General features: G+C 65.1%; 40 protein-coding genes, 1 tRNA gene, 7 pseudogenes and 1 riboswitch (1 of these 49 running past the window's edge). Of the genes and pseudogenes, 20 read left to right on the plus strand and 28 right to left on the minus strand.

Annotated features, from left to right (window positions below):
• Positions 1–68: 68 nt before the first annotated feature.
• The 6 genes and pseudogenes from AOZ13_RS14325 to AOZ13_RS13720 form a co-directional block, all read right to left on the minus strand.
• A complete protein-coding gene (locus AOZ13_RS14325) occupies positions 69–566 on the minus strand; it encodes a hypothetical protein (protein ID WP_199897056.1) in 498 nt (165 codons plus the stop codon).
• Between the two features lie 23 nt (positions 567–589).
• The gene (locus AOZ13_RS14330) at positions 590–1,021 is read right to left on the minus strand and encodes a hypothetical protein (RefSeq protein WP_199897057.1); all 432 of its coding nucleotides are present in this window, start codon (positions 1,019–1,021) and stop codon (positions 590–592) included.
• A 381-nt stretch (positions 1,022–1,402) separates the two neighbouring features.
• Positions 1,403–2,209 carry an HNH endonuclease gene (locus AOZ13_RS14335; protein ID WP_199896989.1) on the minus strand — a complete coding sequence of 269 codons (807 nt, stop codon included), beginning with the start codon at positions 2,207–2,209 and terminating at the stop codon, positions 1,403–1,405.
• A 424-nt stretch (positions 2,210–2,633) separates the two neighbouring features.
• On the minus strand, positions 2,634–3,500 hold the full coding sequence (locus AOZ13_RS01375; protein WP_020220611.1) for a transcription initiation factor IIB family protein: 867 nt from the start codon (positions 3,498–3,500) through the stop codon (positions 2,634–2,636).
• 226 nt (positions 3,501–3,726) lie between these two features.
• Positions 3,727–4,749 (minus strand): HNH endonuclease, encoded by a 1,023-nt coding sequence (locus AOZ13_RS01380; RefSeq protein ID WP_044956991.1) that lies wholly within the window; start codon positions 4,747–4,749, stop codon positions 3,727–3,729.
• 133 nt (positions 4,750–4,882) lie between these two features.
• Positions 4,883–5,254, minus strand: a pseudogene (locus AOZ13_RS13720) (hypothetical protein); the annotation flags it as partial.
• A gap of 4 nt (positions 5,255–5,258) precedes the next feature.
• On the opposite strand from AOZ13_RS13720, the gene AOZ13_RS01385 reads away from it, so the two are divergent.
• Entirely contained in the window at positions 5,259–6,260 is a 1,002-nt protein-coding gene (locus tag AOZ13_RS01385; RefSeq protein ID WP_020220608.1) for an AAA family ATPase, read from the plus strand.
• Positions 6,261–6,525: 265 nt separating this feature from the next.
• Here AOZ13_RS01385 and AOZ13_RS14680 read toward each other — a convergent pair whose 3' ends face one another.
• The 4 genes from AOZ13_RS14680 to AOZ13_RS01405 all read right to left on the minus strand — a co-directional run bounded on the left by AOZ13_RS14680 (position 6,526) and on the right by AOZ13_RS01405 (position 14,118).
• Entirely contained in the window at positions 6,526–7,788 is a 1,263-nt protein-coding gene (locus tag AOZ13_RS14680) for an ATP-binding protein (RefSeq protein ID WP_324603241.1), read from the minus strand.
• Positions 7,789–8,392: 604 nt separating this feature from the next.
• Positions 8,393–9,682, minus strand: a complete 1,290-nt coding sequence (locus AOZ13_RS01395; RefSeq protein ID WP_020220604.1) for a DNA double-strand break repair nuclease NurA — start codon at positions 9,680–9,682, stop codon at positions 8,393–8,395.
• Positions 9,683–12,952, minus strand: a complete 3,270-nt coding sequence (locus AOZ13_RS01400) for an AAA family ATPase (RefSeq protein ID WP_020220603.1) — start codon at positions 12,950–12,952, stop codon at positions 9,683–9,685.
• On the minus strand, positions 12,949–14,118 hold the full coding sequence (locus AOZ13_RS01405; RefSeq protein ID WP_020220602.1) for a DNA repair exonuclease: 1,170 nt from the start codon (positions 14,116–14,118) through the stop codon (positions 12,949–12,951). Before AOZ13_RS01405 ends, AOZ13_RS01400 begins: the two co-directional genes overlap by 4 nt.
• Before the next feature lie 201 nt (positions 14,119–14,319).
• Between AOZ13_RS01405 and AOZ13_RS14340 the strand changes: the two genes are divergently transcribed.
• Complete coding sequence (locus AOZ13_RS14340; RefSeq protein ID WP_199897058.1) at positions 14,320–15,075, plus strand: hypothetical protein; 756 nt, start codon at positions 14,320–14,322, stop codon at positions 15,073–15,075.
• A complete protein-coding gene (locus AOZ13_RS01410; RefSeq protein WP_020220601.1) occupies positions 15,033–16,547 on the plus strand; it encodes a Piwi domain-containing protein in 1,515 nt (504 codons plus the stop codon). The genes AOZ13_RS14340 and AOZ13_RS01410 overlap by 43 nt, the downstream gene beginning before the upstream one ends.
• A gap of 78 nt (positions 16,548–16,625) precedes the next feature.
• On the opposite strand, the gene AOZ13_RS01415 is transcribed toward AOZ13_RS01410, so the two are convergent.
• A complete protein-coding gene (locus AOZ13_RS01415; RefSeq protein ID WP_021779606.1) occupies positions 16,626–21,659 on the minus strand; it encodes a sacsin N-terminal ATP-binding-like domain-containing protein in 5,034 nt (1,677 codons plus the stop codon).
• 334 nt (positions 21,660–21,993) lie between these two features.
• Here AOZ13_RS01415 and AOZ13_RS01420 point away from each other — a divergent pair, with 334 nt between their 5' ends.
• The 8 genes and pseudogenes from AOZ13_RS01420 (at position 21,994) to AOZ13_RS01450 (ending at position 34,632) form a co-directional block, all read left to right on the plus strand.
• Positions 21,994–22,989 (plus strand): hypothetical protein, encoded by a 996-nt coding sequence (locus tag AOZ13_RS01420; protein WP_148286678.1) that lies wholly within the window; start codon positions 21,994–21,996, stop codon positions 22,987–22,989.
• Entirely contained in the window at positions 22,982–23,650 is a 669-nt protein-coding gene (locus tag AOZ13_RS13725; RefSeq protein ID WP_148286677.1) for a hypothetical protein, read from the plus strand. Before AOZ13_RS01420 ends, AOZ13_RS13725 begins: the two co-directional genes overlap by 8 nt.
• Before the next feature lie 375 nt (positions 23,651–24,025).
• Positions 24,026–26,083, plus strand: a complete 2,058-nt coding sequence (locus AOZ13_RS01425) for a PD-(D/E)XK nuclease family protein (RefSeq protein ID WP_020220599.1) — start codon at positions 24,026–24,028, stop codon at positions 26,081–26,083.
• Entirely contained in the window at positions 26,080–26,985 is a 906-nt protein-coding gene (locus tag AOZ13_RS01430) for a PD-(D/E)XK nuclease family protein (RefSeq protein ID WP_020220598.1), read from the plus strand. Before AOZ13_RS01425 ends, AOZ13_RS01430 begins: the two co-directional genes overlap by 4 nt.
• A pseudogene (locus AOZ13_RS01435) lies at positions 26,982–30,433 on the plus strand (ATP-dependent helicase). Before AOZ13_RS01430 ends, AOZ13_RS01435 begins: the two are co-directional and overlap by 4 nt.
• A 111-nt stretch (positions 30,434–30,544) precedes the next feature.
• Complete coding sequence (locus AOZ13_RS01440) at positions 30,545–31,909, plus strand: restriction endonuclease (RefSeq protein ID WP_020220597.1); 1,365 nt, start codon at positions 30,545–30,547, stop codon at positions 31,907–31,909.
• A gap of 469 nt (positions 31,910–32,378) precedes the next feature.
• Positions 32,379–33,341 carry a hypothetical protein gene (locus tag AOZ13_RS01445; protein ID WP_049933671.1) on the plus strand — a complete coding sequence of 321 codons (963 nt, stop codon included), beginning with the start codon at positions 32,379–32,381 and terminating at the stop codon, positions 33,339–33,341.
• Between the two features lie 175 nt (positions 33,342–33,516).
• Positions 33,517–34,632 carry a hypothetical protein gene (locus AOZ13_RS01450; protein ID WP_044956988.1) on the plus strand — a complete coding sequence of 372 codons (1,116 nt, stop codon included), beginning with the start codon at positions 33,517–33,519 and terminating at the stop codon, positions 34,630–34,632.
• 19 nt (positions 34,633–34,651) lie between these two features.
• Here the strand turns inward: AOZ13_RS01450 and AOZ13_RS01455 are convergent, their stop codons facing one another.
• From AOZ13_RS01455 to AOZ13_RS01470, 4 genes and pseudogenes are all read right to left on the minus strand, one after another.
• Positions 34,652–35,371: an SDR family NAD(P)-dependent oxidoreductase gene (locus tag AOZ13_RS01455; RefSeq protein WP_020220594.1), complete on the minus strand. Its 720-nt coding sequence runs from the start codon at positions 35,369–35,371 to the stop codon at positions 34,652–34,654.
• A 54-nt stretch (positions 35,372–35,425) separates the two neighbouring features.
• On the minus strand, positions 35,426–36,361 hold the full coding sequence (locus AOZ13_RS01460; protein WP_049933674.1) for a WD40/YVTN/BNR-like repeat-containing protein: 936 nt from the start codon (positions 36,359–36,361) through the stop codon (positions 35,426–35,428).
• A 689-nt stretch (positions 36,362–37,050) separates the two neighbouring features.
• Positions 37,051–37,707: pseudogene (locus tag AOZ13_RS01465) on the minus strand (site-specific recombinase xerd); the annotation flags it as partial.
• Between the two features lie 188 nt (positions 37,708–37,895).
• A tRNA-Glu gene (locus AOZ13_RS01470) sits at positions 37,896–37,970 on the minus strand.
• A gap of 213 nt (positions 37,971–38,183) precedes the next feature.
• On the opposite strand from AOZ13_RS01470, the gene AOZ13_RS01475 reads away from it, so the two are divergent.
• From AOZ13_RS01475 to AOZ13_RS01485, 3 genes and pseudogenes are all read left to right on the plus strand, one after another.
• On the plus strand, positions 38,184–38,921 hold the full coding sequence (locus AOZ13_RS01475) for a helix-turn-helix domain-containing protein (RefSeq protein WP_020221017.1): 738 nt from the start codon (positions 38,184–38,186) through the stop codon (positions 38,919–38,921).
• 154 nt (positions 38,922–39,075) lie between these two features.
• A pseudogene (locus AOZ13_RS01480) lies at positions 39,076–41,343 on the plus strand (heavy metal translocating P-type ATPase); the annotation flags it as partial.
• Positions 41,339–41,530, plus strand: a complete 192-nt coding sequence (locus AOZ13_RS01485) for a hypothetical protein (protein WP_020221016.1) — start codon at positions 41,339–41,341, stop codon at positions 41,528–41,530. The pseudogene AOZ13_RS01480 and the gene AOZ13_RS01485, both read left to right, overlap by 5 nt.
• 36 nt (positions 41,531–41,566) lie before the next feature.
• On the opposite strand, the gene AOZ13_RS01490 is transcribed toward AOZ13_RS01485, so the two are convergent.
• The 4 genes from AOZ13_RS01490 to thyX form a co-directional block, all read right to left on the minus strand.
• Positions 41,567–41,965 (minus strand): type II toxin-antitoxin system VapC family toxin, encoded by a 399-nt coding sequence (locus AOZ13_RS01490; RefSeq protein WP_020221015.1) that lies wholly within the window; start codon positions 41,963–41,965, stop codon positions 41,567–41,569.
• Positions 41,962–42,213 (minus strand): type II toxin-antitoxin system HicB family antitoxin, encoded by a 252-nt coding sequence (locus AOZ13_RS01495; RefSeq protein ID WP_020221014.1) that lies wholly within the window; start codon positions 42,211–42,213, stop codon positions 41,962–41,964. The genes AOZ13_RS01490 and AOZ13_RS01495 overlap by 4 nt, the downstream gene beginning before the upstream one ends.
• Entirely contained in the window at positions 42,210–42,329 is a 120-nt protein-coding gene (locus tag AOZ13_RS15840) for a type II toxin-antitoxin system HicB family antitoxin (protein WP_020221013.1), read from the minus strand. Before AOZ13_RS15840 ends, AOZ13_RS01495 begins: the two co-directional genes overlap by 4 nt.
• Before the next feature lie 96 nt (positions 42,330–42,425).
• Positions 42,426–43,169, minus strand: a complete 744-nt coding sequence (thyX, locus tag AOZ13_RS01500; RefSeq protein ID WP_020221012.1) for an FAD-dependent thymidylate synthase — start codon at positions 43,167–43,169, stop codon at positions 42,426–42,428.
• 151 nt (positions 43,170–43,320) lie between these two features.
• On the opposite strand from thyX, the gene AOZ13_RS01505 reads away from it, so the two are divergent.
• Both AOZ13_RS01505 and AOZ13_RS01510 read left to right on the plus strand, forming a co-directional pair.
• Positions 43,321–43,659 carry a cupin domain-containing protein gene (locus AOZ13_RS01505; protein ID WP_020221010.1) on the plus strand — a complete coding sequence of 113 codons (339 nt, stop codon included), beginning with the start codon at positions 43,321–43,323 and terminating at the stop codon, positions 43,657–43,659.
• A 49-nt stretch (positions 43,660–43,708) separates the two neighbouring features.
• On the plus strand, positions 43,709–44,296 hold the full coding sequence (locus tag AOZ13_RS01510; protein WP_020221009.1) for an MBL fold metallo-hydrolase: 588 nt from the start codon (positions 43,709–43,711) through the stop codon (positions 44,294–44,296).
• An 81-nt stretch (positions 44,297–44,377) separates the two neighbouring features.
• Here AOZ13_RS01510 and AOZ13_RS01515 read toward each other — a convergent pair whose 3' ends face one another.
• Together AOZ13_RS01515 and sod are read right to left on the minus strand one after the other, a co-directional pair.
• Positions 44,378–44,656, minus strand: coding sequence for a DUF5827 family protein (locus tag AOZ13_RS01515; protein ID WP_020221008.1), 279 nt, complete (start codon positions 44,654–44,656; stop codon positions 44,378–44,380).
• A 204-nt stretch (positions 44,657–44,860) separates the two neighbouring features.
• A riboswitch (Fluoride riboswitch) is annotated at positions 44,861–44,927 on the plus strand.
• Positions 44,928–45,499: 572 nt separating this feature from the next.
• Positions 45,500–46,102, minus strand: a complete 603-nt coding sequence (gene sod / locus AOZ13_RS01525; RefSeq protein WP_020221006.1) for a superoxide dismutase — start codon at positions 46,100–46,102, stop codon at positions 45,500–45,502.
• Between the two features lie 112 nt (positions 46,103–46,214).
• Here sod and AOZ13_RS01530 point away from each other — a divergent pair, with 112 nt between their 5' ends.
• Complete coding sequence (locus tag AOZ13_RS01530; protein ID WP_020221005.1) at positions 46,215–46,985, plus strand: HAD-IIA family hydrolase; 771 nt, start codon at positions 46,215–46,217, stop codon at positions 46,983–46,985.
• On the opposite strand, the gene AOZ13_RS01535 is transcribed toward AOZ13_RS01530, so the two are convergent.
• The 5 genes and pseudogenes from AOZ13_RS01535 to AOZ13_RS01555 form a co-directional block, all read right to left on the minus strand.
• On the minus strand, positions 46,977–48,668 hold the full coding sequence (locus tag AOZ13_RS01535; protein ID WP_021779613.1) for a sensor histidine kinase: 1,692 nt from the start codon (positions 48,666–48,668) through the stop codon (positions 46,977–46,979). The two genes, AOZ13_RS01530 and AOZ13_RS01535, sit on opposite strands and share 9 nt — an antisense overlap.
• 133 nt (positions 48,669–48,801) lie before the next feature.
• Positions 48,802–50,241, minus strand: coding sequence for a cryptochrome/photolyase family protein (locus tag AOZ13_RS01540; protein ID WP_021779614.1), 1,440 nt, complete (start codon positions 50,239–50,241; stop codon positions 48,802–48,804).
• Positions 50,242–50,301: 60 nt separating this feature from the next.
• Positions 50,302–51,092: pseudogene (locus tag AOZ13_RS15560) on the minus strand (SDR family NAD(P)-dependent oxidoreductase).
• 66 nt (positions 51,093–51,158) lie between these two features.
• A complete protein-coding gene (locus AOZ13_RS01550) occupies positions 51,159–51,830 on the minus strand; it encodes a 6-hydroxymethylpterin diphosphokinase MptE-like protein (protein WP_049933677.1) in 672 nt (223 codons plus the stop codon).
• A 142-nt stretch (positions 51,831–51,972) separates the two neighbouring features.
• A pseudogene (locus AOZ13_RS01555) lies at positions 51,973–53,096 on the minus strand (dihydropteroate synthase).
• 110 nt (positions 53,097–53,206) lie between these two features.
• Between AOZ13_RS01555 and AOZ13_RS01560 the strand changes: the two are divergent.
• Positions 53,207–53,970 (plus strand): annotated as a pseudogene (locus AOZ13_RS01560) (RNA methyltransferase).
• Entirely contained in the window at positions 53,967–54,449 is a 483-nt protein-coding gene (locus tag AOZ13_RS01565) for a GNAT family N-acetyltransferase (protein WP_020222325.1), read from the plus strand. Before AOZ13_RS01560 ends, AOZ13_RS01565 begins: the two are co-directional and overlap by 4 nt.
• A 4-nt stretch (positions 54,450–54,453) precedes the next feature.
• Here AOZ13_RS01565 and AOZ13_RS01570 read toward each other — a convergent pair whose 3' ends face one another.
• Complete coding sequence (locus AOZ13_RS01570; RefSeq protein WP_020222324.1) at positions 54,454–55,455, minus strand: DMT family transporter; 1,002 nt, start codon at positions 55,453–55,455, stop codon at positions 54,454–54,456.
• Positions 55,456–55,667: 212 nt separating this feature from the next.
• Here AOZ13_RS01570 and AOZ13_RS01575 point away from each other — a divergent pair, with 212 nt between their 5' ends.
• Positions 55,668–56,162, plus strand: a complete 495-nt coding sequence (locus AOZ13_RS01575) for an Lrp/AsnC family transcriptional regulator (RefSeq protein ID WP_021779618.1) — start codon at positions 55,668–55,670, stop codon at positions 56,160–56,162.
• A 33-nt stretch (positions 56,163–56,195) separates the two neighbouring features.
• Here the strand turns inward: AOZ13_RS01575 and gatE are convergent, their stop codons facing one another.
• A protein-coding gene (gene gatE, locus AOZ13_RS01580; protein WP_021779619.1) for a Glu-tRNA(Gln) amidotransferase subunit GatE crosses the window boundary here: on the minus strand, positions 56,196–57,671 show its 3' portion. Its footprint extends 399 nt past the window's final position; 1,476 of the gene's 1,875 nt are visible here — the last part of the coding sequence; its start codon lies off the right edge, out of view; the stop codon is at positions 56,196–56,198.

Raw genomic sequence — 57,671 nt, forward strand, 5'->3', positions numbered from 1 at the left:
GCGTCGCAGCCAGTACGTATCTTCGAGAATCCTCGAAGGACGGACCATCGAACCCTGATCTACGTCGTTCAGTTCCCCTCTTCGGACTCGTCAGACCACGTCGCAAGCTCCGGGAAGCACGACGCGCAGAACTCGACGACGTTCCCCCGCTCAATAACGTCGGCCACGGTCTGCCGTTCCTCATCGAGCACCTCCCGCAGTTCACTGTCTTCCTCGTCCCCCAGCGGAGAGACGTCACGCTCGTATCCGCACGGCGGAGTGTCCGCTCTGTGCATAACCGAAGACTTCGCGTTCCCCGTCTCGGAAGATCGGTGTTCGCGTTCGACCTGTGTTCGTATGACCTGGTCGCCAACCTTGTCACGAACTGCTGAGAGCTCTTCCGGCTGTATCTGCCTGAGTTCGGAAACGTGTGGCATGAACGGCTCCGCCTCCATCGCCTCCTCGAACGACGCGTACCCGGCCCGTCGGAGCGGCATGTACGAGACGCGCAGCCGCCCGGCGGCCGAGCCGACGTGCGCACGGACCGCGCGTGCCCGGTACAACAACGAGGTGTACGACTCGTGCACCGAGTCAATCTTCCATTCCGAGTTCAGATCGTGGCGAGTCGATAACGCGAACACGACTCCTTCGACGCCTGGCTCACAGAGGATTCCGTCATCGTCTCGTTCCCTCTCGATTCGACGTTCCGTCGCGTACGCCGGAAGCACTCGGTACACGGGCCGATACCGCGTTCGAGCGCCTCCCGATGTGTAAGGAACAGATGATGAGAGTCTCCCGTGTCGTCCTCCCGGTCACTGCCGGGCTCTACGGCAACCCCCGCTGCGGTTACGATCTCACCGTCCGTCACTGCGGGCGGCTCCCCGTCAGCGATCTTCTCGGCGTCGTGAAACCCGTGGAAGGTGTCGAGACGCGGTCGTCCGTCACCCTCGAACTCGAACCACCATTCCACCGCGACCGACGCATCGAGCGGCGGCGTTTCCTCATTCAGCGGCGGGAGTTCCGCCGGGTCCCTCCCAGTCATACTCGATAGTTCGCCTGAACGCTCATAAGTCCACGACTGGACGCTATCTTCCCGCACGGCCTCCTGACCGCTGCTCAGCGCCTCTACCCAGCCTATACGGAGCGTCTTCAGAAAATCCGGGAGATCAACGTTGGTGTCGTCTGTCGTGCGCCTCTACGGAATTATATTCGACATCCGGTGTGCCTCTCGGTGGACGATATATGCCTCTGTCGCTGGATAGCGGAAGCGAAACGCCGCCCGAATCACCGAAGATCGTGATTTTGGTGGGCACTATCGGAACGTACCCCGACGACGCTCACAGAGAGAACACCGAGTCACCTGACGCCCAAGAACAGGGTCATGTCCCGGTTAGAATCCCTCCATCTCCGAGAAGAACGAGAGTTACTCGCCGGCGATGACTTTGTTGTGGTACGCGAGGTGGTCGTCACTGAGTTCGTGGGGGTCTTCGAGATCCAGATTGGTTCCGTCAACATCGTCCTCATATGTATGTGTAACGCGGTACGTTCCAGGATCAATGGTGAGCCGGCCGTAATCGAAATCCGCGTGGTGATTCGGGCAGAGGACGAGTATATTCTCGGGCTCGTCAGGCCCATCGTGTGGACGACCAAGCGGCCGGATATGATGAGCCTCGGCATACGGACCCCCGTCGGGACCACGACGGGAGACACCACAGATCTGGCACGTGTGACCGTACATCCGCTTCATATCGTGTGTGAGGTCGGTGTTACGAACTACCCGACTCCGCGTCGTTTCAACTCGCTCCGGATCGGGGGTCCCCAAGTCCCGGGCCGGCTCCTGCCGATCAGCGTTCTTAGCGCTCTCCAGCCGGACAATCTCCTCAGAGCTGAGTTCACTTAACTCATCGTCTACTGCCACACCCGACTCAAGAATATCCTGAACCGCCCCAATACCGGTAACCAACGCGTTCACAGGTGGATGTGAACACTGGAAGGTTACGTGACGTTCGATGGTTCCCGGTGAGCAATCGTACTCTTTCGCAATATCGCTAACTTCGGTGTCCGGACTGGCCCGATACGTCTCTCGGATCTCCTGACAATCTGTCGTTGAGATATCCTGACTCCGATCCGCTGGCTCTCGCGGCGGCACATCGACTTCATGTGTACACTCACCGTTGGCGTGCGCGAGCACAACCTGATACTCGTGCTCGATTGTATCCGCGTAAGCCAACACGCTCTCAGCGTTCCGGACCTCACGACGGAATTACGCACACTCCTCAGCCGTCACTCGATCCCGCCTAAGAATATCTTCTTTTGCCACTATCGGCGCTTCGACAGCGGTCTCGTGGGAACACGCTCCAGTAAGGTGCTGGACGAGCGTCTGCCAGCGACGCCCAGTCGAAGTTTGGAGAGCTTCGATAGTCTCCCCTTCCGCGTACCGATCTCTAATGTCACGACACTCACGGACAGCTACGCCGTGAGTCCGACCCCGTGATATCGGCGGTTCTTCTCCGTTATGGGAGCATTGCCCAGTCAGATGGTCGTGAATCTCCCCCCGAGGCAGTTCTTCCTCGACCGAAAGTTCGTACGGGGTTTGCCCCTCGCGGTACGCCATGCGCCACTCTTGACACCGCCGTCTCCCCGCTCGCTGCTCTTCAGTCGTCATCGGTAAACATCTCGTTGTATTTCGTGATTGTCTGCCGCCCGACACCGAGTTCGGAGCTAAGACCGTCAGCGGTCAACTCTTCTCCCTGTTCTAGGGCGACGTTGAGATACGCACCACCGACAATCCCTGCGGTACTGGCACTGTCTCCAACATCTGCGCCCATTGAGAGTTCGCGTGCATCGTCAGCGTACACGGCTGGGTGCTCGGAAAACTTAGTCTGAAGCGTCGCAATCGCTTCGTCAATCGTCTGGGGTGGAAGCACGTCCACTGGGACATCGTCAGCCAGCTTCAGGAATGATTTGTAACTCGTCCGGATTGAAACAGTGGTCTTGTTCACGAATTCAGAGATTTCCTGTTGGCGGACATCAAGCCCGTGTTTCTTAGCGACGGCATACAGAATCGCTCCGGCGACAGTCGTCGGTGCGAGACCACTGTGGAGATTGCGGTCTTTCCCGCGTTCAAGTAACTCGAAGCATTCGGTCGCCTGCTCTTCCGTGAATCCGAACTCCTCGATGCCGTCATTGAGGTACGTATCCGGCTCAACCGGTGTCGGCTGAATCTCCAGCTCCGACATCAACTTCGCGCTCAGGTTCCGGATATTCTTCTGTGATTTCCGAGCCTGATCCGCGACATCCGGGAGAGAAATCGGCTCTTTCTGCCGAGTACACGCGAGATAGAAACAAGCACCGGCGATGCTATCAATCGAATCGTAACTATATCCGGACCGGAGGACGTCGCCCCCCAATCGGATCCCATCGACCATCGTGTCTTCAGTAGCGTCGAGCGCGCCACCCATCCGTTCAATCTCGGTCCCTATGTAGAGTAGGACCGACCGATCCGAATATCGAACCTGCATCAGTTTTCAAATAACATCTCTGCATCATGTCTCTTCGCTGTGAGAGGGGGGTTCCAAGACTACTGAATCGTCTCAATCAAAATGTGAGCCGCAACGAGAGGACGGATAGCTTCCAGGCAGGACGTCCTCCCAGCACGCACCTTCGGATACCGACTGTGCACGACCACACTGACGCTAGTACCGACTCCTCTGGCTCGCTCGACGTCCGCTCTATCGACGAGGCGCGCTACAGCGCCTCGTCGGCCGCCTCCAGTGCGTCAATCGCCGCGAGTAACTTTCGGCGTGGCTCGTCTGCCGCGTCGTCTTCCTCCCGGGGCGCGCCGGCACGCTCTCTCGATCCGGGGTCGGACAGCCCGCCGTCACTACTGTCCGTCGCGTCGCTCGTACCCCACGTCTCGACGGGTTCCAAATCGTCATCGGTGGCGACGTCGAGTAGCTGCTGATCGTCATCCGAGTCGCGCTCGGCGATCTCTTCGTTCGTCGGCCGACCGCCGCGACTGAACGCGTCGAGCGGGAAGTCGTACGCGTTCGCGCGCTTCTCCTTGTAGAACGTCGAACGGCGCGAGACGTCCAGTACCGCCATGATCGCGCGGCGGTCGCAGCCGTCGTCGAGCGCTCGCCGCACCTGCTCGTCCTCCATGCGCTGGAGTAACACCTGCGGGTCGCTCGGGATGTGGCCGCGGGCGGACGTCTCGATCTGCCCGGCGAGCCCCCACTCGCCCGTCTCGACGTCCTTATCGACGAGCTGCCGCTCGCGTTCCGCGACGCGGTTGTCGAGCCCCATCAGCACCCAGAGGCGCTCACGCACCGCATTCACGGACAGGTCCGCGGTCAGCTCACCAGCGATGTCGCCCGTTCGCGTCGGGCCCTCGTCCGCGAGCAACCGGAGGATCTCGATGTCCTGCGGTAGCAACACGTTCAGATCCGCGTCCGTGAGCTCGACCGGGGACTCCTCCCGGGACAACTGCTGGTGCACCCAGCTGTGACACGGCCGGCACAGCGTCGTCAGGTTCGCCAGATCGTGTTCGGCCATCTCGTTCGGGTCGCGCTCGATGTGGTGGACGTGCAGCGTGGCGAGCCGCCCGGCCTTCGGACCGCGCCGGCCGCACACCTGACAGCGGTGGCCGTCTCGCGCCAGCACCGCCTTCCGCGTCGCCGCGTCCACCGTCTCGTTCCACCCGTGCAGCGGCGCTCGCTCGCCGTCGCTCGTACTCGATTCGCCGTCGTCGTGTCGTGTCGCGTTCGCCATTATCGTGTGCGTCGTCTGCGTCGCGGTCGGTTCCCGCTCGATCCGGTCCGGCGTGGGTGTGGTGTATCGCTTCAATCTGCGGACCACGTCTCGACCGACCCGGGGGGCCGGCGAGCGATGCATCACGCGCGTGTCAGTCCTCTCGGGTCGGCGTGAGCGACTTCAGCGAGAAGTCCGACTTACTGCAGTAGCGTTCGGAAACCCGGCCGAGCGCGCGCGTCCGCAACACGTCCGCGACGTTGTGGCAGCCGAGATCCGCGAACCGTCCGTCCGCGAACGCCGTGACCGCCTCGCCGCTCTCCGCGAACGGGTCGAGCGAACCGTATTCACCGTCGCAGAGCACGTCGTACACGCCGACCAGGTCGGCGTACTCGTCACCGCCAGCGGTCGTGTTGAACCGGTCCGTGACGAGCGGCATCACGTCCGCGTACGGCAGGTCCGCGAACGGCCAGTCGAGGCCGAGGCGCGCGTATCGTGTCCGGAGGAACGGCAGGTCGACTCTTCCAATAGTGGTTATTCGTATTGAGTCTCTCAGCGTAGAGAACCTGCGATGTTTCAACGGAGAGCATCAACTGGACCTCGGAGAAAACGACGAGGCCAGTATCGACGTGATCTCCGGCCCCAACAGCAGCGGGAAAACGACCCTGGCCGATTCCATCCAGCTCTGCCTCACCGGCGAATTTGAGGACGAGGCACTGCTGGTAACCTACGAACTGGTTGATCAGCTCTCCCCCGGCGAAGAAGTTTCTGCGAAGGTCTCGGCAGTCATCTCCGACAGCGATCTCGACCGAAAATTCCGATTCTCCCGCGAGTTCCAGACGTCGGAAACCCGACGCGGCCCGGTCAACTCCGTTGACTCTCTCCAAGTCGAAGAGGAGGAGGGCGGTGACTGGGTGAGCGTCAGTTCGTCAGAAGCCGTGAACACGGTGTTCCCGCTTCAAGCATTCACGTTTTGCAAACTTGATTCTGATTCCTCCATCGGGATCGACAATCCGTGGGGCGGAACCAGTTGGAGCGAACTCGTCGAAGACGTCGGTGAAGCTGCAGCCCAGCAGTCCGCAGCCAGGGGGGTAGATCTCCCTGACTTCTTCTCGAACAGCTACGATCTTGGCGACGAAATGCTGTGTCGGGTCAACGATCTGCTGGACAGTATCGATGGCCGATATAGAGTTGAGGAACGACAGGACGGGTTGGTTGGCCGGTCTGCAGAGAATGGTTCTGGAGGAAAAGTCCAGAGCCTCCCGGCAGGGCAGCAGATCCTGATCTCGCAAGCCGCCGCCTTAGTCGCCGGCGAGATGATGATTGCCACCCCACCGCTGATCGGGGACTCGATTTTTGGCCGCGTCGACAGAAATCTACGGAAGGATCTCGCAGAAGTGATCCAGGAGATGGATCGCCATGTCCTCCTATTCGTGATAGAACCAGAGCTTGAAGGATTAGACCTTAATCCACGGTTCAAACTGGAACGGACCCAGAAAGACATGAGCAGCCAAATCGTCTCCCTCGAATAATCCGCTTACTGGTGCGCGGTGGGATTGTCAAGCATCCCACTGCGTCAAATTGGTGACCCTTGTCGAGCCGGCTTCCGCGAAGGAGATATGACTGGTTGGTTCTGTTGAAATCCTTCGGCGTTGATATTGAGGAGAGTTACTCTTCCCATCGGATTTCACGGATCCGATGCGAAACTTGCTTCCCAGCAAACCGCAAGACGGCAAGAGGGTTTCAACAAAGCCTATCTTCTTGATTAGGAGTGAATTCCAACCCTGATATGCCGAGTTAGTTACTGTGCTGCGTGAGACAGTACGGTAAACCGACGACCTCAACGGCCTCAACGTCAGGGGCCTTCACGACGGCTTGGCCTTTGCCGAAGTTGGCGATGTCTTTCTCGTAGCCGCGCGGGACGGACGGGACTTTCTGCACAACCTCCTCTCGGAGACCGAGGAGGACGTTCGTGTTCGTTTGCTTGAGGATGTCGCCGTCGATGTCTTCGGGGTTCTGCGTGATCATGAAGAGGCCGAGCTTGTCCTTTCGGCCTTGCTTGACGGCGTCACGAGCGCGCTCCACGATGTACGATTCCCGCAACGTATCTGGACTAGAGACGTAATTGTGGGCTTCGTCGACGGCGACGAGTAGTGGCGTGTCTTTGACGTGCTCGTCGACGTCGTAGTCGTCGATCTTGTTGTCAATGATGTACGAGAGGATGGAGAGGACGGTGAGTTCCTCCTTCGCGCCGTGGAGGTGACTGGTGGGGATGACGCTGACTTGGCCCTCACGGAAGAGTGCATTCGAGATTTCAGGGAGGGGATTCGTGCCGTGGTCGAAGACGTCTTCGTAGGCGTCGTCGGTAACGCGGCGATTGATGGCCTCCCAGGTCTTCTCCCCGATGCTGTAGCGTTGCCGAAGCTGGCTCTCGGAGTCTGCGTTCGTGTCGAGGAATCGAATGAAGCCCGCGTACGAGGGGTCGTCAGTTTGGTCGAAGTACGCGCTGATACAGTTTTCGAGTGCGCCGCGCGTGACCTCGGTGGGCTTGTACGGCATGAGGAGCTGTGGGCGGTCCTCGACGAGGCTGAACGGAATCGTCAGGTTGCGGCTCTCTCCGGTGGACGGTGCGTTCGTACGTCCGATCTCCGGGACAAATGTCTGTAGCGAGTCGATGCCCCCGACCTCAATGCCTTGTCGTTGGAGTCGTTCAACCAGCCCGGACTTGTCAGCGAGTTCTGGGTTGCCGTTCCGCATCTCGGAGTACTCGTTCTCCGGATCGAGGATGACGATGTTGAGCCGGCTGTGCTCCGTGTCGCCGGTGTCGTGGTTCTCGATAGGGTAGCGCTTGTCAGTGGCGTACTGCCGGAGGAGGTTCTTCGTGAAGTGCGTCTTACCCTTCCCGGTCGAGCCGGCGACGAGCGTGTGACGGAAAATCGTGGGCTCACCAGATTCGACGTCACCGGTGACAGAATCACGCCGGGGTTGGCGAGGTAGTAGGGGAATGGGTCGCCGTCGATTTCGACGCGGTCGCCGCCGACGGACAGATACCCGGCGAATACGCCCTCGTGCGGGATGTTGAGCCCGGTGCGGAGATACGCTTGATCAAGCGAGAACGCGACCGGCGTGTTTGGTTTCGGGATCTTGTTGACGATCCCGCGGTCGAGGCCGTCGTCGGTCGGGGAGACGATGGCGATGGGTTCGAGCTCGGCGACGAGGACGAACTCGGTCTCGTCGAGCGCGTGCGCGGCGGCGATCCGATTGTGCGTGTCGGACTTGTCGTCGAGTTCCGTGTACGGCTCGTAGCGCAGCCCGTCGACGATGGCGAACAACTCGTCCGGGGTCGTGCCGTCCTCGGGAGACAGGTACGGGACTTGCACGTAGTCGCCGACGCGGACGTCGTCGCGGCAGTCGGTCTTGACGAACGCGTTGACCTTGTAGTCGCCACGTGTGACGTGGATCTCTTCGCTGGCGACGATGTGACCGAGCTCGTCCTCGTCGGAATCAGTCAGCGCGTTCGGGACGGGCGTCTCGGGGACGCTCGCGTCGGATTCGACATCGCCACTCCCGTCCGTGGCTTGTTCGGCTGTGTCGGTGGATTCGGTCGTGGTTGATTCGTCGTCTGCGCCGGGGTCGTTTTCGAGGAGGTCGTCGAGGTCGTCGCTCATTGTTGGAATTGGGTTTCGGGGGATTGTTCGATGTCGTTCCAGCGGCCGTCCCAGTTGTAGTCGTACGCGTAGTCGGCGGTCGTGAGGAAGTCTCGGATGGTGTCGCGGTTCTCGGGACTAACTCGGGCGATGCGGTCGGCGCGCTTGACGGCACGCGGTACGTCTTGCGTCTGCGCGATCTCCTTCAGTACCTTGTACTGGAGTTCGTCGCGCGTCTCCGCGTCGGCGATCATGAGCTGCGGTGTTTCGACGCGGAGGACGCCGCCGGTCTTCGGGAGGCGGACGTAGAAGAACGCGCGGCGATAGTCTGCCGGCGCGCCGTGTGAGAGGTCGTCGCGGTATGGCTCCAGGAGTTCGAACGCCTCTCCGTTGACGGGAGCCTGTTCGTGGACGAACCAGGACGTGTACGTGAGGTGTTCGAGGCTCTCGTCGCGGAGTACCTCTGCGATGAACTGGTGGTCGCGCGTCCACGGCACGTCGGGCGTCGTCCCGCGCTCACCCACGACATCATTCTCAGCGAGTTTGTCGTCGAGCGCGTCAAGGAGCTGGCTGATGGTGGAGGTCTTCACGACGCCGACGACCGGGAAGCCCTTCTCGTACTGGGTGTCGATCACGTCGATGTAGTTACGGACGATCTCGTCGGGTTTCTCCCACGTTCCGACGGGTGTCGTCCGGCCGACTTTGTCGAGGAGGACCCAGTAGAGCACGCCGAGCGGGTAGACCGCGCCGTCGATGAACAACACCCCGTCGAAGGCGTCCACGTTCGCGGCGACGTGCGAGCTTTCGGCGAGGCCTTGCGCGGCCGTGGCCACGGACTTCGAGAGCGTCGCCGAGCGATTGGTCGAGGGGAACTGGACGACTTCGCCGGACACGTGGTCCGTTTCGAACTGCTGGGGGTGGAGCGTGCTCTCGCTGTCGGCGAGATAGACGACGGTTTCGATGGTTCCCGAGTCCTCGATGCGTTTGTCCGCGTTCGCGCCGGCGACGCCGATCTTGGCGTACGCCGTGTCCACTATCAGCCCGTTGTTGAACTCTAAGGGGCGGGTGGTGCTCGCGTCGAGGCCGTACGTCGGACTGCCCCACGGGTCGCCGGTCCACGTGCCGAGCTCGTCGATCCGCGTCTTCCGGTACGACGGGTCGTCGAGCGCGCTCACGCGGCCGCCGTCGAGCGCGAGCCGGTCGAACAGTTCGCGCGCGTACTCGGATTGTGACGTGACGTCACGCGGGATGTTCGTGTCGATGTGGGCGAACATCTCGCGGACGATGCCGAGCGCGTCCGCGTCCATTCAGTCGTCCCCCGCGGTCCGCATCGTGATCTGACTCGTGTTCGACGCCTCGTCGATGGTGACGTAGCACTCGTGGTCAGCGCCGTGGATGAGGCTCTCGTCATGCGAGACGACGATGATCTGCGGGACGTTCCACTCCTGGATCGTGGTCAGCATCTGTTCGAGCTGCCCGACGTGACCTTCGTCGAGGAACGTCGTCGGCTCGTCGAGGATGAACGGCGGGAGCTGGCCCTGGTTGCCGCCGTGGAGTTCGGCGATGAGCTTGTAGATGCCCGCGCGGAGCGCGAGATTCACGATAGCGCGCTCGCCGCCGCTCGCGTTGCTCGGGTCCTCGGTCGTCCCGTCGTCGCGCAGCAGGCGAATGTCGTACTCGTAGCTATTGCGTCGCTCGTTGTACGCTTCCTCGATGAGGACCTGCTGGTAGCTGCTGTTCTTGTAGATCTCTTTAAATATGTCGTTCGTGTACTCGTTGATGTACGCGAGGTACTGCTCGCGGAGGTCGGACTTCGTGCTCTCGTAGATGGCAATCGTCGAGTCCAGTTCGTCGTGGACTTCCTGCGCCCAGCGTTCCTTCCGTTCGAGCAGGTCGATCTGCGCCTGCGTCGCGCGGAAGTTCTCCAGCTCGGTTTCCAAACGCGTCCGTTCGTCGCGGACGTTCTGGAGTTCGTCCTGCCGGTCGTCGCGCTGGTCCTGGCGCTTCTCTACGAGTTCCTCGACTTGGTCCAGGTCATTCCGGAGGTCCTCGATGTCCTTGTCACCGAGGTCGTCCTCGATGTCCTCTTTCTCCTCGCGGAGACGGGCGATCTGTCCGTTGAGATCTTCGACCCGGTCACGCGAGTGCTGAATGGACTGCTGCTCCTGCTGGATCGTGGTTCGGAGGCCGTCAATCTCGTCGTAGCGTTCGACGGCATCGTCGACTGTCTCCCAAGCGTCGTCACGCTCATCGACGCGCTCGTCCGCGGCTTCGAGGGCGGCTTCGGCGTCCTCGACAGTCTGCTCCTGATCGGCGATGTCGTCTTCGAGGTCCGCGATCTCCTCGTCTAGCGTGTCGATGGCATCGACCACGTCTTCGATCTCGCTCTGGAGGTCATCGGTCTCGGTGTCGAGCGCGTCGACCGCGTCACGCTGCTCGCGGACCGCCTCGAACGTGTCGGCCACGTCGTCCCCGGTCTCGATGTCCGCGGTGACGGTTTCGATCTCTTCGTCGAGGTCCGCGACACGGTCGTCGAACTCGTCGATTTCAGCCTCCAGTTCGATGATCGTCTCGCCACGAGCCTCGATGGTGTCTTCGAGATCGCCGATACGAGTCTCTAGGTCGTCCGCTTGCTCTCGAAGCGATGTCACGTCCTCCCGAGCCTCGGCCAGCGTGTCCTCACGGAACTGGATAGCGTCGAGGACACCTTCCCGGAGCGTCTGCAGCGACTCTTTCTCTGACTGGAGCGCTGCCTCAGTCTCTCTGGCATCTTCGAGGGCGGCCTCCGCGTCATCGATCTGTGCTTCGAGATCCGTGACCTCATCAGCCACGTGTGTTTCATCGACTGACTGGCCACATTTCGGGCACATGCCTTCGTCTTCGAGGGCTTCGAGCTCAGCGATCTCTTCCTCGTAGCGCTCGATGTCGTTCTCGTGGCCGGCGATGGTGTTCCCGACGTCGTTCAACTCGGCGTTGACCTGCTCGATCCGGTTCGGGAGGCCCGTATCGCGGAGCTCGTCGAGGTCATCCGTGGTCACGTCGATGTCGAGGTCGGAGCCGGCCGACGCGAGGTCATCGAGGCGGCGTTCGAACTCGTCCTCGGCGTCCGCGAGGTCGTCCTCGGCGCGTTCGATGTCGTCCTCGATGTCGGTGAGCTCGGCCTCTGCCTCTGATAACTCGTCTTCGGCGTCGTCTCGCTCAGACCGCGCGTCTTCGAGATCCTCGCTGGTGTGCTCGCGCGTCGCGGTGACCTCTCGTTTCGTCCCGGTCAGATCTTCGCGTTGCTCACGGAGGTCCTCGATCCGGTCCGCGACCACTTGCTCGTGCTCGTCAGTGACCTCCTCGGGATCGTCAACATCTGGGAGGAATGCCGCGACGCGCTCGTTCCGGTCGCTGAGCCGAGCATCGAGGTCCGACTCGGCGTCTTCGAGGCCTGCCTCTGTCTCGTCGAGGCTTGCTTCGAGTTCGTCGCGCTCGTCCACGCGTGTTTCGCGCTCGTCACGGGCCTCGGTGAGACGCCCCTGTAGGCGCTCTAACTCGGCTTGCGCGTTCTCGAAGTCGTTCCTCCGCTCTGCCCGCTCGGTGGACGCGGCCGTGTATTCGCTCTGTGCCTCGTCGCGTGCGTCACGAGCGCTATCGGCCGTGGTCAGATCGTACTGGACCCCGTCGTCGAGGGCGGCAATCTCGTCTTCGAGAGCGTCGATGTCGTGGTGGGCGTCTTCGATTGCGGACTCGCTCTCGTCGATCTCAGACTGCGCGTCCGCGCGTGCCTCCTGCGTGGACTCGATCTGTTCGACCTTGTCGTCGCGTCGCGCTTCGAGAGTTTCGTAGTTCTCGATGTCGCCCTCGATACGGTTGCGTTGCTCTTTGAGCTGGTCGATGAACTCGTCGAACTCCTCGATCTTCGCGTCCAGTTCCTCAATCCGCTCGGTGAGAGATTGGATCTCGTCCTCGTACTCCGGTTCGGTGTACTCGAAGTCGTCGAGGTCCTCCTCGTAGTTCTCTCGGCTGCTCTTGTTTCGCTCTTGGACGCGCCCGGCCCCGCGGCGTGCGAGTTTCATCCGCTCGATGTAGTCGTCAATCTCGTCGAGGCCGAGCAGGCTGTCGATCATCTCCGCGCGGTTGCCGGCGTCGATCAGCCGGTCGATCTCGCCCTGCTTCACGTAGACCGAACTGGAGAAGTCGTCCTCGTCCATGCCGAGCAGGCTGATGACTTCGTCGCGGACCGGGCCGATCCCGGTGATCGGTTCTGAGAACGAGGGAGCGTCGAGCGTGGCGCTGTTCGGCGTGTTCGTCGTGTACAGCTCCCACGTCACAGTGTACTCGGTGCCGTCGATCTCGAAGACCAACTCCACTGTTCCTTTGTCTTCGCCGCGCCGCACGAGGTCGTCGAGCGTGAAGTCGTTCGTCCCGACGTTCCGGATCTTCGAGAGGAACAGGCCACCGAAGATCCCCATTAGGAGCGAGGTCTTCCCGGCCCCGTTCTCACCGTGGATGAGGATCGTTCCCTCTGGGAACTCGACGGTCTGGTCCTCGTAACTCCGGATGTTCCGGAGCGTGAGCGAGGTGATCTTCACTGCTCGCTAACCTCGTCATCATCCGTATCGTCCAGGTCCGCGAAGGCGTCCGTTTGGGCGTCCTGAATCATCTCTTCGATGACGTCGTCGATCTCGTTGGTCGAGAGGTCGTCATCGGTCCGAATGCGATCTTCAACTGCAGTCGAAATCTCGCTGAGGTTCTGCTCGGCGAGTTTCTCCTCGATGAGTTTATCCGCGCTCTGAATCGCGCCCTGCGGGCCGTCATCGGGGTCGAACTGCGTGCGTCCTCGGCGGTCATCGACCTTACAGACCGCAGCACCGTTATCGACGACCATTTCGTAGACGTCACTCGACGTGACCGGGGTCCGCTCACCGGCAAGCGTGACGATGGCGACCTTGTCGTCCAGCCGGTGTCGCGCGATCTGGTCGCGTGCGTACCCGTGACTGTCCTCTTCATCGAACCCGATCCGGATCGAGACGAACTCCCGCGTGTCGAGTTCGAGCTCCCGTCGATCCAGTTCGCCGTCTTCAATTTCGAGCAGACTCACCGTCCGCGGATCTATCTCGTCCGTCGCACAGCGTTCGGTCGAGCCAGCGTACCACGCCGGGACGCTGTCGATGAGGGCACTCTCGGTCTGGTGATAGTCGCCGAGTGCGAGCGCGTCAATATCGATGTTCACGCGGTCGAGTACCTCCTGGAGGTCGTGGTCAGCGAGGAACTCTGGGACGGGGGGCTCGAAGAGCTGGTGGAGGCCGAGCAGGCAGAACGCGTCTGGGTTATCGGGTTCGTCGAGCGTGAAGTCGGTCGCCTCCCACGCGGGTTTGGTGACGGCGTCAATCCCGTAGAGCGCGACGTCGTCGGTCACCATCGTCGGCGTCCGCTCTAAGCGTTCGGCTGTGCCGGTCTCCCGAATGAGGTCGAGCCATTGCTCGTCCATCTTCCGGTCGTGGTTCCCGACGATCCCGTAGAACGGGATGTCCGCGTCGGCGAGCTTCCGGAGGATCTGGATGCACTCCGTGACGACCGGGAGCGAGGGCGTTCGACGGTGGAACAGATCGCCTGTATGGATGACAGCGTCCACGTTTTCGCTGACCGCGCGGTCGATGGCTGCCTCGAAGGCGTTCGTAAAGTCGTCTCGTCGGACGTCACTGCCGTACTGTCGATTCCCGAGGTGCGTGTCGCTGACGTGGAGGATCGTAGTCATGAGATAGTGATGTATGATACCCGGGGCGCAGCGCACAATAATGTATCTAAACCAAGGTGAAAGTGGTCGTGGAGGAGGAGTGTGCTGATGCGTTTGGTTTTCTCATGGGCTCCAGACTGGCGTCTCAGTCTCTACTGTCGAACACCCTGGATAACGTCGGCCTACCAAGATTTATACGCTGTTGGGGAGTGTCGTGTCCTAATGAGCGAGGTTCCCCCTACGAATTCAATCTCTCAGCAGTCGGACGTTGACCCCGGCACGTATCTCCTTAACGCATATTCTAAGGAACAGTTGAAGAATGTCTCAGTCACGCAGTATCGGCTAGATGTGGAGGGCGGAGTGAGTGGTGATAGATCGAGTTTCACGGGCTCTGCTGCCTATTGGTTGGACCAAGAGCACGGGACGCCTGTCTCAACGGCAGGTAAGATGCGCGTCGTATCTGCAACGAGTCTCTCTCAGCCAGTCTATGTCTGGGGCCAGCGCGTCGAAGCAGTCGAAGAGAAGAAAGTCACGCTCAGCCCCGAAAACCCACGAGAACGAGAAACACTCCGAAATTTCGTACAATCGTGTCTCCGACGAGCAGTCCCAGACAAGAAATACGATTACGAGTTCATTAATGAGATCGTCCGGCGGGAGCCAGAATTCACTTCAGAGAAATTTGCTGCCCATCCGAAACACGAAGTCAGAGTCCAGATTACGAACGCTGGTACTGTTCTCGCTCATATCGAATCAGGGTATACTCTTCGGAGCCGAATGACACTCGATGAGCTGTACAGCGAATCAGATAATCCGTATGGCGTTAAAGCAGCTCATGACCCCGAACGGTATTCGACCGAAGGCAGGGGTGGCTTCGTGGTTGGAGTGACCTACACTATACTGACCTTATCGAGAACGCCGGTGCATCGGTCGCGGAGATGCACGAAGGGGTCGCCGACGAGGAGTGGCGTCAAAAGCTGATCCAGGATGACCCTCGATTGCTCAAAATCAAGTACGGGAGCAACGTTCGCAATCAGGCCCCCCATTTCCTCAAACTAGCTCCGCGAATCGAACAGGTTCAGGACGAGGATTACGCCTTTTTCCAGCGGTTCGCGTCTCGCCGTTCGATGATGCCCGGCGAGAAATTTGAGTACACGAAAGAGTTCATAGAGAGCCTGTCGTGGCTACCGGTGCTGGAATTAGCATTCGAGCCGGGCCCGACTAATGACGGATATAACTCCATAGATATACGGGGAACTCGGGATCGGTTGATCTTCCAGAACAGTGCACCGGCAAACAATCCGTCTGCGGGACTACGGCAATATGGCGTCTATCAGTCGCCCGGACAGTATCGCGTTGGTGTACTCGTCCCAGAAGCATGGAGTGAGATACAGCGGGAGTTCCCAGGACTGATCACGAAAGGGCTCGCGGAGATACAGGCTCCGGGCGGTGTTACAAAATACGAGTACGAACTAGGAGATATTTCGAAATATACGCCTATCGCGCATCAGCTCCACGACGAGACGGAAGTCGTCGTCGCGGTAGTCCCTGATCCGGGTAAGTCTGAACAGTTTGGTATCGAAGATCCGCATCATGAGGTCAAACGGACTCTGATGCGGCAAGGCGTTCCAACACAGATGACCACCAAATCCACGGTGGACGAGCTGATCAAACTCGGTGCCGATGCTGGAAACGATAAGATGCTGAATATCCTGAGCGCCGTGGTCGGCAAGGCCGGTGGAACGCCTTGGCACATTCACGATATGCCCGGTGAGACGGACGCTTTCATGGGATTGGACGTTTCTCACGATCAATCCTCTGACAAGCACACCGGTGCGAGCGCGAGCGTTGTACTATCGGACGGAACGACATATGCTGCGGAGTCAACTGTCGGTCAAAGTGGTGAGACATTCTCGGCGGAGCACGTCCAGCAGTTCGTTCGAGACTTGGTGTTCGACTTTGCGATGGAGCAAGGTACGGAGATCAACCGGCTCTGCATAATGCGTGATGGGAAAATCTCAGAGGATATAGACGCGATTCGGGACGGACTCAGTGAGTTATCTGCCGAAATCGACATCGTCGGCGTACGCAAAAGTGGCCAGCCGCGGGTTGCAGAATATGACGGGACTCATTTCTACATCGCACAGAAGGGTGTCGCATTCGTCTCGGATGGGCAAGGACACGCGATAATCCACGGATCTGGCAAGCCTGAGATCAAAGACGACAACAGCGTAGGGACTCCCCAGACGTATCGAATCACCCGACATTCAGGCCCGACGGATATCGAGACACTGGCCCGACAGGCATACTGGTTATCAGAGGTCCATATCGGGAGTCCTGTTCGAAGTCCGCGACTCCCCATCCCAATTGGTTACGCTGATAAAGCAGCTAGCTACGTAAGTGACGAAATCGTTTCACCTGGCACCGTGATCAAGGGCCCCGCGTATATCTAGCTGATAGCAATACAGACCGACGAAACCACTACCTTGCCACTGACGTGACTCGGGTTCAGAATGACTTGTCAATCAAAGCTACTCCTCCCACTCGATAGCGCGCTCGATGATCGGCTCGTCGTCGAAGTCAAAGCTGCGCAGGTCAACCTGGACGTTCCGTTCGTGCGTTTCGCGCTGCCGGTTCCGTAGTCGCTTGAAGGGCTGGGGGATTTCGAGGATCTCCGCGTCACCGCTGTTCCCGACGCGGATGTTTCGGGCGACGTAGAGGTAGTAGTACTCGCTGAGCGCGCTGCCCGCGGCTTTCCACTCGTTCCACGAGAGGGAGGGCTTCTGCGTGTTCACGCCGGACGTCTTGAGCTCGATGCAGCGGTCGATCACCGGCTCCCCGTCGGCGCCGGTCTTGATCGTCAAGACGTCGAAGCCGGGCCAGTCGCGGTTGAGAGGATTCTCCGTGGCGGAGAGGCCACGCCGTGCGGCAAAGCGCTGGATCGCGCGTTCGAGTAGCCGTGAGTCCTCACGTCGCGCGCCGTACATCTCGGGCGTGTGGACGTCGAAGACCTTCGAGTCGGGATCTGATTCACCGGCGTCGGCGAGCCTGTTCCGTTCGGCGTTCATCGTGACCGCCATGCCGAACGCGTCGATCTCGTCGCGGTACTCCTGCGATGCGGCTCCGCTACCGCCACGAGCCCCGGAACCGGACTGGCTGTGTGCCGTGGACTGTGGGCCGCTATCGTCGGCCGGGTCCGATGGCGCAGCGGCATCTCGGAGCGATTCCGCGATCCGGCTGTCGCCGATCCGGGTGACGGCGTCGATGCTGGGGACGCGTGAGGAGTGCGCGCTGGTCCCCGACGTTCCCCCGGATGGCTGTGAGCCACCGTCGCCGGTTGTGGTCACGGTCGTTGCGGCGTCGAACGCTCCTGCGGTGTCCTCCTCGGGCGCGGGCGGACGCGCCGCATCGTATTCCTCGCTCCCTGCAGTCTCGACACTGTCCTCGAAGAGATCTGCCCGGGTGGCGTCGATCTGGCCGTCCGGGACTTCGCTCCCGACGGTGCGGAGGCGTTCGCGTAACGCGATTATCGGTGTCGCGTTTCCGAACGCGTGGTCCACGAGGTTGTTGACGGCCTCGTAGTACTGGGGGACGTCGAGCCGGTCGGTGTACGCGCCGGTGAGCGCGTCGACGAACGCGTCCCGGTCGAGCGTCGAGTCGATGAGAACCGTCTCGACCGTGTCGCCGTCGCGTTCGATGTGGTAGGGCTGGGGTGTCGGGTCGAGGTTCCGGTCCCAGCTCCCGTCGACGAGCGAGACGTTCAGGTCGAGGTCGGTGACGAACTCGACGGTCTCGAAGAACGACCGAGTCCGGGTCGTGTCCTGGTCGACGAGCGCGGTGGAGGGCCGGTTCGTGCGGAGGCGGAGCACGAGCGCGGTGAGGACGGTCCGGAGCCACGCGGCGTCGATCTCGAAGCCCGAGACGGTAATGGGAAGCGGGCGGTCGTCGCCGTATCCGGGTTCTTTCTCGACGGCGGCCCGCATGTCGGTCGCTCCGCAGTACGCGCCGAGGCTGGCGACGGCGGGCTTGAACAGCGCGAGGAGCGGGACGCCGAGGCCGCCATAGCGCTCGCGGCTGCTACGGGAGCGGACGAAGTAGGTGTCGTCCGCGCGTCTGAGCGCGTATTCGCCGTCGACGCGGCACAGGACGAGCGCGTCCGCGAGCCCGCTCTGCTTGGGTCGCCACTCGCCGGTGATGGGGTCGCCTCGCGTCAGGCCCGGGAGGAGTTCGGCGACGCGCGTGTAGAGGAGTTCGACGGCGCTACTGTACTGGGCGAGGTCGTCGTCGGTCCAGTCGAGGAGGTCTCCGATCCGCCCGAGCACGCGTGCGGCGTCCTGCGGCGAGAACGCGCCCTGCTCTAGACGCACCCCGATGCCGAGCGTGTCGGTGAGTTCTTCGAAGCTGACCGGCGTCTCGGTCTCTCTGGTCGGGAAGTCGGGACTGTCGACGAACGGGAGGAGGGGCTGCGAGCCGTTCAGGTCGAGGCTGAATCGGTCGCAGTCGCGTTCCGGGAGGCTCCACGCGGCCGTCGGGCGCACCGCTCCGAAGCCGGTGGGGACCCAGTCGGATTGACGGAGCTGCCACACCCAGAGGTTTCGACCGAGCGTGGCTTTCTCGTCGTCGCTGAAGACGTAGCTGACGTTACTCCCGCGCCAGCACTCGTTCGTGAACTCGGCGACGACGGCGTGCCGCCGCGCGGAGAGCCCGTGGTCCCACCAGCGCGTGAGGTGCGCGAGGAGTCGCCGGCCCACGGTGTCGGATTCCTTCGCGGCCGAGAGGATCTCAGAGGCGTACTCCAGGGCGTTCACCTGGAACAGGTATCGCTCGTCCGGGTTCGGGATCTCCGGCTCGACCGCGTCAGTGAGGTGCTCGCGGTACGCCTCCCACTCGGCGTCAGTGAGCCCCGTGTATCGGGGATCGAGATCGCTGTCCCTTCGAAGGTCGTCGGGCGACGTGATCGTCGAGTTCGAGGGGCGCTCGATCCCGCCCGTTTGACGGTACGTCTGCTGCTCGCCCGGCGCGAATAGCGGGAGCGGGCGGAGGTGTTCGAAGACGCCGAGCCACGAGAAGAACGCCGCCCACGCGTCGAGTGTCTCCGTGCGGGATTCGTTCTCGTCCTCTTCGGTGACGAACCACGAGGGCGGGGCGAGGAATTTCGGGTCGTAGCGCTCGGAGTCGGTCCGCGCGTCGACGGCGTCGAGGAGCGATTCGACGTGCGCGTCCGCAGGCCGGCCGAGCGCGGTCTGCCAGGCCGAGCTGAAGTACACGCGGTGCGCGGGATACCACTCGACGTCGCCGTCCTCGGGGGGCTGTGTCGGAACGGGGAGTTGCGCGAGCGCGGAGAACGGCTTCTTCGCGGACTGGTAGAGCAGTGGAGCGTCGGGGCTCCGGTCGTTCTCGGGCGACTGGACGTCCGTCATCTCGCGGACCGTGTCGAGTACGGCGTCGGACGCGAGACGGGACGGGTCGGCGTCGGGCGAATTCGGTCCGGGGAGGTGCGGGCTGATCGCGGCGTCGAACACCTGCGAGAACTGGTAGTCTCCGACGTCCCAGATCGCCTGGACGTCGGCGTCGAAGTTCGGCGGGAGCGCGTCGTCTCGGAGCGCCGGCGCGCGGTCGGGGTTCGTCCCGTGGTACAGTTCGCGCGGGAGGAATTCGAATTCCGGCAGCGCGTCCGCGGCGATCTCGCCCTCCGGCGGCATGAAGACCGTCCCGGTCTCGTTCGAGCCGCGCCTCGCGCGCACCGTCCCGTCGTCGGCCGTCGTGATCTCGACCGGAAACACGGTGTGTCGTCGGCACGCCTCGTCGAAGGCCGAACGGTCCTCGTCGCTTTCGAGCGTCTTCCTGAGACGGACGAGATAGTCGAGCACCGGATCGACCGTGAGGCGGCACGGTTCGTCGTCGTCCGCGGGCGTGTGCCCGTACTCGCGTTCGTCGATGAGACGGAGTGCCGGATCGACGGCGGCGTCGGCGAGCGCGCCGGGGATCGACGCGGCGTCGTACTGAGTCGCACCGTACGCGACCAGCGTCCGCACGTGTCGATGCGTGGCGACCGCTGACGCCGGAACCTTCGGTCCGCCGTCACGTCGCTCGTCACCGGACTGGAGGAGTGACACGAAATCCGCACCGAGGTCCAGGACGTGCGCGGACGTGGGCGGAACCGTCACCTCGTCGAGCGCGACGGGTTCGTCGGCACGCGCGCTCGGGAGGAACGAGACCGAGGCGAGGTATTCCCTGAGCGCGCCGAAGAGACAGTCCTCGACCGTCCCCTGCGTGAACGACCACTCGCGGCGCTGGCCGAGCGACGGGTCCAGCGTGTCGAGGAACTCGGCCGTCGTCGTCGCGGATCGTTCGACGAACGGAACGACGCGGTCCGCGACGAGGTCGCCGACCGCGGCGAACAGGAGCGCGTTGAACTGCCCCTCGTACCCGCGCGAGTTGTCGTGGTCGAGCGTGAGATTGCGCCGCGACGTGTCCGATTGGAAGGTCCCGGTCACGAGCGCGGGGACGGGGCTCCGTTCCGTGGTCGGGAGGAAGACGTGGAGGTACGGCGGCCGGTCCTCGGCGTCGCCGTAGACGGGCGCGAGTCGCCAGTCTTCCGGACGGCGGGAAGAGGCGTCAAGCGGCGTCGCAGTGAACGCGACGCCGACGCTCAGTTCGCCCATCGCCTTCACCTCCTGTTCGGTCAAGTCCGCTCGCTCCGAGATCCGCTCTCGGTCGAGGTCGGTCTGCTCGAACAGACAGAACCAGTCCGTTCGTGTCTCGCCGGCGTCGTTCGTTTCGTTGCTAGCGTCGCTCGTTTCGTCGGTGGTGAGTTCGATCAGCGTCGCGTCGCAGTCGCGCATGTCGTGGCGGTCGATCCCCCACCTCCATTCCTCGTCCGGGCAGCTGATCTCGATGGCTTCGAGTTGCGGGAGCAGGGCGACCGTGTTCGCGTCGAGCCCGGCGAGCTTCGCTCGGATCGACTCCCGATGCCGGTCGGGCTCTCGGAGCGGGAGCTCGAACACCGTCGTGAATCCCTCGTCCAGCAATTCGCGGACGGACGCGGGGGTCGTCGTTTCGTGCGGGAGACAGAGCAGGGGAACCTGGTCCGGGTCGAACTCGTCGTCCCGTCTGGAGACGATGTCGTCGTCGTCGTTCAGCAGGTCCGCCGTCGCGTCCCGGTCGAACTCCGCCTGGACGGTCTCGGAGAAGACCCGCGGGTTGTCCGTGACGCCGAGGACGGACGTGAACCCGCGGCCTTTGTGTCCGATTGTCGTTTCGCCGGCTTTCGTCGTCCGAGTGGTGAGCGTCAGCGCGTAGAGGTCCTCGATGGAGAACGCCGCGCCATTGTTCGCAACGAGGAGGGAGTCCTCAGTGAGTTCGAAGCGGATCCGGGGCTCGTCGGTGTCGTCCATCTCGTCGACGGCGTTCTGGAGGAGCTCGAAGACGAACCGCCCCTCGTAGTCGGCGCGGTCCTGACGCTCGGTCCCGGCGTCGGCCTCGACGCGGTCCGGATTGCTCTCGTAGGTCTCGACGTGGCGTCGATGGATCTCTGAGAGAGACGCCGGGTCGGAGTCGCTCATGGAACCAGATGTCGGGTCGACAAGATAGACTCTTGCGATGAGGGCGTCAGAGAGTTCCAGAAGTTGTTCCCTCAGAGAGCACAGCAGGACCAGACGTTAAGTTGATATGCCGACTTAACGCGCCAGATGTGACGTTCGAACATCATGTTGTCCGGGTCATGCTGAATACCGGGCACGATCTCAAACGATAGAATGTCGTGAGTCCGGCCAGGGCACTTCCTCAATTATGAGACCAGCCCCAATCTATTAGTCCCAGTGCAAAAGACACATATCCCAACGAGCCTGCGTGTTTGGCAAGAGCGGTAGTCTTCCGAAAGGAGGACGGGGTCAAAATATGAGCCCATCATTTCATAACCAAGGTGGAAACCCTCCCGTTACCGAGGGCGCTTTGCTTTCAAAAATCGAGACAGCACTTGATGGCGCATTGGACGATCTTGACCTTGACGGCAGCCAGTCGTCTGTAAAGCGGGAGAAGTACCTCTGGTTAGCCGTTGAAGAATTCTCTGAGGAAGGAGATGAGCCGATAACGTATAGCTGGTTCAAATGGGGTGTGAGTTCTTTGGCAGGCCCGGGTGGTGAATCAACTAGCAGAACGTTGTCGACAGACTTCTCTATCGCAGCGAACCTTTTTCAGGCCACTCATAGCCAGATTAAGGACTTCTTCGTTCAGGGAAACCACCAGATGCCACTAAAGGAGTGGTGGGACGCGGAGTTCCTCGAATTTTTGGAAGAATTTTACACGCATTATGCCCCCGAGGACTATCGGCAGCTGTATCTGACGAATATCCGCCTACTTAAGATTATTGATGACATCGAAGAGGCGCTGAATTTCCGGCGTTCCCCTGCTCGGCGGGCTACGTACGAGGATATTACGGACGCAACAAAGACCCTTAAGAAGCAGGTGTTGCGTTCTGACGCCCTTGAAGACAACTATGAGTACGTGAACGACTTCGCCCAGCTTCTAGAAGACGTTGTGATGATGCTAGTGGACATCGAGGGGGAAGATATCGAACAAGGACACCAGACGGCGATTAGTGAACTAGAGGACTTTTACCGAGATGAGGTCTGGTTGATGACTGCTCATTCGATCTCTATTGATACGGCGGAGGGGCCGAACAAGGGGGATATCTACGAATGGTCCTCACAAAACCGTGATAGACTAAAGGCATCTTTCGAGGAAAGCCTTAAAAAGAAAAAGGAGATCTGTGACGCAGTTGGCCTACTGCCTGGAATTCAAGACTACACAGGATTTGAAACGGGAGACAAGAATTTGGATGAAACAGTAGATGAATTCTTGAAGGTTGCGGGAGGTCGGTCATCACATGAGTAGCGAAGCCCCTTACTCCCCTACTGATTTCTCTGAGGTATTTTACGACACCTCCGTACTACTCGATTTCGTCCTATCTCAGGATGATGGGGAGGCTAAAAAACTCCTAAAGAACCACCCCTCGGCGAATTACACTGGGAGCACTGTTGAGCGTGAATTCAGGAATCTGAAGGAACGACGAGAGAAGATCCTAAAATCCGTCTACAAATCTGATGACTTGGATGACTGGAATCCCCCCTCAGATGTCGATATGAGCCCGAATGATCGTGATTGGTGTGGGGACCTACTGACAGAGTTAGATGAGATGACGACTAGAGATAAAATCGAGAATCGGCTTGATTTTGAGCAAAGAAAATTGAACCGTGGAATTGACCTTCTGTTTGACTTGAGGAGCAATCTGATAGAATCAGTATGGCCAAATAATCTTGAAACTACGTTACTAGGGAGATTGGATTTCGTCGACAATAACAACGATCGGCATGTTATCTGTGAGTCTGCCGATTGGGCTTGTAGCTCTGACTCAGACAATCTACTAACTTCAGACTGTACTGACCTACTAAGCAATCGACAACGTATCTCTGAAGAAGTCGGTAGGAACCGGAATTTAGAAACTCTGCATCTCTTTTCGGCTGACGAATTCCTGTCCCAAGACTCGGCTTTCTAATCATCAATTACGGCGCGCAACGGTCACACGGACTACGCGAAGCGGTCGGCGCGTAGAGGAGCGCGTAACAACCGGATGTACCTCTGTATTCAGTAGACGACTACTACCGGTTGGAGTGTTGCTAATCAGCATGTTTCGTTTTTCTCTAGGTCTAACGATTAGACGACCTACAATAGCGGTGTGAAGCTCAGTCCAGAACACGCTCTCTTAGGATAACAACCACGTCGGCTGCCTGCAACACTTAGACCGAAATCCAGGGAGTCCCTAATACGATCAGGACCGGCGGCTGCCCGGCAGAACACCTATCTGATAGGTCGCGGAACTATCGCGCATGCCGGATACGATTAGTCTCTCTCCTTCACTCTGGGGCCGTCGATGAGCGCCGCAGACCGCCACGTCTTCGACGGCGAACTGGTAACGGTGCCGTTCGGCGCGCGAAACGTCACACAGGCCACGCGTGACGAGTACGCAAAACTCCTCGCCGAACACGATTCCGAGGATGTGCTCGTCATAACCGGCGCGCCGACGAGTACGGACGCGTTCCGGGACTCGTTGAACGCGGAACTCCCGGGCGCGGCGACGCCGTGGGTGACGTCGCTCGTCGTGCACGCGACGGACGTGCTCGACCAGACGGACGACCGAACCGTTCTCTCCGACGCGTTGCGGCGCGAACTCCTCCATCGATTCCTCGCGGAGCACGAGTGGGAGACCGAATACCTGCGGCGGGCGTCCAAACAGCCGTCGTTCGTCGAGGACGCGGCGACCGTGATCGACACGCTCTCGTGGCAGTCCGCCCACCCGGACGAAACGACGGAGCTCCGCGACCTGCGGGATGCGCTCGACGCGTTCCACGGGTGGCTCGCCGAACACGACCATATGGAGCGCGGACAGCTCATCTCCGATGCGCGTGACGTCCTCGCGTCGGACACACGCGACGACGTCGTAGATGCGGAGGCGGTGCTGGCGGTCGAGTTCGAGGAGTTCTTCCCGGGTGATCGCGCGTACCTCGACGCGCTCACGACGGACTGCGACCTCGTCTGCGTCGCCGAGGAGCACGCGAGCGTGCGGCGGACGTGGATGGAACCCGGCCCCGTCACGGAGTACGTCTCGTTCGCCGAGACGCGACGCGGCCACGCGGCGTCACCACCAGCACGACCGGCCGCGACGGCGGCGTACTTCGCCGAGGAGACGACACTGGAAGATCCGGAAACGGGCTCGGTCTCCGTGCTCGCCACGGACTCGCGCGACGACCAGCTCGACGCGGTCGCTAACGAGATTGAGGCGCTCGTCTCGCGGGCCGACTGGACGTACGACGACGTCGCCGTCGCCACCAAGCAGAGCGGGAGCACGGTGACGGACGCTATCGACGCGCTCGAACGCGCCGGACTCCCCACGGAGTCCGCGACCGTTACGGGATTCGGCGACGACCCCGCGATCCGGGAGCTCCTCGCCGTCGTCCGTCATCTGGCCACCGATGAGGACGACGACACACAGGACCACGGGCCGGAACTCGACGCGGAGCGCGTCGAGCTTGTCCGAGAGTTCGACCGACTCGACGACGGGATTCGGTGGTGGGCGACGGACGCGGGGTTGAAAGAGCGGATCGCGGAGCGGGCGTCTCCGCTCGACGCGCGGGCGCAGTTCGGGAACGTGCGCCGCGCGTTCCGGATGGCGGCGTTCCTCGAAGACACGGACTTCCTGGACGCGACGTGGGCGTCCTACGAGGCGATGCTCGAACGCGCGCACGAGTACGCGCCCCAGCACAATCAGACGAGCGCGACGGACCTCAGTGGTGGCGTTCGCGTCGATCACGTGCAGGCGTTGAAGAACGAGTCGTTCCGCGCGGTGTTCCTCGGGGACCTCACGGACGCGGAGTACCCCGGTGATCCAACGTTCACGCGGCTCTTCCCGACCGAGCGCGTCGCCGCGATGCCGGACTACCCGGGCGTCACGGAACTCGACGCGGACGCGGTCGAAGCGACGTTCTCGACGGAATCGACGGCGTCGAGTCGGCCGTTCGCGCGGTATCACGCCGAGCACGCGCGCAGGCGGCTCGCTGTCGGCGCGGGCGTCGCAACGGAGCGGCTGTACTGCTGTCTCTACGAGTACGAGGACACGGCGCTCGAAGAGCGCGCACAGGCGTCGCGCTTCCTGACGGTGGCGTACGACGAGCTCTCGTGGCTGGATGAGGCCGACGACGCGGGGATTACGAGCGAGCGGGCCGCCGAGGAGTACCTCGTCTCGCGGGTGGACGACGCGCTCGCGGAGGTGCGTCGCGCGAACAGTCAGGACGTCTCCGTGTCGCTTGACGACGTCGAGGCGGAACTCGGTGAGATACAGGCGCTCCTCGACGCGAGCGGAGTGCGCGGGGAGGATTTACGGAAGGCGTTGCGTGCGCGCGTCGAGTTCGCCACGGGGGAGGTGCGGCGATGAGCGAGCGAGCGCTCTCGCCGTCGCGGCTGGCGACGTACGCGACGTGCCCGCGGCAGTACGACTACGGCTACGTCCAGGACGTCAACACGCCCGACCGCACCGAACTCTACCTCAACCAGGGAACGATCTATCACGAGACCATCGAGGACGTCTGCGACGCGACCGAGCGCGACGACGACCCGGAGGCGATTCACGACCGAGCGATGCGGGTCTTCGACGCGAAGTGGGACGAACACAGTAATCCGGACGACTACGAGTCGAACGCGCACCGGGCGTACCAGCGCGCGGAGAACCGCGCGGCCATCGACGCGTTCTTCGACCCCGATGGCGGTGACGGCATCAAGCACGCGCGCCGGTCGGTCGCCACCGAGGTCTGGGTGGAATGCGAGATCGACGGGCGCGCCCTCCACGGGAAAGCCGACAACGTGATCCGAACCGACGACGGACTCCACGTCTTCGACTACAAGCGGAACACGCGCGGCGTGCTCTCCAACGGAACGGCCGAGCGGCTCGCCGACCATCTCGACGGTGAGGCCCACGAGCCCAAGCGCGCGCGGAACGCGTTCCAGACGGCGACGTACGTCGAGGGCGTGAAGAACGAACCGTTCTACGAGGACGGGATGACGGTCCGGTTCAGCTTCTACGGCCTCCTCAACAGCACGTCGTTCGAGAGCACGCCCGACAGCTACGAGGTGTCCGTTCGCGGCTACCCGCGGGAGACGACGGACATTTACGCGGACCACTACGACACGATCAGGGCGCTCATTCGGGAGGCCCACGACGGGATCACGGGCGAGGCCTACGCGCCGGAGCCGTTCGACGTCATCGGCGACGAGGCGTGCCCGGACTGCGACTACCGGGAGATGTGTCCCGACCGCCTCTCGACGGAGGTGCGGCGATGAGCGACGACCGTGCCGAGTACCCGTCGTGGTATCCGACGCCGGAGGAGGACGCCTCGCCGGAGACCCAGCAGGAGACGATCATCGACTCGGACGCGTACCCGATGCGCGTGCTCGCCGGCGCGGGGACGGGAAAGACGTTCACGATGGTGCGGAAAGTCGAACACCTCATCGACGAGGAGGGCGTCTCCCCGGACCGGATTCTCGCGCTGACGTTCACGAACAACGCGGCGGACTCGATGCGCGAGAAACTCAACGCGAAGCTCGGAACCGCTGGATACGACATCGACGCGTACACCTACCACTCGATCTGCAACGAGATCCTCACCGACTACGCCTACGAGGCCGGGCTCGACCCGGACTTCGAGGTCGCAACAGACGCCGAGAAGTACGCCATCGTGCTGGACGTCCTCGACGAGATCGAGTACCGCTCGGTCAAACCCAACGTGTACGGCTCTGACGGGTACGCGTCGGGCGCGGCGTCGAAACTCCTCGGCTTCATCGGGTCGATGAAGCGCAGCGGCATCACGCCCGACGACATCGACACGTTCCTCGGCCCCGCCGAGCGCGTCTACACTCTCGCCGACCTCCCGGAGCGTATCGAGACCATCGCCGGCGACCACCTCGGCGGGCGCTCCGTCTCGACGGTCGGTGATTCGCTCCCTGACGTGCGCGCGACCTCGTCGCGGAACGCGACGCGCTCGGCACACAGGGTATCGAGGCGAGCGCGCGCGACTTCCTCGACCGCCTCGTCGACCTCATCGATGCGCTCGAAGCGGCGTTCGATGCGCACGAGGCCGGCGACCGGGAGTTACCAGAGAACGCGTACAAGCTCCCGAAGTACCTGTTCGGCGGGTACGCGAGCGGCGCGCCGGCGGGTATCCCGGACGACCTCGACCTCGAACTCACCGACCACCTCGACTCGTTCGTCGGGGACTGTCTCACCGCGCGTGACCTGACGGCGGGGTACGCGGCGTACGAGCGCGAACTCGACGAGCGGAACTACATCGACTTCGACGGCCTCGTCGTGGAGACGGCCGCGCTGCTGGACTCGCCGGTCGGCGACGAGATCGCCGAGCGCTGGGACTACGTGTTCTGCGACGAGTTCCAGGACACCGACCGCCTCCAGTTCGACCTCGTCACGTCGCTCGTCACCGACGACAATCTGTTCGTCGTCGGCGACGACGACCAGGCGATCTACGAGTGGCGCGGCGCGCAGGTCGCCAACATCACCGACGAACTCGACCGCGCGTTCGACGCGCTCTCCGATGAGCCCCTGGAGGAGAACTTCCGCTCGCGCCAGCCGATCCTCGACCTGGCGAACGAGGCGATCCAGAACCTCGACCACCGTGAACGACACAAGACGCTGCGGCGCGTCGACGAACCCGCGTACGACGGAGACACCGTCGCCACCGTCGAACTCCCGGACGAAGACGACGACGCGGACGGGGCGTCCCAGCTCCGCACGGTCGTGCAGAATCTCCTGAGCGGCGATGCGGCGAACCTCGACGACGCGTACGATCCGGGCGACATCGCACTCCTCGTGCGGAAGAACGAGCACGCGACACCGGTCATCGAGGCGTTCGAAGACGCCGGAATCCCGTACCAGGTCGCGGGCGACCTGTCATCGGAATCGGTCGGTGTCGGCACCGTGACCGCATACCTGAAAGCGCTCGCACGACCGGAAGACGAAGTGAGTTGGAATCGCGTCCTCCTGATGCGCTACCGGCTCTGCGACGCGGACCTCCGCACGCTCAACGCGGGCGACGAGCCGCTCGTCGAGACGCTTCGAGAGGCACCGCTCGAAGAATTCGAGGAGCGCGAGCGCGTCGCCGAGGCCCGCGCGCACGTCACGGAGCTGTTGGCCCTCCGCGACTCGGCGTCGCTCAGCCACCTGTACCGTGAGCTCACGGACGTCACGGACATCGAGTGGTACCTCAGCGAGCAGGAGCGCCGGGACCTCGCCCAGCTAGAGGCTATCGTCGAGCAGTATGGCGACGGTGCCGTTCAGCCACCGCTCACGCCGGAATTCGTCGAGTCGCTCGACCACTACGACTCGCTGTTCGACGAGAGCGGCTCCACGCCGACGAGCCAGCCTGACGTCGCGGACGACGCGGTCAACGTGATGACGGTCCACAAGAGCAAGGGTCTCGACTTCCCGGTCGTCCTCATCCCCGAGATCACGGCTGACGAATGGGAGCCGCGCTCGCGGGACTACGACGCACTCGAAACCGGCCTCTCGGACGGCGCAGACGCGGCGTTCGCCCAGGACTTCCTCCGACGCGACGGTCGTGAGACGCGTCGCGTCCTGCACGTCGCGCTCACGCGCGCCGAAGACGTACTCGTCCTCCAAGGTAGCCGTGTCGACGCGGCAGACGGCGAAGACGACGCGACGGCTGCGGCCGTCGAGGAGATTCTGCCGGCGAGCCTCCCGTGGCGGCCGGCGCGGGGGTCGCTTCCGATTTGGACTGACCTGCAGGACGCGCTCCCGCCAGAGACAGCAGACTGGACGAACACGCTCGCCAGCGAGACTGTCGGTGATATCGGTGGTGTGGTCCACCACGACGGCGACGACCTCTCGGTGTCGGCGGCGCGCGAGCGCGTCGTCGATCTCGCGCGGAACGCGGTCGATAGTCGGCTCTCGGTCAGCGGTACGAGCGAGACGTTGAGCGTCGAGGCGCTCACGGGCCCGGCGTCGGTCCGACCCGCGATCTCGCACAGCTACACCTCGCTTGATCGATACGAGGAGTGCCCGCGCGAGCACTACTTGGACCACGTCGTCAACGCGTTCGAGGACTACCGCCCGGCGAGTCGCGGCTCGACGAGCGGGCCCTCGCAACTCACCATCGGGGACCTCTTCCACGACACGGCCGAGCAGGCCGCTTCGCGTGGAACCCGACAGTCAGAGGATTGGGTCGAGATCTGCGAGCGCCTCGCCGAGAAACGACGCGCGAGGGACGCCCTGCCCGCTGCGAGAGCGTGTATCGAGCGCTACTTCGAGCTGGACGTCGCCGACTACGAGCTCGTGGACAGCGAGCGCGCGTTCGAACTCGACGTCGACGGTCACGACGTCGTCGGGTTCATCGACGCCGTCTATCGGACGCCCGAGGGCGAACTGGTCGTGGTCGACTACAAGGCGACCACGCGACGCCGGGACGTCGAGCGCGACAAGCAGCTCCCGATCTACCTCTTGGCGTGCCGGGAGATCTACGACGAACCGATTGATCGAGCGGGGTACGCCTACGTCGGCGAGATCGGCCCGGAACTCGACGCGCGGACGTTCAGTGACGGGAGGCTCGCGGCCGTCCGCGACGACATCAGCGAGACGATGGCGCGGATCGAGACGTCCGCGTTCGACGAGTACGCGAGCGGAACGCACTGTCGATGGTGTCGGCACGATGGCCTGCCGTGTGCGGCGGACGGAGTCGCCGACACCGAACCCGACACGTAGCACGAGAATACGTATTGCGGGAACTGGGAGACGGTTCCGCGATCACTCGACGTGTCACTCGTCCAGAGCGGAAACGACTATACCTTAGCACGGGAACAACTCGGGAAGCCGATGCCAGTCTTAGACGAGCTTTCGGGGTTCGAGTTCGAGGACGTGATGGAGGACGTCTTCCGGAACCTCGGTTACGAGAACGTCCACCAGGCCGCCCGCACTGCCGACGAGGGCCGCGACGTCCTCATGGAGGAGGTCGTGGACGGCGAACGCCGCGGGATCGTCGTCGAGTGCAAGCACACCGACTCTGTCGGCCGACCCGTCGTGCAGAAGCTCCACTCCGCGGTCGCCACCTACGACTTCGACGGCCCGAAGCGCGGCATCGTCGCCACGACCGGGCGGTTCACACAGCCGGCCCGCGAGTACGCCGAACGCCTCCGCGAGAACGACGACCCGTACCCCATCGATCTGATCGACGGGCAGGACCTGCGCGAACTCGCCGACGAGATCGGCCTCGACCTCTACAACGGCCGCATCGAGATCCTCTGCGACGATACCCTCCGCCCGTACGATCCCGCGACGTCGCTCGACGCACCGGTCGCCGCAGCAATGCGCGATATCGAGAACCTTGACGCCGGGGATGTCTCGGATCCGTACGCGCAGGTGACGTTCCGGCCGACCGTGCTCGTCACGGCGGAGACGGACGCGACCTTCGAGACGTCCGTCGGCGTCGTCCACCGCGTGCACGAGCGCGACCGTCTCGCCGTGCGGGCCGAACGCGGTACTCCCGCGCCGCTCTCCACGCCGGTCGGCGAGCTCGTCACGAACAACCGGCACGCGACCGTCGAGTTGGACGAGGCGCCGTTCGGCGAGGTCTTCGACGAGATGGAGACGCGGCGCTTCGGCGAGACCCAGACCGAGTACAAGGAGTGGGCGATAGAGCGCCTCCGCGAGCACCACACGAGCACCGTCTCCTACACGGGCGGCAATAACGTCACGTACGAGAAGACCTGCGAGCCGAACCGCTCGGACGTCACCGTCCACGCCGTGGAGGCCGTCTACCTCCCGGAAATCCGCCAAACGACCGAGCTCGGCGAGTACGCCTACCCGCTGGAGTACTACGCGGCCGGGCCGTCGCGCGTGACGACGGAAGACGGTATCCACGCCTGCGTGCACTGCGAAACGAGCGGCGACGGCGAGACGTACACGTACTGCGCGAACTGCGGGAGCATCAACTGCGTTGAGCACGTCCGAACCGAGCGCTTAGAGGGCACACCTGTCTGTACGGGCTGTGCGGTTACGGAGCGGTTCATGCTCTCGACGAAGTACTTCTACGACGAGGCAAATCGAGACGCGTTCCGCGAGGAGTACGACGCGTTGCCGTTCTACGAGAAGTTCATGGAGAACGTCCCGCTCGCGGCCGGCGTGGTGCTCGGTGTGCTCGTACTTGTCGTCGGATCGCTCTTCGCAGTAGGAGTCCTGTAATTACTATCCCCTTCGGGGAATTCTCGCCCTTTAGCGCGGGGAAGCTTTGTTGAACTCCTATCGTTCCAATATTTGTCTCGCTGGAATAGCCGTTAGGTAGGTGTGCAAACCGACCTTTTGCTCTGCGCTCGCTGTGCTCGCTCGGCAAAAGCTCGACCAAAAGCACTCCTCGCTCCAGCCGCGGCGCAAAGCGCCGCGTTAGTCGCTCGTCGGCCTCGCCTTCGGCGAGTGAATCGGCGACCTTCCGGGTCCTGACGGACCGCTCGGTCACCGAACGCTCGTCACCTGAATCGTTCAATAGCTCTGCTTCATCAAACGTGCAGTCACTCTGCGAGTCAGATGCGCTTTATCTCCGCCCACAGTGGGACGAAAAACTCACGCTACCGTTCTTTGAGACCGGCATCTAGCCATGACAGAGCGAGTGCCTACTGAGGCGGAAAGTTAACTGTAACCACATTAAACAACAGATGTGGCGAGTTTGATTCACCTGTTCGGCGCGTCTCACTTGGATCGGTATTCAAGCATCCAAGAGGAGGTCGAAGACCGGGTCACTGAAACTGATGCAGAGGCAATCTGTATCGAAGCGCCAGAGCAACGGATACAGGTCAAATACTGGCTACTCGCACTCCTCCGACTACCATTGGTCATTACGGGGTTCGCAATGGTTGGATTTCCCCAACTTGCAATACTCGCCCTCTTCGCTCGCAGTGTATTTCCGGGAGAAGTCCGCGCTGCGCGAGAAGTTCATGCCAATCAAGGGATTTCACTCCACAAGGTTGACCCGCATTTCCAACGGTACTTCTCAACGGGAGGTTTCTGGTTCATTATTGTTAACTGGGTTATTCTGATCGGCATAGCCGTTGTCTTCTCACCGATCCAGGTGGCGATGATTTGCGTCCTCGCAAACATCGCGTATTGGTGTCTGCGAGGAATTGGCCAAATCTCAGAGCGGCTCGCAGTGATCATTGCAATCCCCGCTTGTATCCTTATTTATCATGCACTCTTCCAGATCACTTCGATCCTGCTCGTACTCGTCGTGTTCATTCTCGGGGTTGCTGCCCTTGTTATTGCAGCCAAGCTCACAGATGAGGAACGCACTGACGAAATGATCTCACGAACGCAGACTGCCATCGCAGATAACGAGTACGAGAACGTCCTCTATGTCATGGGGAAGGGGCGCATCTCGACCTCCGGGATCGCATTACTGACTTGGGTGACATCGAGCTTGGGTCGGTATGGCTCAAAGATCGTTCTGAGAGTGGCGAACTCGAACAGCCCACCCCTAGCGAGTGACACTCTACTGTACTATCCTCAAGATTCTCGCTCCCCGGGCAGTCCAATGATTTACCGCCGATTCCTGTTGACCAGCGGGCGTCATAGACCGCTTCACAAGGAATTATTTTCGCTGGTACCACAACGGAACCGGTCGTGAAGTTGGGGTGCGGGTGAAACGGACGCGCTACAATTTCATCAAACCATAGATCGCTGCGATGATCAAGATGACCGAAACGAGAACGGTCTCAATCAATTGGGTGCCGTGCATCGTATAACCACATCGGTTGACCCAAAGTATTATCCACGGTAGTAGGATGTCACTAGATGAGACGATGAGTGAGGTGCCTGCCGCGGCGAACGACGGCCCGTTCGAGGAACAGCGGCAGATCTACGAGCTCCTCTCGCAGGAGACGCGCCACCTCTCCCTCCAGTTCGTCCTCGGTCATCCGGACCACCTCGCGTCGCTCGACGAGCTGGCGTACCTGATCCCGAAGAACAAAGCCGCGATCCGGGATCAGTTGGAGGTCCTCATCGACAGCGACATCGTCGAGTGCTACCGGCACCCGTCGAACGAGGACGCACGCGACCTCCCGTCGCAGTTCTACGGCCTCACCGAGCACGGCGTCGACGTCCTCTACGAGTACAACTATCTCCGCGGGCTCCCGGTCGCTCGGGCGCTCTACGAGAACACGCGGCTCTCGGAGAAAGCGCAGCGACACCGCGACGCGCCGCGTCCGGAACTCCCCGACGCCGTCGCGGACGCGCTCTCGATAGAGGACACTGAGAGTGTTGACTTCGGCCGTGTAGAGACGTACATTCGGGAGCGCAAGGACAACACCCACAGCGTCGACGATCAGATCGCAGTGGCGGAAGCGTTCTCCGAGGCCGGAATTGGCCCGGACCACGAGGGGATCAAGCGAAGCGAGATGCTCGACGTCCGCGATATCGAGCTGTCGTACCAGCCCAGAACGGTCTTGGACCACCTCGTCGATATCGGGATTCTCAGTCAGACCGCGCCATCAGGGCCCGACGTTTTTGCGATCAGCGAGCGTCGGGACCAGATCGTCAACGGACACGTGACTGAAGAGGCGGAAGAGAACGTCGAAGCGCTGATCGCGCACATCGACGACGAGCTACAACCGATGACCCTGTCCGAAGATGCGGCCGAGTTCGATGGGGTCGAGTCCGGTATGTCCGCTCCGTCCGTCGCTTTAGCTGACGGCGCTGGACGCACCGTTCGCAGTATTCTCGCCGCCGAGTTCGATGTGGAGCCGGAACAGGTCACCGGTCATCTCCAGTCGGGCGACCCAGTTGATCGACTCAACACGGCCGTCGAAGCGATTGAGTCGTCCGAGGAGGTCACGAAATCGGAAGACTACGGACAGATCGTCTTCGTCCGGCCGGCCTATCGATACCAGCTAACCGACCGGACGATGTCGATGCTGTAAGCGGCCGGGTCGCGCCGTCTCAGAGGAACTCGGTGGTCTGCGGACCGTTCGTGATGTGGACTTCGAAGGGCTGCGTGCTCGGGTCGTCCTGCGTGACGAGGTGCCAGTAGGTCTCGGCCATCCGGTCGGGGTCGAGGAACGTCTCGGGGTCGCGCTCCGGGGAGCGCTCCTGCGCGCCGGAGCCGCCGATCTGGCCGTCGATCACGACGTGCGCGACGTGGACTCCCTCGCCGCCGTACTCTTGGGCGAGGTCCATCGCCATGCCGCGCGCCGCGAACTTCGCCGCCGTGAACCCGATAGCGCCGCCGCGTGAGCGGACCGCGGACGTCGCGCCCGTGAAGATGACCGTTCCGCCCTCGTCGTCGAGCATGTCGCCGACGGCCTCCTGCGAGCAGACGAACGCCCCGCGCCCGTTCACCTCCCAGGCGCGCTCGAACTCCTCGACGCTACTGTCCATCAGTCCCGTCCACGACGCCGCGCTCGCGTGATTCACGAGTACGTCCACGGGACCGAACTCCTCGCGGACGGTCTCGAACCCCTCGCGGATCGCCTCCGCGTCCGTGAGATCGACCGTGACCGCCAGCCCCTCCCCGGGGTCGGGCAGGTCGTCAGCGAGGTCCTCGATGTACGCCGTCGAGCGCGCGAACAGCGCGACCCGACACCCCTCCGCGGCGAACTTTCGGGCGAGCGACGCACCCAGTCCGGGACCGACACCGGCGACGACGGCGGTTCGCGTCATGGCTCCGCGTTCGGCGGCCGGTCCGAAAGGCGTTTGGACGCCGGCGACCCGCGCTCAGAGCGATTCGAGCGCTCGGATACCGTCGGGCGCGCGCCCCGCGTCCGTCCACGCGCCGTCCGCGGATCGCCTGACGAGCCGTCCCTCGTTCGTCCCGGCGTAGACGGACTCGCCGTCGTGCGTCCACGCGAGTACGACCTCCTCCGGGCCACCGGGGTAGGAGACGTCCGCGAACGACTCGCCTCGGTCGGTCGATTCGAGGAGGACACCGTCCGCGCCGGTCTCGCCGCGCCACGACCCCGGCGGGTCGCGGGCGGCCGCCGCGTAGAGACGCCCGCCGACGAGCGCGGCCTCCCGGAAGTAGCGATGGTCGAAGTCGGTGTCGAGGCGCGTCCACGACCGCCCGGCGTCCGCGGTGCGGTAGAGGCCGCCGCCGCAGGACGCGACGTACTCCTCCGGGCCGATGACGAGGACGTGGTGGACGTCGTCCTGGAGGCCGTCGCGGCGCTCCGTCCACGTCTCGCCGCGGTCGTCGCTGACGTGGACACCGCCGACCTCGACGCCCGCGATCATGCGGTCGGGCCGATCCGGATGCACGCCGAGACTCCGGACGTGCGCTTCGTTCCGGTGACGCGGCGTGTGCCAGTCGTCCCGCGTCGGGAGGTCTTGGAACCCGTCCAGCTCGCGCCACGTCTCGCCCAGGTCGGTCGAGACGTAGAGATGCGCGGGGTGCGTGCCCGCGTAGAGCCGCTCCCCGTCCGGGCTAGCGACGACCGAATACACTTCCGCGCGGGGGACGTCGAGGTCCGCCCACGTGTCGCCGCCGTCGCGCGAACGATAGAGTCCCGACGTCGTCGCGGCGAACACGCCCGCGACGCCGTCGAACGTCCGCACGCGCAGCGAATCTCCGCTGTCGAGCACCTGCTCGGCGTCGGTCCCGTCATCGTCCGCGAATCGATACACCCCGTCTCGCGTCCCGGCGATGATCGCCATGGCGGGGGTACGCTCGCGTCTCACTTGACTCTCGGGCGTGGTGGCCGGCCGCCGGGCGCGCGTGAACGGTGTCTCGACGCGGTCGTCAGCCCTTTTTGACGCTCTTCGACACCCGCGTTCCTCGCTCACGTCCAGCGGTTACGAAGATATCGTCGCGGTGTACGCGGTCAGTGGGGGCACGGCACCGCCGAGCCCCGGTGACTCCGAGCGAGAACCGAGGGGATACGCCTGGATCGCCGCTGGTACCGGCCTGAATGCGGGATGAGAAGCGACGCGCGGCGAGGGTTGAAAAGGGGGTGGTTCATGAAACCGGATCAGACCGATGTCGAGTACCCCACGGACGCTCACGCGGCCACGCGGCGACACGTACGACTCCGCCGCCACGCCGACGATACTCAGCGCACACGACACCGCGACCGAATCTACCGGTCGGCAGAACACGTCGTCGCAATCGGGCACGGGTTCGCCTGCGGAGCCGGCACTGCGGACGGACGTCGTCACCGAGTCCCTCTGCGAGCGCCTCACGGCCGCCGCGACGAAACTCGAAGCAACGCTCGGCGGGACGGTGCCGGAGAGCCTCGGAGACGCGGCTATGGAGTGGTGCGAACTCCACGGGCTCGATACGACGACGCTCTCGGACCACCTGCCGCGGCTCGCGCGCCACGCCGTCCTCACCGTCTTCCTCAAGGCTCGACGGGTCGGAGGCCCGCGTCGAGACTCGTCCAGACGAGCGACGGGATCTTCCAGCCGTTCGCCCGCTCCCAGTCGGCGGGGACGACCTCCGATTTGGGCTTCTCGAAGCGCTGGGCGAGGTACTGCTTCCAGCGGTCGCGCTCGGCCGGCGCGAGGTTGTTGTACTTCGGGATCGCGCCGTACTCCAAGGAGGCTTCGCGAACTTTCCCGCGTTCCTCGCGGGTGAGGTAGTCGCGGGGGTTCGTACTGGAGTCCGGGGAGAAGGTGATCTCTGGGTCCCACTCGCCGAGGCCGTGTTCGTGGTGTCGCCACTTGTACAGCATCTTGATCGACTTCTGGCAGTTACGCTTGTGGGTGGCGCTGACGTCGCGCTTTGCGAGGTGCGTCATCCACGCGTCGGCGTGCTCGTGGGTGACGTTGGCGGTGTAGCCGCCTTCTTCCTCCCAGACGAACCGGTAGAAGCGGTCCATGCGGTAGCAGCGCGGCTCGACGGTGCCCTCGGCGTAGCCGGTGGCCGTGTCCGGGTCCTTACCGAAGGTGAGGAGCCACTCGATGCAGGATTCGCGTTCGGCCTCGTAGTCGAGTCGTTGGCGCGGGTTGAGGAACTCGTCGGCGGGTTGGGTGACGAGCGGGAACTCGTCGAGGTCGCTCATCGATCCCGCCTCCGTCGGGGGGTTTCCCCGGTTTTGGTGAGTCCTTCGAACCGGATTGGTGCGACAAACGGCCTAATCGCAAGACGGCGTCGGGATGGCCGAGTCCTTCTGACTTTGTTGCCCTGGAGCAATGGTGATCACACACATTGTTCACAGACCAAAACCGCAAGACGGCGGAAGGAAAGGAGTGCTCCGGCAGGGATTCGAACCCTGGTCCTTGCCGTGAGAGGGCAAGATGATTGGCCGGACTACACCACCAGAGCACGGTGGTCCAACGCACCTCGCGTGCGTCTCCATTCATTCAGAAGGGTTGGATGTATAAAAACTCGTTGAACCGATCCCGTATTGGGAGACGCCATCACGCAACGATCGGGGACCACCGGGGGCCGACGCGCCGTCGGTCTGATGGTCGTCGGACAGTGCGGCGACGCCACGGACGACCGACGCGTTATGGTCGCGCGCCTCGTACGCGGGGTATGCGCGAACTCGTGTTCGCTCTGGAGTACGAACGGGGGTGCAACGAGGTGGCGGACGCGCTCGCCGCACACCCGGCGGCCCGAGTCCGCTCGCTCTCGCTGCACGCGACCGCGGATCGCCTCTGGCGGGTCGACCACGCCACCGGCGCACCGGCCGCGCTCGACGACGTCGCGGACGCCTTCCTCACCGGGGAGTACTACGCGGACTGTCTCGCGACCGAGGATTGCGGGGCGACGCAGACGACGCGCGTCCTCGACCGGACGGACGACGCGCTCGTCCTCTACTCGACGTGGGAGCGCACGGACGCGTGCGCGTCCGTGCCGCACGTCGCCCGCGCGCGTCTCGGCGGAGGCGTGTTGTTCGAGACGCGCCACGAGGGGCGCCGGCACACGTGGCGGCTCGTTCACGACGGCGAGGGAGACGTGGCCGGCTTCTTCGACGACCTCGAGGCGGCGCTCGGCGACCGCGTCCGCCTCGACGTGCTGCGCACCGCGGACGCGACGGGGGCGGAGGAACGAAACGAGGAGAACGGCCCGTCGCCCGAGCAGGAGGCCGCGCTCCGCGCCGCGGTGGAGCACGGGTACTACGAGTCGCCCCGCGAGGTCGACGTCGGCGACCTCGCCGCGCGCCTCGACGTGCCGCGCTCGACGCTCACCTACCGGTTGCGTCGGGCGGAGGAGCGACTGGCGAAGCGGTACGTCGCGGGCGGGCGGGTCGCGGAGCCGTCGTCGCTCTGACGCGCGCGATTGGAATATTCCAATCAAGCCTTATCGAATCGAGATACCTCCCTCGGGGTATGAGCGAACAGGCGGACACGGCGGGGCGATCGGACGCGGGAGGCGGGCAGACGGCGACGGCCCGCCTCGTCGTGCCCGAGATGGACTGCCCCTCCTGCGCGGAAACGATCGAGACGAGCGTCGGGCGCGTCGACGGCGTTACCGACGTGCGCCCCCGGGTGACGGACGGAACGGTCGCGGTCACCTACGATTCGGCACGCGCCACGGAGCGGGAGATCCGGCGGGCGATCGAGGGTGCGGGCTACGAGGTCGTGGACGGGAGCGACGACGCGGAGCGCGGCGACGAGCCAACGATGGCGCCGCCCGCTACGGTGTGGCGGAGTTCGCGAGCGAAGAAGACGTGGATCGGCGCCGTGTTCGTCGCGCTCGGTCTGCTCTTCGAGTTCGCTCTCACCGACCCGAACGTCGCGGTGGCGAGCGTGCTCGGTCGGCCGATACGCGTCGCGGACGTCCTGTTCCTCGGTGCAGTCGCGGCGGGCGGCGCCCCGGTCGTCCGCGGCGGCTACTACTCGGCGCGGAACCGCTCTCTCGACATCGATCTCCTGATGAGCGTCGCCATCCTCGCCGCGACGGGCATCGGCTACTTCGTCGAGGCCGCGACGCTGGCCGTCCTCTTCGGCGTCGCCGAGCTGCTCGAGGACTACGCGATGGACCGGGCGCGCGACTCCCTGCGCGAGCTGGTGGCGCTCTCCCCGGAGGAGGCCACGGTCCGCCGCGACGGCGCGGAGGTGACGGTCCCCGCGGACGAAGTCGCGGTCGGCGAGACGGTCGTCATCCGGCCGGGCGAGCGGATCCCGCTCGACGGCACGATCGTCGAGGGGGAGAGTGCCGTCGACGAATCGCCGATCACGGGCGAGAGCGTCCCGGTCGAGAAGGCGGTCGGTGACGCGGTGTACGCCGGGTCGATCGTCGAGGGCGGCTACGTCGAAATCGAAGTCACGGCCCCGGCGTCGGAATCGACGCTCTCGCGGGTCGTCGAACTCGTGCGGGGCGCGGAGGAGGCGAAGACCGAGCGGGAGCGCTTCGTCGACCGGTTCGCGAGCTATTACACGCCCGCGGTCGTCGTCCTCGCGGTCCTGACCGCGGCGCTGCCGCCGCTCCTCGTTGACGGAAGCGCGACGGTCGCGGTCGCCGGCGTCGCGCACACGTTCGGCGGGGGGTGGCGGACGTGGTTCGTCCGCGGGCTGACCCTGCTGGTCGTCGCCTGCCCGTGCGCGTTCGTCATCTCGACGCCGGTCGCCGTGGTCTCCGGGGTCACGAGCGCCGCGAAACACGGCGTCCTCGTCAAGGGCGGCACCCACCTCGAGTCGATGGGCGAGGTGAACGCACTCGCCGTCGACAAGACGGGCACGCTCACGAGGGGCGAACTCGCGGTCACGGACGTCGTCCCGTTCGGTGCGGCGTCCTCGGACGCCGTGCTGCGGTACGCGAGCGCGATCGAGCGGCGGAGCGAACATCCGATCGCGGCGGCGATCGTCTCCCACGCGGGGGACGCGGGAGTCGACGATCTCCCGGCCGTCGAGGCCTTCGAGAGCGTCACCGGCCGGGGCGTCCGCGCGGTCGTGGACGGCGACACCTACCGCGTGGGGAGTCCATCCCTCTTCGGACTGTCGGACGACGAGGCGGGGGCGACGCACTCGCAGAGTGACGGCGGTACAGAGGGGGTCGGTTCGGCCGCGCTGTCGACCGAGATAACGGATACGATCGAGCGCCTCGAGGGCGAGGGGAAGACGGTGATCCTCGTCGGTACCGACGCGACGGTGCTCGGCGCTGTCGCCGTCGCGGACGAGGTCCGTTCGGGGGCCGAGCGGGCGATCGCGCGCCTGCACGATTTCGGCGTGACGCGCGTCGTGATGCTCACCGGCGACAACGAGGGGACGGCGCGCGCGATCGCCGAGCGCGTCGCGTCGACGAGTACCGGGCGGAACTCCTCCCCGAGGAGAAGGTCGACGCCGTCGAGTCGCTCCGGCGTGGCGGCGGGGTGGCGATGGTCGGCGACGGCGTCAACGACGCGCCCGCGCTGGCGGCCGCCGACGTCGGGATCGCGATGGGCGCCGCTGGGACCGACACCGCGCTGGAGACGGCGGACGTCGCGCTGATGGGCGACGACCTCGGGAAGCTCCCGTACCTCCGCGCGCTCGCGACCGAGGCGAACGCGGTGATCAGGCAGAACGTCGGGGCGAGCCTCGTCGTGAAGGTCGCGCTCGCGCTCGGCGTCCCGCTCGGGCTGGTGAGCGTGGCGCTCGCCGTCGTCGTCGGCGACATGGGCATGAGTCTCGGCGTGACCGGGAACGCGATGCGGCTGTCGCGCGTGACGCCAGAGGGCGTCGTCGGGGCGGACGGGGGCGCGCGAGACGATGGGTGAGAGCGTCCGGCTCCTCGTCGCGTTCGTCGCCGCCTTCGCCGCCCTCTTCGCCTGCTACGCCGTCCTGATGGTGGCCGGGTCGCCCGGTCTCGCCGGGAACGTCCTCGGCGTCGGCGGATCGGTCGTGATCGTCGCCTTCTGCTACCTCGGGTTCCGGCGGGTGACGCGCCCCTTCGAGGAGTAAGGCTCGGAGACGGCGCGGACAGCGGGGCAGACCGCGTCACTCGCCGTCGAGTAGCGCGGACGGGTTCGTCGCACCGTTCCCGATGAGTTCGGAGTCGAACGACGCCAGCGTGGCGTCGCATCCCTCCGCACAGGCAAGAATCAGGCAGTCCATCGGATACAGGAGCGTCCGCTGCTGGAGGTCGTTCGCGTTCATCACGCCCTCCGCGTCGGGGATCACGACCTCCACGTCGCTTCGGATTTCCGTCTCGATCTCGTCGGCGCGCGCCCGGTCGAGACGATGTTTCTTCGTCAGCACGGTCCGGAGTGCCATCACGTTCAGCACCGAGGTCAGGAGTTCGTCGTCCCGATCGAGGAGTTCGACAGCGGCCGGGCCGTGTTCGGGGTCGTCGGCGACGGTGGCGATGAAGACGTTCGTATCGAGAAAGGGCCTCATGCGCGCTCGCGAGTCTCACGCACGTCCTCGACCGGATCGACGTCGAGATCGTCGGCCATGCCGCGGAGCCGATCGCCGAGCGATCCTCGCTCTTCGATCTCTTCGTCGGCTCCCGAGACCGCGTTCTCCAGTTCTTCGAGGGCGTCCTCCGCGGATTCGCCACGAGCGGTGATCCCGCGCTCCTCGTCGGTCGCGGCCCACCGACCCGACTCCTCCTCGATCAGTCGGATCTCCCGGCGTACGCTCATAGCGGGTTCCTCTGGCTCTCCACGACGTCATCGGGGTTGAGGTCGGATTCTTCGAGGTCGTCGTCCCTGATCGGCTCACCACCGCCCGCGTGGAGTTCGAGCGCGTCGGGTGACACGGAGTGGGGCGACGCTGACCGAGCGTGCTCGCCGCGATCGACCGATCCCCGGCCCAACCAACGTGACTGCTCCCGCGACTTCAGTCGCGGGAGTGGTTAGGGCGCGAGCCGATTCTTCCGGTTCTTCATGCGCGCCTCGTAGTGCTCGAAGGTGATCGGGCACCACTCGGCCGCGAGGTCGAGGACGTCCTCCGTCATGCCGCGGATCTCCCACTGGCTGTCCGCGGCGGCGCGCATGTCCGCGACGTGCATGAGCATCCGGGCGTTGAGGCTCATGACGACGTTCACCTTCGTTCCGATGGGGAGGACGAAGCGGGCGTCCTCGGGCGGCATCCCGAGGTCGAGGAGTTCTTGGTAGTCCGCGACGGCGCGCTCGACCGCGTTCCCGAAGACGTCCTCGCGCTTCTCGATCGTCTCCTCGTCGACGGCGCCGCCCTGTTGGTTGCGCCCGATCCAGTCGGGGTCGCTCGCGGAGGGCGGCGTGACGACGAGTTCGCCGTCACCGACGGCCGCGGGATCGACGTCGTCGAAGGCGACGTACCGCATCGACTGGACGTCGAAGGAGACGTGGCGGTGGCGGGTGAGCTGCGCCATGCAGGCCCGACTCATCCCCTCCACGTGGAACGTCGCTTGCGCGTGCTCGAACGGCCCGAAGTGGCCGTGATCGAGCAGGTGCGAGATGAGCGTTCGCTTCCGGTCTTCGAGCGTCTCGCCGTCGATATCGGCCATGACGTCCGCGAAGGACTGCTCGGCGCCGTACTCGCTCATGTAGTCGTTGCGTGCGGCGCGGCAGATCACCTCCTCGGGGTCCGGCGTCGCTTCCAAGAGCGCGACCTTCATGCGTGGCTGTCCCGAGGGTGCCGGGGGTGAAAAGCGATTCGTCACGCGGGACGTGGCGACGGACGGGTGCACCCTCTCGCGTGCCGCGATCGATCACGGCGTCCGCCGTCCGGCGAACACGCTGAAGTGAGTGGCGAGCACACGACTGCATGTGACGTACACCAAAGCGACTCCTGCGGACGCGGAATCGGTACTGCCGGACAACGTCGAGGGCGAACTCTGGATGATGCGCGACGTCCTCGAGACGGAGTCCCTCGGCTTCAGCGTCCTCGCCCTCGAGGCCGGCGAGGAGACGATGAGCCACGATCACGTCGACGACGACCTCGAAGAGGTCTACTACGTCGTCGAGGGCGGCGTCGACGTCGACTTCGGCGACCGCACCGTCTCCCTCGACGCCGAGGAGGCGATCCGCATCAGTCCCGACGAGGAGCGAATCATCCGGAACCGGGACACCTTCTCGAAGCTCGTCCTCGTCAGCGCGCCGGTCTGATCGGCCGGGCGACCGCGCGCTTTTGGCGCTCGCGCGCCGACGATCGAGTATGATCGCGAACCTCTCGGAGGGCGTCGCCGCGTTCACGTCGAACGCCTACCTCGTCACCGGCGAGCGGACCGTCCTCGTCGACGCGGGCGCGAACTACGACGTCGTGAGCGCCGTCCGCGAGCACGTCGACGACCTCGACGGCGTCGTCCTCACGCACACGCACGACGACCACGTGGAGAACGTCCCCGCGCTCCGCGAGGCGTTCGGCGTCGAGACGTGGGGCTTCGATCCGGGCCGCGAGCACGTCGATCACGGCATCGCCGACGGCGGGACGGTGACGCTCGGCGAGCACGACTACGAGGCGCTGCACACGCCCGGACACAAGGAGGACCACCTCGTATTCCTCTCGCGCGCGGCGGGCGTCGGGTTCGTCGGCGACCTCGTCTTCGCCGGCGGCTCGTTCGGCCGCACGGATTTGGAAGAGGGCGACTCTCGCAAGCTCGTGGAGAGCATCGAACGTCTGACCGCGTTCCTCGACGACCGCGGGACCGCCATCGACGTCTGCTACGCGGGCCACGGCCCGGCGATCGACGGCCCGATCGACGGCGTCGAGGCGTCGCTTCGCGCCGCCCGCTTCGCGCGCTGAGAGCGGCGGACGTCGTCACCCCTTCAGCGTCGTCACCCGTCTTCAGCGTCGTCACCCGTCTTCACGCGTCATCACCCGTCTTCACGCGTCGTCACCCGTCTTCAGCCCGTAGTAGCCGGGTTCGTCGTCGCTCGGCGGCTCCGCGACGACGAGTTCGTCGCCGTGATAGAGCACCCACGGGATCGCCCAGTCGAGCAGCACGTCCTCCGTCCCGGGTTCGAGCGCCGCGTCGGGATCGAGGTCCTGCAGGAGGCGCGCGATCTCGTAGACGGTGTACATCTCGTCGTCGTCGAGCAGTTCCGCGGGCGCGTAGAAGTCGCAGGGGTAGAGCGACTCGAACTCGTTCTTCGGGCGTGGCATACGCCGTGGTGACGGCCGCGGCCGGCAAAAGCGCCCCGCCTCCCGAGCACGGGGTCACGCCTCAGACGTGGCGGGGGAGAGGAACGCCGACGATGGCGGTGGAACACGCGAACGACGACCCTCTTCGTCCGGACGCACGTCGTACTCGTCGGCACCGCGTCGAGACCGTTCGGCGCCAGAGTTAAGATGCGTGAGAGCAATGGACACGGTAGCGGCGATGGAGTCCGCCCTTTAACTGCCGGGGACGCCGGCTGATGACTCCTGTGGAGAATCACAATGCCACAGGAGTCATTCCGTCTCGATTCGCGCGACCGACGAGGGAGTCCTACTCCCGAATTTTTCGCGAGTTGCCATAGTCCACTGCCAACTGTCGAGTACGCCACTCACCGACAGTTCAGAGGCGAGACTCCAGCGCCGCTGATTCCCGACACCGACGCATCTGTCACCGACGGATTTCCGTCCGCGTAGACCGCCGACTCGTTCGATTACAGGGTATCGCGTGGTCCCGCGGTTGCGTGGATCATTCTTTCAGTCATCATCGACAGCGACGTCATCCACCACTCGGACATTCCCGTCATCGCGATCCACGCCGACGCGACCGACGACCGAGCGGTGATCGACTGGACCGCTATCTCGCGACCGATACGAGGCAACGTCGCGTATCCCTTCGTTTCGCGGCTTCCCAACGCCGCGGCTCTCGGAGTGGCGCGCGAAAGAAACGTGGTGGGTCGCTACGACGCGGTTCGCTCGCGTCTGTCAGCGCTCGTGTGCTCGTCCGACTCGCGGAGTCGGACTGCTCACGGCGTCCGCCGTTCGCGTGTTCGGTCGTCCCTTCGGGCCGCGTTACTCGAATCGCGCGACGGCTTCCTCGTAGCGGTCGGCGGGCGTCTCCCAGTCGACGACGTCGAAGAACGCGTCGATGAAGTCGCCGCGAGCGGGACCGTAGTCGTAGTAGTAGGAGTGCTCCCAGACGTCGAGGGCGAGGACGGGCTGTGCGCCCCAGAGCGCGCCCTGATCGTGCTTGTCGACGACGAGGTTGCGCAGCTGATTGCTGTGCGTGTCGTAGACGAGCAGCGCCCAGCCGCCCGCGGCGGACGCGGCGGCCTCGAACTCGCCCTTCCACGCCTCGTAGGAGCCGAAGTCCTCCTGAATGCGCGCCGCGAGCGCACCGGACGGCTCGTCGCCGCCGTTGGGACCCATGGACTCCCAGAACAGCGTGTGGAGCACGTGCCCGGAGCCGTTGTGCGTCACGTTCCGGATCGCGCCCGGCGACCCCGAGAAGTCGCCCTCCTCGCGGGCCTCCTCGAGCGTCTCCTCGGCCGCGTTCCAGCCGTTCACGTACCCCTGATGGTGCGTGTCGTGATGCCAGTTCAGCACCTGTTCGCTGATCGAAGGCTCCAGTGCGTCGTAGTCGTACGGTAGCGGCGGTAGTTCGTAATCAGTCATGTGTGTCTCCTCCGTGTGGTGGTGCGTCGGGAACGCTGTTAAAGGTTGAGGAGGGGGCGGTTAGCACGCCACATACAGGGGTTTAGGAGGGCGGCTCGCGAACTTCCACGACGTGTCGTACGCCGCCGCGTTCGTCGATCTCGATGGAACCGTCTGGCGCGGGCGGAGCGCCGTCCCGGGCGCGAGCGCGGGGCTGCGGACGCTCCGCGACGCCGCCGTTCCGATCGTCTTCCTCACGAACAACACGGGCGTTCGCCGCGACGCGGTCACGAGTCGACTCGACGCGATCGGCGTCGCGTACGAGGACGAACCGGTCGTGACCGCGGCGTGGGCGACGGCCGCCTACCTCGCCGAGCACCGCCCGGACGCGTCCGTCCACGTGATGGGGCGGGACACCGTCGAAGCCGAGATCGAGGACGCCGGACTCGACGTCTCCGCGGAGGGACCGGCTGACGTCGTCGTCGTCGGCTACGACGATCGCGTGAGCTTCGCGCGCCTCACCGCCGCACTCCGGGCGTTCGGGCCGGGAACGGTGTTCGTCGCGACGAACCGCGATCGCACGACCCCCTCGGAGGACGGGCCGATACCGGGCGCGAACGCGTTCGTGAGCGCCGTCAGCGGGATGGTGGAGCAGGACCCAGTTGTCCTCGGGAAGCCCGAGACCCGGATGGCCGAACTCGCCGCCGCGCGGCACGACGTCCCCGTCCACGACTGCCTGATGATCGGCGACAACCTCGAAACGGACATCCTGATGGGCGAACGCGCGGGGATGGACACCGCGCTCGTCTGCTCCGGGGTCTCGACGCGCGACGACGTCGCCGCCTCGGACGTCGAACCGACGTACGTCATCGACGACCTCGGCGAGATCGCGTCGCTACTCTGAGGCGACGGGAACGCGCACGACGACCTCGGTGCCGTCCGCGCGGTCGTGAAAGGCGACGTCGCCGCCGGCGGCGCGCGCCCCCCAGCGGGCGATCCAGAGTCCGAGACCCCCGGCGTGGACGAGCGCGGTCTCGTGGTCGGCTTCGAGCGTCCGGCGCTCGATCGGGGGAAGCCCCGGGCCGTCGTCGCGAACGGTGACGACGGCCTCGTCCGCGTCGCCGTCCAGCGAGACCGAAACCCGGACCGTCGGGGTGGGTTCGGGGTTGTGTTCGGCGGCGTTCTCGACGAGGTTCTCGACGGCGGGCCCGATCTGCCACGGGACGTCGACGTCCTCGGGGAGCGCGTCAATGGCGACGGTGACGACGGCGTGCGGATACGCGCGCTGGACGGCCGCGGCCGCGTCTGTGACGGCGGTTCGGAGATCGGTCGGGTGGTCGCCCTCGCTCTCGGCGAGGCGTTCGATCGTCCGGGCCTTCTCCGCGGTGTCGGCGAGCGCGTCCGCGCTGCGCTCGATGGCGCTCGCGTACCGCGCGAGGTCGGATCGGTCGTCGTTCGCGGCGAGCAACGACGCGTAGCCGGCGATGACGTTCACTTCGTTGCGGAGGTCGTGTCGGAGGACGCGATTGAGGACCTCGAGGCGCTGGATCCGGTGGCGACGCTCCGTGACGTCGTGGAGGACGATCGCGGCGCCCATCGGCCGGCCGTGCGCGTCGTCGACCGACGTCTCCGAGACGTCGAAGAAGCGCGCGGTGCCCTCAACGGCGTGGACGAACGTGCCCCCGTCGAGCGCGTCCGCCGGCAGGAGGGCGTCCACGTGGGCGTCGTGGAGTCCCGTCTCTGTCCCGTCGAAGAGGTCGCGGGCCCCGGCGTTCGCGTCGACGACGTGGTCGCGCTCGTCGAGGACGAGGACCGCCTCGTCGGCGTGTTCGAGGACGCACGCGCGGGCGGCGGTGCTCGGGAGCGGGCGCGCGTCGAGGAGATCGAACCACTTGATCGAGAACGCGCAGGCGAGTCCGACGCCGGCGAGGGCGATGGGGATGACGGCCGCGAGCAGGGGGCGATAGCCGGGGAGCGCGATCAGCCCACCGGCGACGCCCGGGAGGAAGACGCCGACGGCGAGCACGCCCGCCTGCGGCAGGTACGGACCGGGGAGCGACAGCGTCGTGCCGACGAGGACGGCCGCGCCGACGATGACGATGGCGGCGCCGTAGCCGAGGGCGAGCCAGCAGCCGACGCCCGAGACGTGGGCGACGAGGTCGTATCCGTCGTAGACCGGCACCTGCGTCGCGCGCGTCCAGACGAGGTGGTGGGCGTCGTTCGTCCACACGGCGACGAGGAGGACGATCGGGAGCGCTGCGAGCGCGGCGACGGTCCGCGGCGTCAGGTGGCGATCCCGACCGGTGTACGCGAGCGCGAAGCAGAGCCACGCGACGGGACCGAACAGGATCCCGACCCACTCGGCGCGGGCGAACACCGACTCGATCGCCGGCTCGGAGGCGAACAGCTCGACGACGTAGGAGAGCGCCCACCAACCGGTCGCGGCGGCGAGCGCGCAGAGCGAGAGCGCCCCGGCCGTCGAACGCCGCCGCCACGCGTAGCGCGCCACCGCGGCGTCGAGACTCGCGGCCGCGAGGGGTCCGCCGAACGCGAGGGCGAGCAGGCCGCGGGAGACGAGCGGCGTCATCGCCGCCCGCCGACGTGACCGGTCCCCGCCGCGATCGGACGCTCGGGCTGGCTGGACATGTCAGTTCATTCGGGGTGGAGACCCAAAAAACATAGCTGGATATCGGCCGAAAGAAACACCCGTTCCCCTGTGCTCACTCCTCGCTGCGCGCGGCCTCGAAGGCGTCGATGGCGGCCTCGCGACGCTCGCCGTGATCGACGATCGGATCGGGATAGTCGGGTGCGAGGTCGTCGCGCTCGTCGGCGTCGAGATCGGGCCAGTCGTGGATCTTTCCCACCGGGACGTCGTCGAGTGCCGGGACGTACTCGCGGACGTACGCCGCGTCGGGATCGTACTGTTCCGCCTGCGACGCCGGATTGAAGATCCGGAAGTACGGCTGGGCGTCCGTCCCCGTCGAGGCCGCCCACTGCCAGCCGCCGGTGTCGTTCGCGGTGTCGTGATCGACGAGACGCTCGCGGAAGTGCCGATAGCCGACGCGCCAATCGCAGAAGAGGTCCTTCGTCAGGAACGACGCGACGATCATCCGCACGCGGTTGTGGACGTAGCCCTCCTCGTCCAGTTGGCGCATTCCCGCATCGACGATCGGATAGCCCGTCTCGCCCGCCTTCCACGCCGCGATCTCCGCCCCGTCGTTCCGCCACGCGATCGGGTTCTCGTAGTCGTCGTAGTTCTCCGTCACGACCGCGGGGTTGAAGTAGAGCACCTGCGCGTAGAACTCGCGCCACGCGAGCTGACGCCGGAACTCCTCGACGCTCTCGCGCTCGTCCTCGTCCTCGTCCTCGTCCTCGCCCTCGTCCTCGTTTTCCACTCCTGCCATCGCCTCGGTCGTCCGCGCGTACGCCTCGCGCGGCCCGAGCGTCCCGAACGAGAGGTCCTGCGAGATCCGCGCCGTCGCGTCCATCGCCGGGTACTCGCGGGCCTCCACGTAGCGGTAGATGTCGGCCGCGCAGAAGTCATCAAGGCGCGCCGCCGCGGCGTCGTGACCCGCCTCCGGGAGGTCGATGTCGGGCACCTCGAAGCCCAGATCGGCGAGGGCGGGGAGGTCGTCGCCCGCGACGTCCGCGAGCGGTCCGCTTGCCGGCGGATCGAGCGGATCGGGCTTCTCCCTATCGCGCCACTTCTTCCAGAAGTACGTGTAGACCTGATAGGGGTCGCCCGCGTTCGTCCGGATGGCGCCCGGTTCGTGGATCACCGCGTCGTGGTGTCGGTGCACCTCGACGTCCGCCATCGAGAGCGCGTCCGCGACGACCTCGTCCCGGTCCTGCGCCAGCCCCGAGTAGTCCGCGTTCCAGTGGACGGCATCGACGTCGTAGTCGAACGCGACGTCGGGGAGGACGCCCGAGGGATCGCCGCGGTGGACGAGGAGGTCGCCGCCGCGCTCGCGGTACGCGGCGCGGAGCCCGGCGAGCGCGTCCAACAGGAACGCGACGCGCCGATCGCTCCCGTGTGTGAGGACGGCGTCGTCGAAAACGAACACCGGGAGGACCTCGCCCGCGTCGGCGGCCTCGGCGGCGGCCGCGAGACCGACGTTGTCGTGGAGGCGGAGGTCGCGCCGGTGCCAGAACAGTTGCATGGCCGGGGGGTCGGGCGGCCCGAGGATAACGGTACTGCCCGTCGTCGTCGATCCGCCGACTCAGAGGTCCGGCGTCTCGTAGGTGTTCGGCGTCCCGGTGATGCGGACGGACTGGCCGTCGACGAAGGACGCCGCGTCGCTCGCGAGGAAGCGCACGAGGTCCGCGACCTCCGCGGGCGTCCCCCACTGGCGGTCCGCGTTCCCGCGCTCGATCTCCGCCTCGTAGCCGAAGTTCTCGCGGAGCTTTTCCGTGGCGATGAAGCCCGGCGAGACGGCGTTGACGCGGACGTCCGCGTCGGCCCAGTCGCGCGCGAGCGTCCGCGTGAGCGAGATGACGCCGCCCTTCGCGGCGCTGTACGGTCCCATGCCCTCGACGCCGTACTCGCCGGCCATGCTCGCGACGTTCACGACGGCGCTCGGCGCCCCGCCCTGCAGGCGTCCGCGAAGGCGTGCGTGACGTTGTAGACGCCCGTGAGATTGACGTCGATGACGTGTGCCCACGTCTCGGGCGTCACCTCGTCGAGGGGCATGAGACCGGCGCCGCCGCCCGCGTTGTTCACGAGAACGTCGACGGTACCGAACGCTTCCTCGGTGGCTTCGGCGAGCGCCGCGACGTCGTCGCGGTCGGTGACGTCCGCCTCCACCGCTTCGACGTCACCGGGGAGGTCGGCGAACTCGTCGGCGACGGCCTCGACATCCGCGAGGGTCCGCGAGCAGACGACGACGTCCGCGCCGTCCGCGAGGAACACTTCGGTGATGGCGCGGCCGATGCCGGCGGAGGCGCCGGTGACGACCGCCGTTTTCCCGTCGAGACTGCTGCGCGAACGCACCGCGTCCGTGGTCTCTGTCACACTCGATCGGAGTGCCGTCGCGCGGTTAAGGGGCGAGGCCGCGGAGAGGGTCGCGGATTCCGGGGGCTACGGGAGCCAGTCGAGATCCCGATACCCATCGAGGATCGGATAGGTCTCGTCGCGGCGCGCTTCCAGCCACGAGAGGAGGCGCGCGGCCCACCGGAGCTTGCGGCGTTTCGCGGCGTTCGACGCGGCCGCGAAGTCCCAGCCGGCGAAGACGAGCGACTCGGCGCCCATCGCGTCGGCGAGGAACGCGGCCCGGTCGCCGTCCGTGAACCCGCCGAAGTTTCGGACGCCGTCGACGGGCCGGGCCTGCGTCGTCCCGAGGACGTAATCGTCGTCGAACTCGGGCACCCACGCGGCCGCGAGGTCTCGGTTGTCGCCGTGTGCGTGCGCGGCGACCGGCGTCCCAGCCTCGGTGAGCGCGCGGCTCGTCCCCGGGTTCTTATCGAGATCGGTGACGTGGACGTCGATATCGATGCCGTGCTCGCGGCAGACGTCGGCGGCGGTCGAGGCGACGAAGGCGCGATCGGCGGCGGCGACGTCGGCGAGGTCGTCGGCGAGGTCGGGCGCGGCGCCGACGACGGCGACCGTCTCACCCGTCACGTCGAGGCGCGAGACGTCGAAGCCGCTCACGAGCGCGGCGAGTTCCTCGCGCGCGGCCTCGTCGCCGGCGCGGTCGTAGCCGAAATCGCGGAGGATCGCCTCGTAGGCGGGTTCCCACTCGTGAAACTGCACTATCGACTCACCGGCGCGACGGCGTCAGAAATTCGGATCGCGGTGGTTCGAGCCGAGTCCCCGCAATCGCAGTGTACTCCTACCAGCGCGGGGCCTCGGCCTCCAGTCCGGGGTTGCGGGGCGTCCGGCATAAGCTTTCTCGTTATTCGACGCTGGTTCTGATCTCGCCGGCGATCCCCGCGAGCGCCTTCGAGGCGCTCGTGATCCGGTCCGCGAAGGTTTGGAGGTCCGAGACGGTGCCGGCGACGAAGAGCTCGTCGCCGCCCGTGCAGACCACGCCGGCGTCCGACGCGGCCTCGACGAGCGTCTGTCGCATGTCCGACGGCGCGTGGACTTCGAAGGCGCGCGCGACGGCGTCCGACGCGGCCGCGGCGTCACCGCCGAGGCGTGCGATGTGGCGCTCGGCCTCGCGGACGGTCGTGACGTCGAGTTCCTCGACGGCGCGGTCGCGGTGGCGCTCGCGGGCGAACGCCTGCCCGACGAGCGCGGCGTCACGGGTCTCGGCGACGTCGTGCGTCCGGATCACGTGCGCGCCGCGCTCGACGGCCATCGACGTCGCCGCGAGCGAGACGGGCAGCGCCGCCTCCGTCGAGCGCCCGGCGATGTCGCGCAGGAAGTTCTTCCGGTTGATCGAGACGAGGAGCGGGCGGCCGTAGCCCCGGAACTCGCGGAGGCGACGGAAGGTCTCGCGGTCGTCCGCGAGGGTCTTCGCCTCGGACCAGCCGCCGAAGGCGGGATCGAGGATGGTCTTCTCGGTGAAGCCGTTCCGCGCGAGCGCGTCGTAGATGTCGTCGACGTCAGTGAGGGCGCCCGGCCGTTCGAGATCCGGCGGCGACGCCATCTTCACGACGGCGGCGTCGTGCGCCGCGCAGACGTCGGGCATCTCGGGATCCGCGAAGCCACAGACGTCGTTCACCATGTCGAAGCCCGCGTCGAGGGCGGCGTCGGCCACCGCGGCGTAGCGGGTCTCGATGCTGAAGACGACGTCGGCGTCGACGCGCTCGATCGTCTCGATCGCGGTGTCGAGGCGTTCGAGTTCCGCGGTCTCGTCGAGGACGTCGAGGCGTTTGTTCGCGGATTCGAGACCGACGTCGACGATGTCCGCGCCTCCGCGACGAGTTCCGTCTCGACGTAGGCGGCGGCCTCGTCGGGGTCGTCGAAGACGCTCGGCGCGTAGGGCGACTCCTTCGAGACGTTCAACACCCCCATGATCCGCGGGGGATGGTCGTCGCCGATGGGGAGACCGGCGGCGTCCACGGTGTGCATGGTCGGAGGTGGGGCGGGCCAGCGCAATAGAACCCGCGGTCGCGTCCACCTTCGAGCGCGGAAATCGGGGGACGCGTCGCTTTTGTTGGCTCGGCGGCTACCCCGTGGCGATGGGAGACAGCCCGCCCGCCGTCGCCGTCGTGGACGCCGAGACGTCCGGGAACGTCGGCACGATCGCCCGCGCGATGAAGAACTTCGGCTTCGAGGACCTCTACCTCGTCGATCCCCCGGATCTCTCACGGGAGTCCGAGGCCTACGCTACGCCGGGCAGGCCCGCGAGGACGTCCTCCCGAACGCCGAGGAGGTCGATCTCGATTTCCTCGTCGAGAACTTTCACACAGTCGGCTTCACCGCGATCACGAACGAGGACGCGACCAAGCACGTCCGCTTCCCCTTTCGCACGCCGGACGAACTCGCCGAGCGCCTCCGCGACGTCGAGGCGCCGACGTGTCTGCTCTTCGGGCGCGAGCGCGTCGGTCTCCACAACCGCGAGATCGAGCGCCTCGACGAGGTGTGCTCGATCCCCGCGAGCGCCGACTATCCCGTGTTGAATCTCGGGCAGGCCGCGACCGTCGCGCTCTACGAGTGTCGCGACCTCACGCTCTCCGAGACCCAACTCCCGGACGTCGCCGTCCACCGCGCGGGAGAAGCGGAGATCGAAGCCTTCTACGACCACTTCGCGGACTTCCTCGAACTCGTCGACTACCCCGAGGAGAAGCGGGCGAAGACGGGACGGATGCTGCGGCGGATCCTCGGGCGCGCACACCCCACGGGCCGCGAAGTCAACACCCTCCACGGGATCCTGCGGCGCGCGCGCTGGCACATCGAGGGCGACGGCCGAAAGGACTCCGTGGAGGACGAGGGATACGAGTGATCCGGCCGTACGAGCGGGCGGACGCCGAGGCGCTCTGGGCGCGCAAGCGCGACTTCGAGCTCTCGCTCGCGACCGGCACGGGCGGCGACGCGAAGGAGGACGCCTACCGCGGGAAGCTCGACGCCGACTACCGCGAGCGCTACCTCGCGTGGGTCGAGCGCTGCGTCGAGGAGGAACCCCGCACCGTGCAGGTCGCGGAGGCGGACGGCGGGCTGGCCGGCTACGTCTTCGTCCTCCCGGAGTCGCTCGCGTACGTCTGGGACGCCGCGGTGCTCAACGAGATCTACGTGGCGGACGAGCGACGGGGGACGGGCGTCGCGGACGACCTCATGGACGCGGCGCTCGACGTCGCGCGCGGGCAGGACCTCCCGCTCGATCGGGTGGTGCTCGACGTCGATCCCGACAACGGGCGCGCGGCCGCGTTCTACGAGCGCCGCGGCTTCGAGCCGTGGGGCGAACTGGTCGCGCGCGACCTCTGAGCGCCTAGTCCGACGTCTCGGAGGTCGCGCGGCTCTCACTGGGATACGCGGCGCGCTCGCGTTCGTCGGGATGGAGCCGAACGCGGAGGCGAGCGGCGACGTCGCGGACGCGGTCGCGCTCCACGACGACGAAGCCGGCGAGAACGGCGAGGAAGCCGACGGCCGTTGTGGAACCGACGCCCTCGCCGAGCAGGGCGACGCTCATGACGGTGGCGACGACGGGTTCGAAGTAGCTGACGAGGTGGACGGTGCTCGGCCCGGCGCGATCGAGGAGTTCGAAGTAGATGAGGAAGGCGAGGACGCCGGAGATCACCGCGAGGTAGGCGAGCGAGAGGAACGCGCTCGGCGTCCAGTCGATCGCGGCCATCGACTCGCCGCGGAGGCCGGCGCCGCCGAAGAGGAGACCGGCGCCGATGAGCATCGTCCACGCCTGCATCGAGCGCAGGGGGAGCGACGAGCGGAGGGGCCGAGTGAGCACTCCCCCGAGGGCGAACGCGACGGCGCTCAGGAAGACGAGCGCGACGGGGAGGAGACCGACGCCGGCGAGCGCGCCACCGCCGGGCGCGGCGATGGCGACGACGCCGAGGATGCCGAGGGCGAACCCGACCAGTTCGACGACACCGATCGACTCGTCGGCGAGGAGGAGGCTCGCGAAGACGGCCGTGAGGACGGGCGCGGTGGAGACGACGACGGCGGCGACGGCGCCGGGGACGTGGCGCTCCCCGAGGTAGAGGAGTCCGTGATAGACGGCGATGACGAAGACGCCGCCGACCGCGACGCTCAGCCACTCGCCGCGGGTCCGCGGGAGCCAGCGTTCGGTCGTGCAGACGGCGTACGCGAGGACGGCGCCGCCGGCGAGCGCGTACCGCAGGGCCGCGAAGAGCAGCGGCGGGAAGTCGTGTAGCCCGGCCTGAATGGCGACGAACGACGTGCCCCAGAACGCCGCGAGCGCCGCGAACATCGCGGCGGTGGCGCGGGGACCGCGGAGGGTATCGGCGAGAGACATCTGAGTACGAACGGGTAGCGCGCGAGCGATGTTAAATTTGTCTACAACGAACTCTCAGAGAGTGGCAGTTTCATCTAACCTAATTCATGATCGTGAGCGAGACGAGGTGACACGGGGCGTGGCGGACGACGGCAGAGCGCGATCGCGGGCCGCGGCGGTCGCGCGCGTACCGCTCCGGTGGAGTATTACGGCGGTCGCGCGACTACCGGCGTATGGACGAACGGGACGTGCGCCTCCTGAAGGCCATCTCCGACCTCGGCACCGGAAGCCCCGAGCGACTCCACGAGGAGACGGACATCCCCGTCTCCACCATCCACTACCGGCTGAACAGCCTCCGCGAGGCGGGGATCATCGAGAACGACCTCTACGACCTCGACCTCGACGCGCTCGGTCTCGGCGTCACCGTCGTCATCGAAGTGTACACCTCGTACAGCGGGAGCTATCGCGGCGTCGCCGCCGAACTCGAAGAGATCGAGGGGGTCACGCAGGTCTTCTTCACGATGGGCGAGTACGACTTCATGGTCGTCGCGCGCCTCCCCGACTCCGACGCCGTCGAGCGCCTCATCACCGACTTCGAGGCCATCGACGAGGTCGACCGCACGAACTCGACGTTCGTCACCTCGCGCACGAAGGACACGCCCCGACCCCTGCAAGCCTACTCGCTCGACACGCTCATCGACGCGCTCGTCGACAGCGAGTCGGAGTAGTCTCCAAAAACGGATCGTCGATTCGAAGCCGATTCAGCTCCGCTTCTGAATCTCCTCGCGCAGCACCTCGCTGACGAGGTCGCCCTCCGCCTTCCCGCGCAGCGCGCCCATCGCCTCGCCCATCAGTCCGGAGAACGCGCCCATCCCCTCCGCCTCGATCTGGTCGGCGTTGCGCTCGACGACCTCGACGACGGCGTCGCGCACGACGTCCTCGTCCGCCGAGCCGAGGCCGGCCTCCTCGGCGGCCTCCGCGGCCGTCCGGTCCGGCTCCTCGGCGAGCGCTTCGAGCAACTCGGGGACGCCCTCTTGGGTGATCTCGTCTTCGGCGACGAGGTCGAAGACGCCGTGGAAGTGCTCGTCGCTGAGGTTCGTCACGGGTACGCCGTCGCGACGCAGGCTCGTCACCGTCGACTCGACCGTACGCGCCGCGAGGTTCGGGTCGACGCCCCGAGCGACGGCGTCCTCGAAGAGCCGCCACCGTCGCCCGTAGGCGACCTGCTCGGCGACGTCCTCGTTCAGGTCGTACTCCGCCGTGTAGCGCTCGACCTTCGCCGTGAGGAGTTCGGGCACCTCGATTTCCGAGGGATCCGGCTCCACCGGCGGGACGTCCGTCTCGGGATACATCCGGGCCGCGCCGGGGAGCGGGCGGAGGTACTCGGTGGTGCCGTCCTCGTTCGCGCCGCGCGTCTCCTCGGGGACGCCCTCCATCGCCGTTCGCGCGCGGTCGGCCGCGGCCTCGATGGCGCCGCGCGCGACGTCCGCCTCCGCGGCCACCATCGCCACCGCGTCGTCCTCGCCCGCGCCGACGGCGGCGCGCATCGCGTCGACTTCGTCCGCCGTCACGCCGTACGCGGGCAGTTCGTCCGTGTGGAAGATGCCGCCCGCGCCGTGGCGCTTCGCGTGATCCGAGAACTCCGTTCCGAGCCGGCGGTCCGGCTGGAGTTCTTTCCCCACCAAACCGTCGAAGCCGTAGAGCGGCACCGCGAAGACGAGACCGTCGGCTTCGAGCGCGCCGCGGACGACCGACGACTCCGTCTCCGCGAAGACGTCCGTGACGTCCTGTACCTCGCCCACGCTCGCGTCCCGCGCGGCGAGCGTGTCCGCGATGTCGAGCAGGCGGACCTGCCGCTGCACTTCGAGGTGGACGAGGTCGTCGATGTCGTCGAGGCTCTGGACGCCCTTCATCTCGACGCGCGCGCCCTCCGCGATCGAGACGTTCACGTCCTGCCGGATCGTCCCGAGACCGCGTTTGACCTGCCCCGTCGAGCGCAGCAACATCCCGATACGCTCGGCGGCCTCGCGGGCCTGCGCGGGACTGCGGATGTCGGGTTCCGTGCCGATCTCCACCAGCGGGATCCCGAGGCGATCGAGCGCGAACGTCGCGCCCGCCTCGCTCTCCTCGACGCGCGCCGCGGACTCCTCTTCGAGCATCATGTCCTCGATGCCGACCGCCCCCTCGCTCGTCTCGATCTCGCCGCCCTGCGCGACGAGCGACGAGCGCTGGAACCC

Origin of the sequence: Halarchaeum acidiphilum MH1-52-1, assembly GCF_000474235.1 — an archaeon.
Classification (GTDB): domain Archaea; phylum Halobacteriota; class Halobacteria; order Halobacteriales; family Halobacteriaceae; genus Halarchaeum; species Halarchaeum acidiphilum.

Coding starts and splice junctions, on each gene's coding strand:
- AOZ13_RS01440 (WP_020220597.1), top strand. CDS start 30,545: ATGCCAGTCTTAGACGAGCTTTCGGGGTTCGAGTTCGAGGACGTGATG.
- AOZ13_RS01395 (WP_020220604.1), bottom strand. CDS start 9,682: ATGGACGCGGACGCGCTCGGCATCGTCCGCGAGATGTTCGCCCACATC.
- AOZ13_RS01535 (WP_021779613.1), bottom strand. CDS start 48,668: ATGACGCCGCTCGTCTCCCGCGGCCTGCTCGCCCTCGCGTTCGGCGGA.
- AOZ13_RS01405 (WP_020220602.1), bottom strand. CDS start 14,118: ATGACTACGATCCTCCACGTCAGCGACACGCACCTCGGGAATCGACAG.
- AOZ13_RS01420 (WP_148286678.1), top strand. CDS start 21,994: ATGAGCCCATCATTTCATAACCAAGGTGGAAACCCTCCCGTTACCGAG.
- AOZ13_RS01415 (WP_021779606.1), bottom strand. CDS start 21,659: ATGAGCGACTCCGACCCGGCGTCTCTCTCAGAGATCCATCGACGCCAC.
- AOZ13_RS01460 (WP_049933674.1), bottom strand. CDS start 36,361: ATGGCGATCATCGCCGGGACGCGAGACGGGGTGTATCGATTCGCGGAC.
- sod (WP_020221006.1), bottom strand. CDS start 46,102: ATGACTGATTACGAACTACCGCCGCTACCGTACGACTACGACGCACTG.
- AOZ13_RS01475 (WP_020221017.1), top strand. CDS start 38,184: ATGCGCGAACTCGTGTTCGCTCTGGAGTACGAACGGGGGTGCAACGAG.
- AOZ13_RS14340 (WP_199897058.1), top strand. CDS start 14,320: ATGAGCGAGGTTCCCCCTACGAATTCAATCTCTCAGCAGTCGGACGTT.
- AOZ13_RS01485 (WP_020221016.1), top strand. CDS start 41,339: ATGGGTGAGAGCGTCCGGCTCCTCGTCGCGTTCGTCGCCGCCTTCGCC.
- AOZ13_RS01450 (WP_044956988.1), top strand. CDS start 33,517: ATGAGTGAGGTGCCTGCCGCGGCGAACGACGGCCCGTTCGAGGAACAG.
- AOZ13_RS01575 (WP_021779618.1), top strand. CDS start 55,668: ATGGACGAACGGGACGTGCGCCTCCTGAAGGCCATCTCCGACCTCGGC.
- AOZ13_RS01515 (WP_020221008.1), bottom strand. CDS start 44,656: ATGCCACGCCCGAAGAACGAGTTCGAGTCGCTCTACCCCTGCGACTTC.
- AOZ13_RS01540 (WP_021779614.1), bottom strand. CDS start 50,241: ATGCAACTGTTCTGGCACCGGCGCGACCTCCGCCTCCACGACAACGTC.
- AOZ13_RS13725 (WP_148286677.1), top strand. CDS start 22,982: ATGAGTAGCGAAGCCCCTTACTCCCCTACTGATTTCTCTGAGGTATTT.
- AOZ13_RS01425 (WP_020220599.1), top strand. CDS start 24,026: ATGAGCGCCGCAGACCGCCACGTCTTCGACGGCGAACTGGTAACGGTG.
- thyX (WP_020221012.1), bottom strand. CDS start 43,169: ATGAAGGTCGCGCTCTTGGAAGCGACGCCGGACCCCGAGGAGGTGATC.
- AOZ13_RS01430 (WP_020220598.1), top strand. CDS start 26,080: ATGAGCGAGCGAGCGCTCTCGCCGTCGCGGCTGGCGACGTACGCGACG.
- AOZ13_RS01380 (WP_044956991.1), bottom strand. CDS start 4,749: ATGGCGAACGCGACACGACACGACGACGGCGAATCGAGTACGAGCGAC.
- AOZ13_RS01490 (WP_020221015.1), bottom strand. CDS start 41,965: ATGAGGCCCTTTCTCGATACGAACGTCTTCATCGCCACCGTCGCCGAC.
- AOZ13_RS14330 (WP_199897057.1), bottom strand. CDS start 1,021: ATGACTGGGAGGGACCCGGCGGAACTCCCGCCGCTGAATGAGGAAACG.
- AOZ13_RS01375 (WP_020220611.1), bottom strand. CDS start 3,500: ATGCAGGTTCGATATTCGGATCGGTCGGTCCTACTCTACATAGGGACC.
- AOZ13_RS01410 (WP_020220601.1), top strand. CDS start 15,033: ATGCACGAAGGGGTCGCCGACGAGGAGTGGCGTCAAAAGCTGATCCAG.
- AOZ13_RS01510 (WP_020221009.1), top strand. CDS start 43,709: ATGATCGCGAACCTCTCGGAGGGCGTCGCCGCGTTCACGTCGAACGCC.
- AOZ13_RS01495 (WP_020221014.1), bottom strand. CDS start 42,213: ATGAGCGTACGCCGGGAGATCCGACTGATCGAGGAGGAGTCGGGTCGG.
- AOZ13_RS01455 (WP_020220594.1), bottom strand. CDS start 35,371: ATGACGCGAACCGCCGTCGTCGCCGGTGTCGGTCCCGGACTGGGTGCG.
- AOZ13_RS01570 (WP_020222324.1), bottom strand. CDS start 55,455: ATGTCTCTCGCCGATACCCTCCGCGGTCCCCGCGCCACCGCCGCGATG.